The organism is Pseudomonas sp. QD4 (genome assembly GCF_049199125.1).
GTDB lineage: Bacteria > Pseudomonadota > Gammaproteobacteria > Pseudomonadales > Pseudomonadaceae > Aquipseudomonas.
Map to the genome: position 1 here is coordinate 442,079 of NZ_JBLZOM010000001.1, position 54,908 is coordinate 496,986.

Consider the following 54,908-nt stretch of genomic DNA (forward strand, 5'->3'; position numbering starts at 1 on the left):
GTGCTCTTCGACCATGAAATCGATTTTGTGCAAGCCCACGCCGTGCTCCCCGGTGCAGGTGCCGCCAGCGGCCAGGGCGCGGTGGACGATGGCGTGGTTGAGGCGTTCGGCTTCTACCAATTCTTCGGGTTTGTTCGGATCGAGCAGCAGGCAGACGTGGAAGTTGCCGTCGCCGACGTGGCCGAAGATCGGCGCCGGCAGGTAGGACTGGCGCAGGTCGTTTTCGGCGCCGACCACACATTCAGCGAGCTTCGACAGCGGCACGCAGACATCGGTGGACAGGGCGCGGCAACCGGGCTTGAGCTGGAGGAAGGCGAACAACGCGTTGTGCCGCGCACTCCACAGGCGGTTGCGTTCTTCCTGCTGGGTGGCCCACTGGAAGCCGGTGCCCTGGTTGCCGTCGGCCAGCTCTTCGACGGTTTGCGCCTGTTCGGCGACGCTGGCGGCGTTGCCGTGGAATTCCAGGAACAGGGTCGGGGATTCTTGCAGGGTCAGTTTGAAGTGACGGTTCAGGGCCTGGATCGCCAAGGTGTCGACCAGTTCGGCACGGGCCACCGGCACGCCCATCTGGATGGTCTCGATCACTGTCTGCACCGCGCCTTCGACCGAGGCGAAGCTGCACACGGCGGCGCTGATGGCCTCGGGTTGCGGGTGCAGTTTGAGGGTGATTTCACTGATCACGCCGAGGGTGCCTTCGCTGCCGATAAACAGCCGTGCCAGGTCATAGCCTGCCGAGGACTTTTTCGCCCGCGAGCCGCTGCGCATCACCCGGCCGTCGGCCAGCACTGCAGTCAGGCCCAATACGTTTTCGCGCATGGTGCCGTAGCGCACGGCGTTGGTGCCGGAAGCCCGGGTGGCGCACATGCCGCCGATGCTGGCATCGGCACCGGGGTCGATGGGGAAGAACAGCCCGCTGGCGCGCAGGTATTCGTTGAGCGCCTTGCGGGTGATGCCCGGTTGCACGGTGATGCTCAGGTCTTGCGGTTCGAAACTCAGCACCTGATCCATGGCCGACACATCGAGGCTGATGCCGCCGTGTACCGCCAGCAGGTGGCCTTCCAGAGACGAGCCGCTGCCGTAGGGGATCACCGGCACCCGGTGTTGATGGCACAGGCCGAGGATGGCGCTGATGTCATCGACGCTGTGGGCATAGGCCACCGCATCCGGCAGTACCGGGTCGTACAGCGACTCGTCGCGCCCGTGGTGCTCGCGCACGGCGGTGGCGGTGCTGAAACGATCGCCGAGCAGTTGGTGCATGGCGTCAAGGAAGGCTTGGGGCAGGGGGTGTGATGGGGTCATGACTGGCTCCTTGGGGAAAAAGCCCGGTCGCCGACCCCTGGCGCATGGCCCGGCGGCGCTACAGCGGCGTCAGGACATTCATCACGGTATCGAGGGCGACGCGGGTGTCGTCGAGTTGCACCAGCGAGGCATGCCGCGCGCCCAGGGCGTCGCGGTTCTTGATCGCGGTGAGGATCGCCTTGTGCCGCGGCAGGCTGAGCTGCTGGGTATTGGGGCGCAGGTTGGTGACGTTGATCGATTCGCGCAGCGGCAACGACAGCATGTTGCACATGTAGGCCAGCAGGTCGTTGTGGGTTGCGTCGGCGATGGCTCGATGGAAGTCCAGGTCCGGCTGCAGCAACTCCTGCCGGGTCTGGGCGTTTTCCATGCGTTGGTAGGCGTGTTCGATGACCGCAATGTCGGCATCGGTGGCGGTGGTCGCTGCCAGGGCGGCGATTTCCGGTTCGAGAATCCGCCGCACCCCGGCCAGGGTGTTGAAGAACTCGCTGTGGGGTGTGGACTGCATCTGCCAGAACAGTACATCCGGGTCCAGCAGGTGCCATTCGACCCGCGGCCGCACCACGGTCCCGACCCGCGGCTTGGAGTACACCAGGCCCTTGGCGCTGAGCACCCGGGTTGCTTCGCGCAATACCGGCCGGCTGACCTGATACTCCTCGCACAACGTGGCCTCCGATGGCAGCTTCTCTTCCGGCTTGAAGCGGCCGGAAACGATGTGCATGCCCAGTTCCTGGACAATTTGGGCATGCATGCTTTTACGTGGTTTGGGCGTCTGGTAATCCATAACAGCAACGTTGCTCTGGCGAAATGCCGTGCATCATAGCATCGCTCCTGGCGGATTCAGCCGCCATGGACCGCACAGTCGGCGCGGGTTTGGATGATTTTGATACTCCGCCGCCGTGCTGTTTTCAGCAGCGCCACGGTTTGTCGCAAATCCTGTAGCCGCTGCCGAAGAACGAGGCTGCGCTGGTTCTTGAAGACGCCGGTGTTGCAGCGGGGGTATTGCGTGGCGGTTGAGGGCCAGCGCAGCCTCGCAGGTTCGGCAGTGGCTACAGGGTTACGGGTCAATGGGAGTGGCGAGGCACCTCGGAGCCGCGGCAGCCGACCAGGAAGTCGAAGTCGCAGCCTTCGTCGGCTTGCAGCACGTGGTCGACATACAGCCGGCTATAGCCGCTGGAGAAGATCTTGGCGCTGGTGTCCGGCTTCAGGTCGCTGAGGCGCGCTTGCAGTTCTTCGTCGCTGATGTCCAGGTGCAGGCGGCCGCCGGCACAGTCGAGCTCGATGAAATCACCGTTGCGCACTGCGGCCAGAGGCCCGCCGGCAGCAGCTTCCGGCGCCACGTGCAGAACCACGGTGCCATAGGCCGTGCCGCTCATGCGGGCGTCGGAGATGCGCACCATATCGGTCACGCCCTTGGCCAGGACCTTGGGCGGCAAACCCATGTTGCCGACTTCGGCCATGCCCGGGTAACCCTTGGGCCCGGCGTTCTTAAGGACCAGGATGCAGGTTTCGTCGACGTCCAGCTCGGGGTCGGCGATGCGCGCCTTGTAGTCGTCGAAGTTCTCGAACACCACCGCCCGGCCGCGATGCTGCATCAGCGCCGGGGTCGCGGCCGAAGGCTTGAGCACCGCACCCCGTGGCGACAGGTTGCCGCGCAGGATGCACAGCCCGCCATCGGCCACCAGCGGGTTGTCGATCTGGCGAATCACTTCGTCGTTGTATTGCGGCGACGCCTGGCAGTTTTTCCAGAGGCTCTGGCCATTGGCAGTCAGAGCGTCCGGGTTGGGCAGCAGGCCGGCTTCGCCCAGGCGGCGAATCACCGCGGGCAGGCCGCCGGCGTAGTAGAACTCTTCCATCAGGAAGCGCCCGGAAGGCTGCATATCGACGATGGTCGGGGTGCCGCGGCCGATGCGGGTCCAGTCTTCAAGGTCAAGCTCGACGCCCAGGCGCCCGGCAATGGCCTTGAGGTGGATCACGGCGTTGGTCGAGCCACCGATGGCGGCGTTGACCCGGATCGCGTTTTCGAACGCGGCCTTGGTCAGGATCTTCGACAGGCGCAGGTCTTCGCGGACCATGTCGACGATGCGCATGCCTGAAAGGTGGGCCAGCACATAACGGCGGGAATCCACCGCCGGGATCGCCGCGTTGTGCGGCAACGAGGTGCCCAGGGCTTCGGCCATGCAGGCCATGGTCGAAGCGGTGCCCATGGTGTTGCAGGTGCCGGCCGAGCGCGACATTCCGGCTTCGGCGGAGAGGAATTCGTCGAGGCTGATCTGCCCGCCTTTATAGGCTTCGTGCATTTGCCAGACCACGGTCCCGGAACCGATGTCCTTGCCTTTATGTTTGCCATTGAGCATCGGCCCGCCGGTGACCACGATCGCCGGCACGTCGCAGCTGGCAGCACCCATCAGCAGGGCCGGGGTGGTTTTGTCACAGCCGGTCAGCAGCACCACGCCGTCCACCGGGTTGCCGCGAATGGCTTCCTCGACGTCCATGCTGGCCAGGTTGCGCGTGAGCATGGCGGTGGGGCGCAGGTTGGATTCGCCGCTGGAGAACACCGGGAATTCCACCGGGAAGCCACCGGCCTCCAGCACCCCTTTTTTCACGTGTTCGGCGATCTTGCGAAAGTGGGCGTTGCACGGGGTCAGCTCGGACCAGGTGTTGCAGATGCCAATGATTGGCTTGCCCTGGAACTCATGGTCCGGGATGCCCTGGTTCTTCATCCAGCTGCGGTACATGAAGCCGTTCTTGTCGGCGGTGCCGAACCATTGGGCGGAACGCAGGGGTACTTTTTTATCGGTCATGGTGCGGTCACTCTTATTGTATGACTAATTGCAGGCTGTTTTGCCAAATCTACCCGATAAAAAGCCTTTTTGAAATCGTTGTGCGTTAAATAGTATTACTATATTGTCTCTCCACCTGATCGACACCGAGCGCATTCGACGCTGGGATCGGTCGGGGGCTGACGACCCCATAACAAAAACAATTTGGAGAAGACTATGAATCCGGAAGCTCGGATCATTCGCACGTTGACGCTCAGGTTGATTCCCTTCCTGATCCTGCTGTACCTCGTTGCCTTCATCGACCGCTCTGCGGTGGGCTTCGCCAAATTGCACATGAACGCCGACATCGGCCTCAGCGATATGGCTTACGGCTTTGGTGCGGGCCTGTTCTTCATCGGCTACTTCATCTTTGAAGTCCCGAGCAACCTGTTGCTCGAGCGCTTTGGCGCGCGCCGCTGGTTCGCGCGGATCCTGATTACCTGGGGCCTGATCACCGTGGGCATGGCATTCGTCACCGGGCCCTACAGCTTCTATGTGATGCGTTTCCTGCTGGGTGCGGCGGAGGCCGGGTTCTTCCCGGGCGTGCTGTACTACATCACCCGCTGGTTCCCGGTGCGCAACCGGGGCAAGGTGCTGGGCTTCTTTATCCTTTCGCAACCGATCGCGTTGATGGTCACCGGGCCGCTGGCGGGCTGGTTGCTGGGCATGAATGGCATCGGTGGCCTGGCGGGCTGGCAATGGCTGTTTATCACCATCGGTATTCCGGCCATCGTGCTGGCATGGCCGACCCTGAAGATCCTGCCCGACACCCCCAAGGATGCCCGCTGGCTGGCCGAGGCCGATCGCCAGTGGCTGCTTGGCGAACTGGACAAGGACCGCAAGGAATATGGCCAGACCGAACACACCAACCCGCTGCGGGCACTGACCGACCGCCGGGTGCTGATCCTGGCCCTGTTGTACCTGCCGAGCACCCTGAGCACCTACGGCCTGAGCCTGTGGCTGCCGACCCTGGTGCATCAGTTTGGCGGCAGTGACCTGAGCACCGGTTTCATCTCGGCGATTCCCTATGTGTTCGGGGTGATCGGCCTGCTGCTGGTGCCGCGCAGTTCTGATCGCCTAAATGACCGTTATGGCCACCTTACCGTGCTCTACATCCTCGGTGCCCTGGGCCTGTTCCTCAGTGCCTGGCTGACAGTGCCGGGGATGCAACTGGCGGCGTTGTGCCTGACCGCGTTCAGTCTGTTCTCGGTGACGGCGATCTTCTGGGTCTTGCCGGGGCGCTTCCTGTCCGGGGCCACGGCGGCGGCGGGCATCGCCTTGATCAACTCGTTCGGCAACCTGGGCGGCTACATCGGTCCGTTCGGGATCGGCGCCCTCAAGGAATACACCGGCACCTTGTCCTCGGGCCTGTACTTCCTTTCGGCGGTGATGCTGAGCGGCGTGGTCCTGACCTACATCGTCTACACCCAACTGGAAAAGAAAGCCTCGGCCGCGCGTTCCGCCGCGCTGGAACAGGCCACCTGATCGTTCAGGCGGGCACGGATGCCCGCCGTCCTGGAGTATTTGCATGAGTAGAAAACTGAAAGTCGCGATCGTAGGTCCAGGCAATATCGGCACCGACCTGATGATCAAGGTGATGCGCAACGCCAGGTTCCTGGAAATGGGCGCCATGGTCGGTATCGACCCGGCCTCTGACGGCCTGGCCCGCGCTGCCCGGCTTGGGGTCGCCGTGACCCATGAGGGCATCGAAGGCCTGGTGCGCTTGCCGGAGTTTGCCGATATCGACTTTGTGTTCGACGCCACCAGTGCCGGCGCCCACGTCAAGAACGATGCATTTTTGCGTTCGGTCAAGCCGGGCATCCGCCTGATCGACCTGACCCCGGCGGCCATCGGCCCATACTGCGTGCCGGTGGTGAACCTGGAGCAGAACCTCGACCGGCTCAACGTCAATATGGTGACCTGTGGCGGCCAGGCGACCATTCCCATGGTCGCGGCCGTGTCGCGGGTGGCCAAGGTGCACTACGCGGAAATTGTCGCCTCGATTGCCAGCAAGTCGGCCGGCCCCGGCACTCGCGCCAATATCGACGAGTTCACCGAAACCACCTCGCGTGCCATTGAAGCCATTGGCGGCGCGACCCGGGGCAAGGCAATCATCGTGATGAACCCGGCCGAACCGCCGCCGATGATGCGCGACACGGTGTTCGTGCTGTCCGAGGCTGCCGACCAGGGGCTGGTCGAAGCCTCGATCAGTGAAATGGCGGCGGCAGTGCAGGCTTATGTGCCGGGCTATCGGCTCAAGCAACAGGTGCAGTTCGAGGTGATCAGCCCCGAAGCCCCGCTGCACATCCCGGGCCTGGGCACCTTCAGTGGGCTCAAGACCTCGATCTTCCTTGAAGTCGAAGGCGCGGCCCATTACCTGCCGGCCTATGCCGGCAACCTCGACATCATGACCTCGGCCGCCCTGGCCACTGCCGAGCGCATGGCCCAGTCGATGCTCAAGGCCTGAGGAGAACCGTGATGACCTTCAACCCCGGTAAAAAACTGTACATCTCCGATGTGACCCTGCGCGATGGCAGCCACGCGGTGCGCCATCAGTACTCGATCAAGAACGTGCAGGACATTGCCCGCGCCCTGGACCTGGCCCGGGTCGACAGCATTGAAGTCGCCCACGGCGACGGCCTGCAGGGGTCGAGCTTCAACTACGGCTTCGCCGCCCACACCGACCTGGAATGGATCGAAGCGGCGGCCGATGTCATCAGCCACGCCAAGATCGCTACCTTGCTGCTGCCGGGCATCGGCACCGTGCACGATCTCAAGGCCGCCTACGACGCCGGTGCGCGGGTGGTGCGGGTCGCCACCCATTGCACCGAAGCCGATGTGTCCAGGCAGCACATCGAATTCGCCCGGGAACTGGGCATGGACACCGTGGGCTTCCTGATGATGAGCCACATGATCGCGCCCGAGCACCTGGCGCAGCAGGCCAAGCTGATGGAAAGCTACGGCGCGACCTGTGTGTACATGGCCGACTCCGGCGGGGCGATGACCATGCAGGATGTGCGCGAGCGTTTTCGCGCGTTCAAGGCGGTGCTCAAGCCCGAGACTGAAACCGGCATGCATGCCCACCACAACCTGTCCCTGGGCGTGGCCAACTCCATCACCGCGGTGGAGGAGGGCTGCGACCGCATCGACGCCAGCCTCGCCGGGATGGGCGCGGGTGCCGGCAACGCGCCGCTGGAGGTGTTTATCGCCGCCGCCGAGCGTCTGGGCTGGAACCACGGCACAGACCTCTACACCTTGATGGACGCCGCGGATGATTTGGTGCGGCCGTTGCAGGATCGCCCGGTACGGGTCGATCGTGAATCCCTGGCCCTGGGTTATGCCGGGGTCTATTCGAGCTTCTTGCGCCACGCCGAGCTGGCGGCCGCACGCTATGGCCTGAAGACCGTGGATATCCTGGTGGAGTTGGGCAAGCGGCGCATGGTCGGCGGCCAGGAAGACATGATTGTCGATGTCGCCCTGGACCTGCTGAAAAAGGCTTGAGCACCTGACGCGGGCGGTTTTTCCAGCCCTGGCCCAGCAACAGCGCCACTCCTCGGGGTGGCGTTTTTGTGGGGCACGGGTTCGTGTGCGACGCCGTCCGGGTTAGACTGCCGGTCGCTGATTCCACCACTCAGAGCCGCGTTGCCATGACTCCTCCGAATATTGAGCTGTTTACCGATTTCATTCCCGACCCGCAGGCGTTGTTCGAAGGCCTGCAGCAATCGGTGCAATGGGACGAGCGCATGCGTGCGCGCAAGACCGCCAGTTTCGGTGCGCCGTACGATTATTCGCAGATCACTTACCCAGCCCAGCCGATGCCTGAGGAACTGGAGCGGTTGTGCAGCCTGATTGAGCAGCAACTGGGCTTTCGACCGAACAATTGCCTGATCAATTACTACCCGGATGGCAGCTCGTCCATGGGTTTTCACTCCGATGCCAAAGAGCAGATGGTCGAAGGCACCGGGGTCGCGATCGTATCCCTGGGCTGTGCGCGGCCTATCGTCTACCGCCACAAGCAGGACCGCAGCCTGGAGTTTTCCTATCTGCTGGGCAGTGGCTCGATGCTCTACATGTCCGATGCGGTGCAGACGCAATGGCTGCATGCAATTCCCAAGGCCCCGGATGCCGGGGAGCGCATCAGCCTGTCGTTTCGTCTGCTCGACAGCCAGTGAAGGCGGCCTGCGGCCGGCCTATCGCCGAGCCAAGACACAGCTGATGCTGTAATGATATTATTTCAGGTGAATCGATTCATCCTGTCTATGGGGTGAGTCGGACTGTTTATGTCCTGCGTCCCGATGACATAGCAACAGAAAAACAGTGTCACTCCCGTCGCTGAAGCCAATACGAATAAGAAGTCAGCACAAGAGCGATATAAAAGTGGGGTCGAGCTGCATGTCGGCCTTGTGTGCCCACCCTCCATATCTTCTGAACACGCAGGTCCCGGCGGCTGCCATACCGTGAGCCGGGTGGCTTGTGATCAGGGTTGGAAGGGCGGATGGCGTTCTATCGTAGGTACTACAGTATGTTGAAAAAGGTGAACACGGCTCTGTTGGGCCTGGCTATGTCGCTGGGGCTTTCGTCCTCGTACGCGGCTGAACCGAAGAAAGTCGATGTGCTGCTGATCGGCGGCGGCATTATGAGTTCGACCCTGGGGGTCTGGCTCAATGAGCTGGAGCCGGAGTGGTCGATGGAAATGGTCGAGCGTCTCGACGGCGTCGCCGAAGAAAGCTCGAACGGCTGGAACAACGCCGGCACCGGTCACTCGGCCCTGGCTGAGCTGAACTACACGCCAGAAGACAAGAACGGCAAGGTCGAAATCCCCAAGGCGATCGAGATCAACGAAGCCTTTCAGATTTCCCGTCAGTTCTGGGCCTGGCAGGTTCAGCAAAATGTCCTGAAAAACCCGCGCTCGTTCATCAACTCCACGCCGCACATGAGCTTTGTGTGGGGTGACGACAACATCACCTTCCTCAAGAAGCGCTACGAGGCATTGCAGGCCAGCCCGCTGTTCGCCGGCATGCAGTACTCCGAAGACCCGGTGCAGATCAAGAAATGGGTCCCGCTGATGATGGAAGGGCGCGATCCGCAGCAGAAGGTCGCAGCCACCTGGTCGCCAATCGGCACTGACGTCAACTTCGGCGAGATCACGCGCCAGTTCGTTGCCCACCTGCAGACCAAACCGAACTTCGCCCTGAAGCTGTCGAGCGAAGTGCGTGACATCGCCCGCAACGAAGACGGTTCGTGGCGCGTGACCTACAAGAACCTGAAAGACGGTAGCGAAACCAAGACCGACGCCAAGTTCCTGTTTATCGGCGCGGGTGGCGGTGCCTTGCACCTGCTGCAGAAGTCGGGCATCGAAGAAGCGCGCGAATACGCCGGCTTCCCTGTGGGCGGCTCGTTCCTGGTCACCGATAACCCGACCATCGCCGAGCAGCACCTGGCCAAGGCCTATGGCAAGGCGTCGGTTGGCGCGCCGCCGATGTCGGTTCCGCACCTGGACACCCGCGTGCTGGACGGCAAGCGGGTCATCCTGTTTGGCCCATTCGCGACCTTCTCCACCAAGTTCCTCAAGGAAGGCTCGTACTTCGACCTGCTGACCAGCACCACCACCCACAACATCTGGCCGATGACCAAAGTCGGCGTCGAGCAGTACCCGTTGGTGGAATACCTGGCCGGCCAGCTGATGCTGTCGGACGAAGACCGTTTCAATGCGCTGAAGGAATACTTCCCACAAGCCAAGCAGCAAGACTGGCGCCTGTGGCAAGCCGGCCAGCGCGTGCAGATCATCAAGCGTGATGAAGAGAAGGGCGGCGTGCTCAAGCTGGGCACCGAGATCGTTGCTTCCAAGGATGGCAGCATTGCCGGCCTGCTGGGTGCATCGCCAGGCGCCTCCACCGCTGCACCGATCATGCTGAACGTGCTGGAAAAGGTCTTCAAGGACAAGGTTGCCTCCCCAGCCTGGCAAGAGAAGCTGCACCAGATCGTGCCGAGCTATGGCACTGCGCTGAACGTCAGCCCTGAGCGCGTGGCTCAAGAGTGGGCGTACACCGCCAAGGTCCTGCAACTCGACCCGCCACCGGCGATCGGCAACATTGCCGCTCCTCAGGATGCCGCTGCCAAGCCCAAGGCTGAGCAGCCAAGCAACCCTGCGTCGGATTTGGCCCTGTAAGAAACGCCGGGACCGGTCGTTCGACCCCCAGGGATGAAAGCGCCACTCTTCGGAGTGGCGTTTTTTTTCGCCTTTTTTTCCCGAATTGGCCATCCAGCGGGCTTTCCGGATCAGGTTGCCGGTGCGGCCTGGCACAGCTGTGGCAAAATGCCGACCCTCTGAATTATCGAAGGCAGGATTATGGTCAGGACGGTTGGCACGGACGCGAGCGAGCGCAAGCTATTGGACAATGTGGCCGAGTTTGGCTGGCATTGCGTAGGCATTCTGGAAGAGGGCGAGGAGCCAGCCTACAGCTTCACTGTGGGTCTGTTTGAAACCTTCAAACATCCGGAGCTGATCATCTTCGGCGTGCCATCGCGCCTTGGGCAGCAACTGCTGAATATCGTCGGCCAGGCGCTGCGCGATGGCGAACCGATTGACCTGAATAAACCCACCGACGCCTTGCTGGAGGGGTATTCATGCTGCTTTGTGCCGGTGCCCAAGGCCCACTACCGCGAGTTCGTGGGTTTTGCCCGCTGGTACTACGAAGGCAATGACTTCCCTCTGTACCAGGTGGTCTGGCCGTCGCGCAGTGGTCTCTTTCCGTGGGATGCCGATGCTCATCCGCAGTTCAGGGCGGCCCAGCCCGTGCTCGGCGAACCACTGAATCACTGATAGCGGTATGCCTGCGGGATGAATGTACAGCGGTGTCAACAAGGTGGACGCTGCTGTACATTTATTCTTGCCGGGCGGGGGGGCAGCCTCTAGGATCGCGCCATGACCGACTGAAAGGCAGGCGACTATGTTCGGCGAACCCACGATTGGCATTATCGGTGGCAGCGGATGGCTTGGCCGTTCGCTTGCGCAATCGATGCTTGAAACAGCCTTTGTCCAACCTCGGGCCTTGATCCTGTCGAGCCGTTCCACCGGTGAGCTGGCGCTGCATGCCCGGTGGCCGCAGGTGCGCATGACCCGCAGTAACCAGGAGCTGCTGGAGCAGTGCCAGGTCATTATTGTCGCGGTACGCCCCGAGCAGTTTCCCGCGGTCAGTTTTGACGGCATGCAGCGCCTGGTGATTTCGCTGATGGCCGGGGTCTCCATGGCCAGCCTGGTGCGTCACACCGGCTGCTCCCAGGTGATTCGCGCCATGCCCAATGCGGCGGCCGAAATCGGCAAGTCCTATACCCCCTGGTTGGCGACCGCGAGTGTGACACCCGAGCAGAAAGCCTTTACCCAGTGCCTGTTTGAAACCTGCGGTGGCGCCGACGAAGTCTTCACTGAAGCCGACCTCAACTATTTGAGTGCGCTGGTGGGGACTGGCCCGGCGTATCCGGCGCTGTTGGCCCAGGCCATGTTCGAGCATGCCCTGGCCCAGGGCTGCCCCAAGCCATTGCCCGGCGGGCGGTGGATGCAGTGGTGATGGACGCTAGCCAGTTACTGGACACGTACCGCCCCGAGCAGTTGCTGGATGCATTGCGCAGCTATCGAGGCGTCACTGCGGCAGGTCTGGAAGGGATGAGCAGCGCGGGTTTCGTGCGGTCAGTCAATGCCGGCCTGGACGCTGCGGTCGGTGCGGCCGCCGCCATGCAGGCTTCGGCGGCGGATGATCCAACCGAGTGAGATCGGGCGGATGCCGTATAAGGCCTAGTCTTCGGGCTCGTCGCTCAACAAGCCACGAAAGCCCCAGTCCTGCGGGTCGATCTCCTGAATCACGATATGGGTCTGTTCGGGCTTTTTGCCCAGGATCCGCACCAGGGAATCGGTGAACTCCTTGACCAGTTGGGCCTTCTGCTCGCGCGAGGCGCATAAGGCATCGGGTGAGTTTCCTTCAGTGAAAGGGCGGTGATGCGGCTGTCCGGAACCTTGCATCGCCCGAGGGGCACTCGGCTCGGCGACTGAAGTTTTTTACACGCTAGCGTGCGCAGTAGCAAAGGCTTTGGCTGGTCCAGCGCTCGATAATCGCATGGCTGTGGGCCAAGCCCGCTTCAAGTGCGGCAACGGCGGACAGGTAGTCATGGCCGAAGGGCGGCGAGCTGAAGCGCAAGGCGTAGCAGGGATGATGGCCCTTGCAGTTGACCCGTCCCACATAACTGAATGCCGAACGGTCCTGGCCCGGTTCACACACAATCATCAGGTACACATCATGCTGGGCATGACTGTGGGTGAACCAGTTGTTGGTAACTTCCATAGACTGCTTCGTCCAGTGGGGGTGATGGGCGTACTCCGAGAGATGGCCGGTCATCGACATCGATGACAGGGAAGCTTGAATTGGCCTGCTACAGAGCGGCCCGGACATTCGTTGGCACGGAGTGAATGAGCGCTACATGCTCGCGGAACTGGCGTAGACCTGGGAATAAGACCAATCCTTATGCTGTCTACGAATTGTCTGATTTCCATGGGGCGGGGGAGCTGAGCCTGGATAAATGAGGCGCTGACCCGTGTGCGAGGAGGCATTGCACCTCCCCGCCGGGCTTCACTCAACGTTGTTGCAGGCTGCGCTCCATGCGCTGGATCCCTTCCTCGAGCAGGGCTCGCGGGCAGCCGAAATTCAGGCGCACAAACTGGCCGCAATCGTCGCCAAATTCCAGGCCGGCGCTCAGGCCGACTTTTGCCTGGCTGAGGAAGAAGCCATGGGGATCGTCCAGGCCCAGTGCGCTGCAGTCGAGCCAGGCCAGATAAGTACCTTGCGGCGCGTGCATCACCACGCCCGACAGACGGGTCTGCACGGCGTGCAACAGGTAGTCACGGTTGGCTTGCAGATACTCGATCAGGGCCTTCAGCCAGGGGCCACCGTGGCTGTAGGCGGCGAGGGTGGCTTCCAGCCCCAGGGGGCTGACGCTATCGACCATGCCGGCCCGGGCATTGTTGAAGCGTTCCCGGGTGGATTGATCCTGAATGATGGCGAAGCAGGTTTTCATCCCAGCAATGTTGTAAGCCTTGCTGGCCGACATCAGGGTGATGGTGCGCTTGGCAATCTCCGGGCTCAGGGACGCCGTGGGGATATGCCGGCGCCCGTCGAAGCAGAGTTCAGCGTGGATTTCATCGGAGATGATCAGCGCGCCCTGTTCCAGGCAGGCGTTGGCTACGGCCAGCAACTCTTCCCGCGGAAAGACTTTGCCCAGCGGGTTGTGCGGGTTGCTCAACAGCAGTGCGCCTGCGCCATGCAGGGCCTGGCGCAGGGCCGGCAGAGGCGTGAGGTAATCACCTTGAGCGTCGCGCTCGAAGGCCAGTTCAATTTTTGGCAAGTTCCAGTTATCCGGCGCCATGCGCAGCGGACGGTAATTGGGCGTCTGCACCACCACCGTCTGCCCCGGCTCGACAAAACCCCGCAATGCCATATTGAACCCGGGCTCGACGCCGGGCAGAAACAGCAACTCATCGGGCTGCACCCGCCAGGCGTACTTGCTCCACAAGTCAGCCACTATCGCCTCGCGCACTTCATCGCGGGCCACGCTGTAGCCGAGCAGTGGATGCTCCAGACGCTGTTGCAGGGCCTGAATGATTTCGCTCGCCACGGCAAAATCCATATCAGCAACCCACATCGGCAGGACATCCGCCGGGTAGCGACTCCATTTAGTGCTTCCGGTGCCTTGGCGTGGGTAAACCGTGTCGAAATCGATGCTCATGAACCTGGCTCTCATCTGCTCGGATAGTCGCAGGATTCTAGCGGGTCCCGAGCGCGTCGGCGTATAGACACTGCGGCGAGAGCAATAAGCAACGACGCCCAATCTCAATCATTGCGGGGGGGGCATCACCCGCTGGAGCAGATGCCGCATTGCCCCTCTCCAGGGTGAAATCACGCAAGTCACGGGAAATGTTGAAAAAAATCACAGAGGGAGTTGCCATGAACGAAAAACAAGTCCATAATTGCGACCACTCCTTAACGGGAAAGCGGAAAAACTCTTTATAAAACAAAGAGTTGCGAGGTGATAAAGATCTCGTTCGCTGTTCAAGTTTGTATGTGTCCAGCACTGCTTCATGGGTATTGGATACTTGGGGCCGAGTAGCAAAATGGTTATGCAGCGGATTGCAAATCCGCCTACGCCGGTTCGATTCCGACCTCGGCCTCCACTCTAAAGACCCCGTAGATCAATGATCTACGGGGTTTTTTATTGCCTGGGATTCGTAATCGCTTCCGCAATTTCCTTGGTCGCTTCCGCAATTCGCCATATTTTTGCAAAAACGAAGCTTCTTCGTGGGTTCCATAGCGTTCATTGTCAGCGCTGTTCTTGACACCCACAAAGCCTGAGCCCCATCACACCCGAAATCCAGCCTAGCTCTAAAATGCACTCGAAATAATATCTAAATATGGCATTGAGCCATACTGCTCGAATGCGTAGACTCTCTCGTAATTTTTATCGTGGTTTTTTTTGCAGTATCAAGGAGGAATGGTGAAGTTAATTAGCTTTGTAGCCGAGGGAGTGCATGAGTATTTAGATTTCAATATTAAATTTAATGAAGATGTCAATTTTATTGCCGGTCTAAATGGCTCCGGAAAAACGTCGGCCTTGAATATAATTGCAGCACTTTTGGCTCCCTCTCTCGAGGATTTGGCGAAGTTAACCTTCAAGTCTACGACATTGTTTGTAGTAGCCGACGGAGGTATGCCTTTTTCAATCCATGCAAATCAGATTAATGAGAAATTACGCCTTTGGGTCTCTGGGCCAGAAACTCTATCGAAAGAATGTATTGTTGCGTCACTTGAAGAACTAAAGCAATCTACTGATCATTCCGCCGCGAATAAATTTCGAACGTATGCAGTATTTAAGTTTATCTCGAATCTGCCTTCTCCTATGTACTTAAGTTTAGATAGGCGTTTTATAAAGGAAGTAACTCCTTATGATGCGTCTCCATTCAATTTAACTAAGATATGGTTTGATAAATCTGCTGATGTCGAGTCTGATGTCGATGTAGGTATGAAGGATGCTCTGTCTTTAATATTGAAAAAAAGTGCGGAAATAAAGGATCGGCAAACTGTAGAGGATAGAAGTCTCCGAAATAAAATTATACTGGATTCATTTTATGTTGATAGTTCTGAAGGCGGATCTATGGTGTTGCCTGATGGGAAAAGTCTTCAGCAACTTAAGGCTAAACAAAGAACAATCAAAAATACATTACTTAGTCTAGATATTAAGAACGAAGAGTTATCTGTAATGTATGATAAATTTTTCGAGCATTTGACAGGTATATTGAAAAATGTTCTCGAAGTGTTCGAGCGTCGTGAGGTAAATCCTTCGACTTTAAGTCGCACGCCATCTCATAAACGAAAGAGTATTGATTATGCTCATCAGGCTAATAGCAAAAATCAGACTCCGATCAATCTATCTCTAGAATCATCCCGTGTTCTCGCGAATTGGTTTGCCAATAGTCACCAAGTAGCTCGGATTGACAGACTTATAAATCTAATCGGAGAGTATGAGAAGATAAAGTCTCATATATATGAGCCATTACAAAAGTTTGTTGATTTGGTGAATTCCTTTTTGTTGCAGACAAAAAAGAGGATAAGTGTCACAACTCGCGGCGAAGTTAAAATATTTATTTCTGATGTGGAAAAGAAACTTACGGTATTGTCCTCTGGTGAGCGGCAAATTTTAATCATGTTAGCCCACCTCTCTCTAAATTCTCAGCTACCTAAGAGCGGTGTATTTATCGTAGATGAGCCCGAACTGTCTCTCCATATAGCATGGCAGGATATGTTTGTTGAGGCCGTACAAGTAGCAGGGCCTGACCTTCAGATTATCCTGGCTACCCACTCGCCGGCGATAATCGGGGGTAGAAAAAAGTACTATATCCCTTTGAATGGAGGGATCTGATATGTCGTTAGATGAAATTCCTTCATGGTCAGCTTCGGCAAGTGAAAGCATCGGTTTACTGTACAGAGCGTTGCAACCTATTGAAGTGTATGTAGAGGATAGCAACTCAGAAGCATTCTATCTTGAACTCCTTAACAGAATGATGGGTGACGGGCAACAAATTCGAAAAATAATCCCCTTGCATGGTAGGGGGCACGTATTAAAGAATAGTTTGGAGTACGACGGTGTTAGCCCCGCTCTGTTCTTAATAGATGGCGATTTGGATTTGTTGCTTGGCCAGCGGGAGTGTGGTTACACTAATCTTTTTCAGCTAAATGCTTATTGCATTGAGAATTATTTATTTTGCTGTGATGCTGTTCGCGAACTCATCGTTCAAGGGTCGGGACTCCTTAAAAGAGATGAAGCGCTTCCAGAAGGCGAGTGGGAAGATTTTTTAAGTCCAATAAGCCATGAGTTGAAAGATTTATTCATTTTCTTTGCGGCTGCGCGCAAAGCCAAACCAGATTTGAAGACTGTAAGTAACGGATTATCCTCAATTATCTCCCAGCGCACTAGGAGAGAAGGCCCAATGCTAGATTTAGAAAAGGTTCGCGCTCTTAAAGCGGACGTAGCAATTGAATGTATACGTGAAGTAGGTCAGGCGCATTGGCATTCGTTAATTGAAGAGATTACCGAATCCTCTCGAGGTTTGAGTGCGCTAGACGTTGTCTCAGGAAAAGATTTTCTGCTGCCTTTATTAAACTTCTTCATGCGATCAAAAACAGATGGCTCAATGACGCTGCCCAGCCTCATGTTTAGACTGGCGAAATATTGTTCGCTTCGTCGTCTGGATCGGCTTAGATCTGCGCTGAGCTCGGCTTTAAGTGGTAGGAACTTTATATCGCATTAGTTTTTTAATTTGTGAGCGCTCACTTCTTAAATCTAATCAAGGTTTGGGCGTTTTGCATTTTATAGTGTGTGTTTAATCATTTAATAATTTTTTGATATTGGTGGCTTCTAGGTTACTTCGTTGGCCTAACAATTTCTCCGATTCGCCGATAAACTTTTTTAGTCATTTCTTCATTTGAATGCCCAAGTAGTCTACTAGCGTGTGATAATTCGATTTCGCTTGCAGCTTTAGGTCGTATATCCTTGAATTGAAATTTTCGAATGCTGGTAGCTAGTGCCGGATCACCATCCGTCGCGGCTTTGCTTGCCGCCTTTTCCCGTGCGTCGTCCCACCGATTGCGCAGCATCTGTTGGCTCATTCGCAGTCCAGACGCATTGGTGATCAAAGTGGAGGTCCGAATACCATTGATGGCTCTGCGTTCCTGCAGATCATCGATGAAGGCGCTCAGCTCAGATTGGATGCCGGCATCCTCCAAACGAAGGCGCAGCCGCTTTTCGGTCTTGCCCTGGCCAATTAGCAAAAAACCGTTGTTCAAGTCGGTGGCTGCAATCTTGAGCACATCGGCAGGACGTTGTCCGGTCAAGTAGGCAAGGTCCATCGCGTCCTTTAGTTCCTGCGCCGCCTCGGCGTAGACCGCATTCCATACGGTCTCACCGGCGTAGTAGTCCCTGGGCTTTTCCTTGTTGCGGCGAACGCCGAAGCAGGGGTTGGCTTTGTCGGTCAGGCCCCACTCTCGGGCAATGGTGAACGCGTGAGAGAGCAGGGCGATTTCTCGATTGGCCCGGACCTTGGCGGTTCTGGCATCGCGGTATTGGGCGATCACCTGGGGGGTAATCGATTTGATAGGCGCGTTTTCAAAGGCTTTCCTGAGCTGCTTGAGTTCCTTGCCGTTGTCCGACTGAGTACGAATCGATTTGCCCGGAATAATCTCCTTTTCGTACCGGTCGAAGACGTAGCTCATAAGGTGTTTGGGCTTTGGTGGTGCTCTGCGCTCCAGTCTGGCCCATTCAACCTTTGCCTGATCGAGGTCCGTGCCCAGAGGGATTTCCTTTCGTTTGCCGGTGGCATCTCTGCCGTCGTAGTAGTACGCGGTCCAGATCTGTCCGTTCTTGCCTTTTCTGATGCGCCGTACCATACGCGGCGGCAGGTCGCGGTTGGCTGTGGTTTTCTTGCGCACGTGTCAGCTCACATTCGCGAGGTTGAGTGACCAGACTTCAGTCACTGCATTAACTGCTGAGGGTTTAACGCCGGCTAACTTCATCCTGGCGTAAACCCGGCCTACGATTGGGCGTCGGCCACCCGTCAGAACAAATTCCCAATGGTTGTTGGTTAGCCATTGGATCTGTTTGGATGGGAGCTGATAACCCGTGATGGTTACGAGCTCTTCGTCGGCCAGGGTTTCGCTTTGTAGTTCCATCGTTAAGTTTCCTGAGCCTGTTGCAGTGACAGATAACCCTTGATCGTCGAGGGGCGCTTACACCCCTGAGCAAGCTGCGCGAGCGGCCCACTCTGAGCGTTCAGCGTTGCTTCAGGTGTGGCTGCCCCGCGCAGCTTTTCGTGGGGTATACGCTCCTCGGTAGTGCTGGGGGCTTGAGCAGTAATGCCTGCTGCTGCGCAGCAGAGACTGTTTTTTACAAGCGCGTTGATCCCGCTGGCGTGGCGGAGCAAAGCGGTCTGAGCCTGGATGCTGCTCTGTGGGTGCGTCATGCCGCTTTGTCCTGCTTGGTATGTTCCAGCAGTGTTGTGATAGCGATGACTTTGTCGCGCTGCCCACGTGCGTCCTTCTCCAGCTTTTTGCCTGTCCGGAAGGCGCTGAAGGTGTCAGCTGCAATTCTCAACGTATCTACAACTTCAAGTAGCGTCAGGCGCTCGGCCTCATAGGGTGGGACTCGCAGTTTGACGATCTTCGAACTGAACGAACTGAAGCCGATCACCCCGGCCCAGCGCTCGTCATTACTGAGGATCAGCTCGACGTTCTGCATGTGCGCGATCAGCAGGCCGCTTTCGCTACGGGCTAACAGATCGTTCCAGCCACCAGCTACTGAAGGCTTAACCACCGCGAGCACCTGGCGCCGGACCGCGTCCAAGCCTTCAGCACAGTGCAGGTCGTTGAAGTCGGTCCATTTGTCCTCTCGCTCACACGCGAAGTTCGGCCCAACCACCTGGCCACCCACGACGGTCGCCGCGTTTTCCGCACGCTCCTTGCCCGGATTCCAAGACTCGCCATTCGGGCGTTTGGTTTTCCAGTCGTCATCCCGGCACACAATGATCGGGCGCCCAGGAAAACGCTCACGCATGGCCTTAGAGACCAGCATCAGGTTGCCGGCATCAAAAGCAATGGCGACCGTTAGTGAGGTCGCCATGTGCAGGCTGGCGCCGGTGGCGTAGCCCTCACACACCAAGATGGCTTCGCCCGGCTCATCGCCCAGATCGGCCACGAGTCAGGCCAGTTGCAGTGGGTACGCGAGCTGGGCGGCGACCAGTACTTGAGCAAGTACGACACCGGCACCCTCGCCAAACGCCTGGGCAATACCCCCGAAGCGGACGGCGACGGCCAGAAGTACCGGGGCCGGGGGCTGATTCAGGTCACCGGTCGGGCCAACTATGCAGCGTGCAGCGAGGCGCTGTTTGGTGATGCGCGCTTGCTCAACACCCCGGAGCTGCTCGAGCACCCGGTGTATGCCGCGCTGTCGGCTGGGTGGTTCTGGCAGCGGGCAGGCCTCAATACCCTGGCCGATCAGGGTGACTTTCTTACCATCACCCGCCGCATCAACGGCGGCACCAATGGCTTGTCCGACCGCGAGGCGCTGTATGAGCGGGCGCTGAAGGTGCTGCCGTGAACGCGCTGGGCGCACGCGGACTGATCGCCGCCCTGGTCCTGGGGCTTGGGTTGCCTGCCGCCACCGGCCCCGGCCGCGTGGATCATGGAGAAGCGCGAGCCGAACTTGACCCAGCGGCTGCTCAACGAATTGTCGCCATCGCCGGAGACGGTGACCAAGGATTGATCGCGCTGGCAGCGTGTCAAGGCTATGTCAAAGAAATTACTTTAATTAAGTGAAGGGAGTGGGGCAGCGGCACACTAATGACAATTAGTTTGTCCCGCCCCTAGAGTAAATTATATTAATCTTTCTGTTGTGTATGATCTACTATGGCTTCTTTTAAAAACTCTTGGTCAGTACTGAGCTTTTAGTCAGGTGAAGATTGTTGCTAGAGCTCTATGACCTTTCCTGGAGGCGATAGTCTCTCGACAAGAATTCCGCTTTCTTTTAAGTCTTTAATCGCTGTTATATCGTATATTTCGACGAAAAAGCTCACTGCATGTCTTGTTGAAAATCTAACCTCACCAGAGTTTATCGCAGCATTTACCGGCCATCCTCCATCTAGAAAGCCTTCAGATTGAGATGGGTTTTGTCCCCAGTCACTCATGACTCTCGCTACATCACCTAACTTGGAGTCTACAATTACGTTGTTATTTTTGTTTCTATAATTGGCTATACCTATGAGCTCAGCACTTACACGATTTCTACCTGATACAGCTACTCGCTGTAGCATATAATTTATCCGATAAGTTCGATGCGCAGGAACAGGTACGGAAAATGGTTCAATAGTCCAACTTCTTTGTGTTGTTCTTGTGACGGTCTCTTCAGTCGACATGTTGTATTCAACACTAAAGTTGTGAGTTAAGCTTGCGCTGGCAAATAGTACGTCTACAGATACTGATGATTCAATTCCGTAGGAAAATGTCCAGCCAGCACTATTGGTGGTTGAGGTCTCACTAGTCTCAGTGTAGTTAAAACCTGGTACAGGCAGGGAAACTTCATGTGGCAAGGAGTTTTTTAAGTCATTAAATGATGTGGTTAATATCTCTTCTGAGCCTACAATTGATGTGGCAATGTTTTCTCCAGATAGATTATATTCATTGACGCGATGGCCTGTGTATACTAGTGGGTCGTTTGCAGTGCCGGGGCGTTGCGTCTTGGTTGCATAGTTTCTTAACATTGTTTCAAGCAGATTGTCTATGTTTTGGCTGTTTTTAGTGGTGGTCAGTTTTTCTTTGGTATCCATGGTTTATCCGTGCTTCCATTCATTGAGATTTTATACAGACTGGTTTTGTGTATTGTCAGCTAACTGGTTTTTTTGTCTTCAGGGTTTTAAGCTTGTAAGCCTGCGAGTCTAAAAAAAAATAGCGCGCAAATCTGAGATCGTTTTAAGGCAAGATGTGATTTGCATGCGTGCTACTACTGGAGATTGAAATGAGTTGTAGTCATAAGGGGCTACGCCGATATTTAATGTGGTTTGTAATGTTTTTAAGTTAGATAAGATGACATTGCAAAATCCATTGAATAAATTAAGCGAGTCGCTGCAGTTGCGTAAGAGACTACGCAGGGTTGAGAGGTTAGCCATATCTGTGCCGCCTTGAGGAGGGCTGAAAGTATCGTCTGGATAAAATAAAATATCACTGATGTAAGAAGAGTTGTATTCGACGGAGCATAATAGCATTGCGAATTCATTGATTGAGTTCTCAACGCTCGATATGACCCCGGATAGTTGAGTTCGGCAGTTACTTATATCGTCTTCATTAAGATACGCGCTAGCATTGTTTATCTGGGTTACCCATTGCTCTGCTGGGGCGAGAATTGATGAAATTTCTTTGTCACACATGCTCGCAGTTTCAGTCATGGTAAAAGCTGCTTTACGAGCATATGTATCGATTGGGGAGGCGGCTCCGTTCAAAGCTAAAGATAGATTGCCGGCCTCTGACGAAAGTAGTTGTTTGTATTGATAGATATTAATAGCCGCCTCCGCATGCGTATATTTAGTAACTAAGTAGGTTATGAGTGGATTCAGCTATAAGATGGCAGTATGCTATATAGGGTTTGGCCTGGTGGAGCGGTAACAATGCTGACGCCGGTCATTTGATTTTCTATGATTCCGGTGGTTTCTATAATCTGCTGAAGATCCTTGTTTGCCCCGGCCAAAAATAGGTTTCTTATCTCTCCAGTATTCTGTAAGCCGGTGGTTAAATTCTTGCTTAGAGTGTTTAGTTCGGAGTTCAACAGAGACCATGCATTTGCCATTGCCAGCGCACAGGCTGAAGCTGCGCGAACCCTTGTGCCAAGACCGGAGTACCCTGTCGCCACCCCCTGGGCAATTTTAACTTCAGATGTTAGCTGAGTGTCTTCAGATATTAATGTCCCTCTCAACTTTGTATCAGCTACCAGCTCAACGAGTGCTGCACTTTCTCCTGCAATTCCCCCTGCTAAAGTTATAGATCCAGAAATAACTAGCCCTACTGAAGCTCCTCCTGTTACGACATCCGCAAAAGCGCCAACAAATATTTGTATTATGCCGCCGATGATTCCAATGAAACTAATAGCGATTCCTGCTTCTTCGCCGGCTATTTTGCTTTGGAGGCTTTCTATCTGCTTCTTGTTACTGTCTAGAACGCCATTATCACCACTTACTGCGGAATTCAAGTTTGTAACTACGATGCTAAAATCCCCAGCGTCTGTATCTATATTTTCTGCAAAGGACTTAATTAAGTTGCTAAGGTTGAATGCGGTAGTGCTGTAGTTAAGTGATACTTCTATTAAGGCTGCAATTGCTTCGTTCCATTGTTGAGCTGTTCCATTTTCAGGTATGGTGTCAGGCACAGATGTATGAAGGTCGCAGTAATTGTTTATGTTTGAAATGTTATCTATGATTTGAGGTAGAAGAGTGTTTATATAATTATCTGCATTTCCCTGTGCTGATGCGAGAAAGTTATTTATTTGATTTTGGTATTTTACAAGTGAGTCATCGTAAGAGAAATCGACCTTTTGCTGCTGCAAAATGCTATTGCAATAGGCTTGAATAGTAAGGGCTTGAGATGATTGCTTTTTGTTTGCGTCATTCATTTGTTGAAAGGAGTCATTTAGAGGCATGTTCTATATCTCTCTGCTTTAAGTTGTTGAGAAGGCAGGTGTGGATGATTAAATTGATAAAGAGGGTGTTGTGTCAAGAATACTGGTGGTTGTTTAAATGGATTGAGGATTTTTCTGCAATGAATTTCCGCTCGAAGTTTTCATGTTGAGTCCTTTTAATGGAATTTTGGTTGGTGCACTATTAATGTAGGCTTGTTTTTTTTTATGTCAAATTGGCTTTTTGGTACTTATTGGTTTTGTTTGTGAGTAGTGAAGCAAATTGATGGTGCTGGCAGTGATTTCTATTTTTCTAGGCTCAGTTTTGAAAAAAAATTGCGGATCAGATGCTCGTAAATGTTGGTGCGCACCTGCCGTAGCCTGAGTAGTGAGACCGGACTAATAAAGAGGTTTTTTTTGCGCAAGAAAAAACAGTCTCCTTGATTTCTCCGAGTTTTCTAGCTACGTTTTTTTACACGAACAACGGACGTTGTTGGTATTGGTGCGAAACGCTTTGATTAAGGGATTAAAGGAGAGAAAAGGAATGATGAAATTACAAACAGCAAAATGGACTTTTATGACCTTGCTCGGATTCTGCTTATCGCTACCGATGGCATATGCTTGTACTCGCGTGGTGTACCTGGGCGATAATCAACAGGTGATTACTGCGCGCTCAATGGACTGGGCAAAGGACGTGGAGACGAACTTGTGGGTATTTCCGCAAGGTATGCGTCGTCATGGCGAAGCTGGTCCAAATTCAGTTACGTGGACTTCAAAATATGGCAGTGTTATTGCGTCCGGTTATGATATTTCTACGACTGACGGTATAAATGAAGAGGGTTTATCTGTAAACTTGTTGTGGTTGGTGGAGTCTGAATATCCAGCAACTGATCCGGGTAAGGCAGGGCTAAGTATCGCGGCGTGGGCTCAATATGTATTAGATAATTACAAGTCAGTAGCTGAGGCTGTTGACGCTCTTAAGGCTGAGCCTTTCAATGTTGTGACTGTGCCAGTTCCTAATGAGAGCCGATTAGCAACACTGCATCTTTCAATGTCTGATGCATCAGGTGATAGCGCTATTATAGAGTACATTGATGGGAAGCAAGTCATTCACCATAGTCGTTCTTTTCAAGTGATGACCAACTCTCCTGCGTTTGAGGAACAGTTGGAGATGAATACATATTGGGAAGGGGTTGATGGTACACAAGTATTGCCTGGAACCAACCGTTCACCTGATCGTTTTGCTCGGGCGTCTTTTTATGTCAAGGCTGTCCCTAAGCATCAGGATGCACGGCTTTCGTTGGCAAGTGTATTCAGTGTAATACGCAATGTTTCTGTGCCTTATGGTATTACAACTCCAGATCAGCCTAATATTTCGTCGACGCGTTGGCGTACAGTGGCTGATCATAAGCAGAAACAGTATTTTTTTGAGTCTGCTATCACGCCTAATACTTTCTGGGTTGATCTGAATAAGCTAGATTTTAGTAAGGCAACTGGGAAGGTGAGAAAACTAGATCTTGGGCCGAATCAAAGCAAAGTGTATTCGGGAGAAGTGTCCGCCAGATTCGAGGAGTCTCCACCGTTTAAGTTTGAAAGCATCTGAGTTTTCTTGAGGGATCTCAATGCTTTGTATTTGATGTTTTTTTGATGGGAGCAGTTCGCAAGTACCACTAATCAACTCCAGTCGACGTTCTATCTTGCGGTTTCAATAAAACCCTACAGCTCTAATTATTCAGGGCTCTAGGGTTTTTTTGCGTTCCAATCCATCACCGGTTAGATCGGGGAGCGATTTAAATTCATAGACCCCTACATCACTCGAAAGCGCTGGCAGGCAGGCTGGCAACGGCGAAGCGGTATTTGTACTTCGCGTCTCCCTCAGTGTGCCGCAGTGACCAGCCATCTCTGGGCTAGGGCACATTTAGGATAAAACTGAGGCGGCTACCGCCCGTTTTAGGCTGAGCTCTAAGGCTCAATATCTTGTGATTGTTGGCCTGTAACGGCCTGTGGTCTCGCAAGCAGGGGTTCGAATCCATATCCTCGCTACCCTGGTGTGCATTTGCCGAACTGGTTGTTGGCTAGTAAGGCGCGGTCGTGGGGCAAAAATGGGGCAATCTGTATGCCAATCAATGCCAATCAATGCCAAATGGCACTGTCTCTTGCTTTGTCAAAAAGGCCCTAGAGCCCTTGTTACCCGGGGCTGTAGGGCTTTTTTGCGTTAATACCCGGGCACAATCGGTGTATGGGTAGACCTAGTTTCATGCTAGATCAGCCAGTGCCGATGGCAGCAATCGGCCAACAGCAGTCATTCTATTTCTACGCAAACAGGGGCGATATAAGGCGGCCGTTAGCTTATGGCTGTGTCACTACGCCGGTAGCTTGATTGAGAGCTACGCTAATGCTTAGTGAGACCCGGACCATCCCAGTCAGCAGTGGCGCACGAACATGATTTTCTCTTTCTTGATGGCGTTGGTATTAGCATTCTTGATTGGCTGGATTTCGCAACGCATGGGTATGTGTCTTGTCAAAGCGAGCGAACAATTGCTGGCTGGTCGCCCGACGTTATTTGTGGCGCTGATATCGTGTGGGTTGTTCGGGTTGATGCTGGCTCCGGTCTATCGTTTCTCTGAGGTCAGCCTGTCACTGTATTCGCCTGGTATTTCCTATCCATTAATGGTTGCGGGAGGCTTGTTGTTCGGAGTGGCATCGGTGCTGAACAACGGTTGCAGCGTAGGCACGCTGACCAAGTTTGCATGTGGCAATATCAATAAACTGTTCACGATTATCGGCTGGGTACTGGGGATCGTGCTCTGGTATTACATGCGCATGATGCCCGAACAGAAGACCATTCTGATGCCGGAAATTTCTAGCCGCCATTACTGGTTGTTGATCGGTGTGGTGGCGTTAGTGCTGATATTTTTGGTTGGCATACATGGTAATAAACACCTGGTGCTCTCGAGTATGCTGCTCGGTGCGTTGACGAGTGCGCTCTATACGTTTGAGCCGTTATGGACACCTAGTGTGTTCTTTTACAACGTTTCGCAGATGTTCTGGCAAGCCGATATGGCGATCAGCGCCCGGCGTATTGCGGTGTTTGTTATGTTGCTGGCGGGCATGCTGAGTTTTACCCTGTACAGGAAAACGTTCTGTTTTGAGGCCTTTACGCCATCAAAGGCTGTGGTTCATTTGTTGGCGGGTATTTTTATGGGGATTGGGGCTTCGATGATTCTCGGCGGCAACGATTCGCAAATTCTGTTGGTGTTTCCAGCACTGGGTGTTGCCTCAAGCATTCCGCTGGTGTCGATTGCCACGGGCATTCTGGTTTCATTGTGGTGGAAAAAGCGGGGTACGAGCTGAATTCGTCAAAACCAACCGCTTGATGCTATCCACTGGAATTTGGGCATTTCAAAGGGCATTCAAGTCCGTCTCTTTGGAGAACCTGAGGGTTGACGCATTAAAAATCGACAAGAACTTTGTTGATACTGAATCGTCCCTGAGTTCCTAGACACATAGAAGAGCTATATACGGACTCGTCCTCATTGCAAGCCTCTTTGAATTAGCACAGTCGAATTAACAGTTTAGGCCAAAAGCGAACCCTCGCTCCTGCCTAGGACACTGACTCTGCACCTCTGATACGGCGATTTGTGACTTCTCTAATGGGCTCGAGAGTTATCACGAATAATTTAACTTTACGTGAAGATTTGGCGATCTATCGACTCCCATACTAGGCTCCAATGATCAACCGAAGGGAGCAGGACATGTCGCAGCTATCTGCCTCACCCGCTGACAGTAGCCATCCTCGCTGGTTACGACTGACCCATTGGCTGAACGCCCTGGCCGTACTGATCATGGTCACCAGCGGTTGGCGTATCTATAACGCCTCGCCGATTTATGACTTCAGCTTTCCCAAATCGATCACGCTGGGCGGCTGGCTCGGCGGCGCACTGCAATGGCATTTCGCGGCCATGTGGTTCCTGGCGATCAACGGTCTGATCTACCTAGCCATCAACCTGTTCAGCGGCCGTCTCAAGCGCCGTTTCTTTCCGGTGTCGCCCAAAGGTGTTTTGCATGACCTATGGTCAGCCCTGCGGGGAAAATTGGGGCATGCCGACCTGAGCCATTACAACCAGGTGCAACGGGTGGCGTACCTGTTCGTGATGGTCGACATCACGCTGCTCGTGCTCTCAGGGCTGGTGCTGTGGAAGTCGGTGCAGTTTCCGCTGCTGCGGGAATTGTTGTTCGGCTACGAGGGCGCGCGGCGTGTGCACTTCTTCTCAATGGTACTGCTGATCGCGTTTGTGGCGGTGCACCTGGTGATGGTCGCGCTGGTGCCTAAAACACTGCTGGCGATGATCGCCGGCCGCAAGGAGCGGGTATGAAAAAGCGCATCGTAAGCCCCAGGCTGGATGAGTCATCAATCCTGACTGACGCCCGGAAACTCCTCGCCCCACAGATCACCGAACGCTCGCGTCGCGCGTTCCTGTTGCACAGCCTGACCCTCGGAGGTGTGGCGATGCTGTCTGGCTGCAACCTGACCGACAACGAAAGCGTCGAGACTGCGTTGTCGTCCATGTCGCGCTTCAACGATAGAGTCCAAGGCTGGTTGTTCAATCCCAACGCCATGGCGCCGACCTATCCGGAATCCATGATCACCCGGCCATTTCCTTTCAATGCCTTCTACGGCATAGACGAAGCACCGACGGTGGATGAGGAGAGCTATCGTCTGGAAGTGACCGGCATGGTTGCGGATAAACGCAGTTGGCGGCTCGAAGAACTGCGCGCCATGGCGCAAACCGAACAGATCACCCGGCACATTTGCGTTGAAGGCTGGAGCGCCATCGGACGGTGGGGAGGCGTCCGGTTCAGCGATTTTCTTAAGCGCGTCGGCGCAGACACCGATGCTAGGTATGTCGGTTTCAAATGCGCGGACGATTACTACACCAGCATCGACATGGCTACCGCGCTGCATGCGCAAACTTTGCTGACGCTGAGCTATGACGGCGCGGTGCTGCCTCGCCAGTACGGGTTCCCGATGAAGCTGCGCATGCCTACAAAACTCGGCTACAAGAACCCCAAACATATTCAGGCGATTTTTGTCAGCAATACCTATAGCGGAGGTTACTGGGAAGACCAGGGATACAACTGGTTTGGCGGCAGTTGACCTGTTTCCTCGCTGCATCAACGCGCAGTCCAACTGCGTTCATTCGCAATCAAGCATCAGGAGTTACATCATGAAAAAGTTGACCACTGCTGTACTGACCATGTGCCTGGCATTCGGGGCAGCGAGCGTATTTGCAGCCGATACCATGAGCAATGACGGCATGAGCAAGGACACGATGTCCAAGGACACGATGAAAAAGGACACGATGAAGAAAGATGCCATGTCCAAAGACTCGATGAAAATGGATAAAGGTTCGAAAGACGCCATGAAGAAAGACAGCATGTCGAAAGACACCATGAAAAAAGATGCCATGTCCAAAGACACGATGAAGAAAGATGATATGAGTCAGTGAGTTTGTTTCGGAGTGGTGGCTGCTGAGTTAAAGCGGTTGTAGTGAGTGTGTGAGCCGCCCCTGTGGCGGCTTTCATTTTTGGGCTACCGCTCTTTTGGTCGATTTCTGCCTGTCATGATAAGCAGAGGTTGAAAAATCTGCATTTAATCAGTACTCGTTATTTATGAAGAATGAATCGACACCAGATTCGTAGTCACCTTGGAATGACCGCTTCTGCGCCGGAAGCGGCCGTTCGTGTGGGGCGGCTTTCGGCTAAGAGCAGCCGTCCAGCCCATAAAAAACGGACGATGATGCATTTACTGATTCGCCAGGGGTGACAGAAATGGGCTACCTTGTTGACCCAGTTACTCGCGGCTCAGGGAGAGCGACATGTCTGTAGAGATCCAACTTTCGGAAAATGCGACTGAAGCAGAGTGGTTAGGAATTTTGACTCCATTACTGGCCCATAATGTGGCTAACGGTGGGGACGACGCCCATGAAACATTTGCCCTGTTGCTACGAGACCCTGACAGTAACGAAGTTATAGGCGGGCTATACGGCAAGGTCTCATATCGATGGCTGCTTATCGATCTTGTCAGCGTTCCCGAGTCGATGCGTGGCCAAGGTATCGGAGAACGGCTAATGCGCATGGCCGAAGATATCGCTCAGAAAAAGAAATGCACTGGTATCTGGCTTGAGACCTTCAGCTTTCAGGCACCAGGCTTTTATCAAAAACTGGGCTACTCCGAATTCGGACGCCTGGCAGACTATCCGCCGGGACATACCCGGCTCTATTACCAGAAGTCGTTGTGCTGACAACGTTTTGATCTTGGCCCGATAGCTGCTTCATAGCAGACCACAATCGGCCAATTTCAGCCCGTTACGAGAGACAGCTATTGGCCGATAGCAGACATCCGCAAACAACGGCCAGCCAGCAGAAGAGCTTGCCAGTTAGCTTTGAATAGTCCAGAGCATTGTCTGAACCATGATATGGGGATGACTTTCTAAAGGTTCCCATTCATCTATGAATGAAAACCCCTGGTTCAGATAGAAGTTTGAGGCTCTGGTATTGTCGGGAGAAACGTCCAGAAAAACACGATCATGGCCTTTCTCTATCGCGCGAGATTTCACTGCCTCAACCAGCTGAGCTGCCACACCAGAGCCCCGCGCAGTAGGATCAACCCACATCCCGATCAAGTTATAGCGATTCGCGCCACTGACCGCCGCACCGATCATGCCAACCGGTTTATCGTCCTTCACGGCCAGCCAGAATTCAGTTCCGGCCGACGAGGCTCTGTCTTTCCATTGTGCATCACTGTATAGGGCGGCAGTCTGGTAGCTCACACCAAACGCCGTTGGTGTGTCCAAAAGGGCTGCGAGACGAACTTGCTTCAAAAGCATCCAGTCTTTTACTTCCGTCGGTCGAATGTCCATGTTCTTCCTGAAAATTAGCGAAACTTAAACCTCTCACAAGAATGTCGAGGGAGCAACCAAGTTGTCGTGGAGCGAGGTCGCGATTGGCTGAAAGCAGCAGCTCATGACTGACCTCTTTTGACCACTCGAATCCCCTAAGAAATCAGTTCCGCAATCAAAATCCTACCCCCTATAGGACGTGGGCTCCAGTCTTGCTAGAGTAGGGCACTTGCGGAATCGATTCCTCATTAACTTACTGAAAACATGGAGGTTTTATATGAATCGCAAATCCGCCTACGCCGGTTCGATTCCAACCACGGCCTCCACTCTAAAGACCCGTAGATCAATGATCTACGGGGTTTTTTATTGCCTGGGATTTGGGCAATCACTTCCGCAATCAGCTAAAAAAAGCGTCTGATAGCCCTGCAATTTATAAAGCACAGCGAATGTACGCGGATGCAATGGAGCTGTGCGTCTACTGAGCCGTAAGTGCGCAATTGAGCTTGACAAAATCAACCGCCCGTTCAGGGTCGACGAGCTCACGACCAAGGACTGATCATGTCAAAAACCGCTGAACCACAGCTCTACTATTCTCACGAAGCTTACCGGTCGGACCGCATACCCTTGCAGGCAGGCTCCGAAAAGCGAAGTGTCCTGCACAAATTCACAGGCACCCGCTTGCCTTGGGGCTACACGCAGGATGTGGTTCCAGACAACATCATGGAAGATCCAAAACCAGAAAATCTGCGTTTCTGGGAGCGGTGGGAGAACGAAAAGGCTGAGATGAAAGCGAATGGGAAATACGTGCCACGCCCATTCGAAGACGTGGAGCTGCACTGTCGATATGATCATGAGCGATTTCGATTTGCGCAGTTGCCCTTCCGGTCTCAGTTTTGGCTCTCACTTAGGACGTTTTGCAAGTGGGGGTTAATTATTCTCCTTCCACTGTGCATCTTGATTGATTGGTTGTTCGAAATGGATTCAGCGGGATTCAATATAAGAGAACTGCTAAATAACTCAATTACCGTACTCGTTTCAAAAATACTACTTCCCCCTTGGTTGGTTAGCAGCGTCATTGTCAATTACTTCCCGCGAGTTTGGTTCCGACCTCCTGGCGGTCCACTATGGGAGTTGAACCGTGTTACAGGACAGGTGACTATTTTCAATAGCGCGGATGTGAAAACACAAGGTCAAACCCACGACATAGTTGCGCCATTTCACGAGTTCGATGCATATATCGTAACTTCGCCGGATCGCCAAGGATTACCGACGAATGGATTGCAACTGGCTCATCGCTACAGTGCCGCTACCATCAATTTGAGTGCCCTGATAACCCCTGACAATACGACGCAAAAGCCATGTGCGCTGTGGGATTTCTTGCAAAATTTTATGGATATTCAACGTCCATTGCCTGAAATTCCACTGTATGAGCCCTACCGGAGCCAAGATCCGACCACGTCTGAATACGACGAAAAAAACAATCGCCCAACGCGTTATTGGATCGATATGGACAACCACACCTTCAAAACAAAGGTTAAGGACATGCTTGGAAAAATCGACTCCATAGATACCTTTGATCGCCCAAACCTTATGGCAAAAGCAGTTCAATATATCGATTGAATGACCGCTGAGTGGGCAAAGCCTAGTGAGGATTTAAAACGCCTTAGCAAACATGACAAATAACTGAAGACGTAAAAGCCAATACGGCGCGGCGCGCGACGAGTATCGGGGCTTTTAAAGGCCGCACCGCTTGAGAAAGCTAGGGCGTAAAGCCCTAGCAGGTTTCACTTTTTCTTTTTAGCAGGCTTTTCCGCCTTCTCTGATTTCTTAGCTTTTTCTGGCTTGCTATCAGTTTTTTTTGCAGATTTCTTTGGTTCGACGTCTTTTTTCTTGTCTTTCTTTTCGGATGATTTCGAAAGAGCCGAAGCCGCAGTTGATTTCTTTGCCGGTGATGACTTCTTGTCTTTTAATTCCTTGCTGGCTTTCGAAGCTTCACCTTTGCTTTTCTTCTCATCTTTAGCCATGTTGCCCACCTCTCGGGTATGCCGATTTTGGCAAATTGCCTGTGAGATTTTTCACAGGCTGAACATTAGGCGAGTGCAGGCAAAAGCAGTTCAAATTTTTTTGGATGTGTCGAGACAGGCTTTGGGCGAAAAGGTGGGGGAGGGAAGTGGCGCGGCTTCTTCAAGGTGCTACTCGTGGCAATTCTGGAAGATGTTAGCCTCCAAAAAGCTCAGGTACATGGTCCAGTGGGGCGCGGAAGATGTGCCGCAGGTGAGTGCGAAACGGATGAAATGCAGTGAAAAAAGCCTGATGATCCTGGGGCAGACGGTCTGGTAGTAGTGGTACCGTCTACGCAGCCATCCTGGAGCCCGCTAGATGCCTTGTCAAAGTCCCCCTCACCGCGCCGCAGCGCCTCTAGTCGCGTCAAGCACTGACAGCCCCGTCGCCCACCCCCCAATTTGGCATCGTGGCCCGGACTTAATGACCGTTGGCAGCACGGGTGCGGCCGTTTTGGGTTTCAGCTTTGTGATGCTTTGGTTGTTGCCAGGCTTAGTGCTGACGATCTTGCTCCTTCTCGGGTTCGACGCGATGCAAAGTGGACCGAACAGCGATGGGTCGAGTCTCAAAATGTCGACGCTCATTCTGATGCTGATTGGTTGTGTTGTGCTCATGGGGCTGGTCTTCGCCTGGATTTCCTCTGCCGCTAGAGTGCTGGCCTTCACGTTCGACGAAAACCAGCAACTGCTTACCCTCACGGTCACCCGTCGCGGTCGTAAGCCCACCGAGGTGCAGGTGCCATTTAGCGACATTACTTGTATCAGCCCTTACGTGTTAGCCAGTTATGACCGTCATGGCTATTTTAGCGTCGTGTGTCAGGGGCCGAAGGGCAAGGAGTTTGAATATCGATTGGCTGAGGGCACTTCTCTGGAAGACATGGAGTTTCATGCTGCGTGGTTGCGGGAAATAATTGGCTTACGGATGCACCATGTACTGAATCTGGACAAATGAGGAAAGTACATACATCCAGCCACTAATTGGATTTCAGTACCTACCTTTCCCCTTCCGCCAACGCGGCGGTGCCCTTTTTGGTACTAGATAATAGCGGCCATAAGGACGAAACCACTTAAGGTAAAAATTGGGAAACCCCGGCACTGTCAGAGACTGCTGCACACCATTTCCGATGCGCAAAAAGGCGGATTTTGCTCGCTTGAAGCGGCTTCGGCATTCGGTGGTAGGGGACGAGTCCCCATCCGTAGAAACCGATTGATAGTCGTACCGAGTTGATACCTCAGGCGGTGAAATCGTTCAGCCATGACCGGCGACTGTCGCCCAAGGTGTCTACGATGCACCGGCCGGCGAAAAGCCTAAATTCAAATAAATCACGAAATAGGTATCGAATCAGTAAGTGCCTGCAGAGGCCTCTATGTAGATCTCAAGTATCGATAAAGCGTCTGACGGCTGATATCAAAGTCACGCGCCAATTTAGATTTGCTTTCTCCAGCGCAGGCGCGGTCAATTAAACTTACAACCTGATTGTCCGACAGTTTCTTCTTGCGACCTCTATAAGAGCCGCGGTTTTTTGCGGTAGCAATTCCGACTGCCTGTTTTTCCCTTCTAGCAGCGCGCTCGAACTCTGCGAGCAACTCCATTACCGCGATGATGGGCTCCACAACTTCAAGGCAGTCATGCCGGAAAATCAGGTTCTCGTTCAAAAACTCTAGTGTTACCTGCTTTTCAATCAGCCGGCGAATGATGGTGCACAACTGCTCGGTACTGGAGGTGAGCGTTGCCATGCTGTCCACTACCACAGTATCTCCGCACTGTATGTAGCGGATTAGCCTTTCGAGGCCTGCGCGATTTACGGCATTGTCTGCGGGCTCATCGCAAAACATGGCGTCAAATACATCATGGCTGGTTGTTTTCTCTACGGTGCCCTCGGGTTCTTGTAGAGAGAGCCGGAAATATTTGATGCGATGCAGTCTCATGGTGCCTCCTTGGCAATACTTGTACGCAGTCGTTTTATACTTATGCAAACTGTAACTAAATTATTAAATCCTTACACAAATACCTGTAACGCTGAGCTTACCCAAAATACACAGTTGCAAAGAATTTAACTTGTTTTATCATTTTAAAGCTTGGAATGATTCTGGCAACTTTTTTTGGCGAACAGTCGGTTTCGTATTTCTTGAATGATGCGCGTGAATTCACGCGGTGAATTTCAATGCGTACTGTTTATAGCTGCAACAATTGACTTGGCCGGCTTGACGAAGCTGGTACTTCCCCGACGCAAGCAGAGGATGAATTGATGAAAGTCTTGGAAAAAGCCATCGAAATTGATCGCCTAAATACCGATCAGGAAAAGATTGATCATGTAACTCGGAGAATTACCGAACATGGAAATGAGCTACGCAAGCGTTATCCGATCTTGCAGTATCAGAATGCTCTGGGTGCGAGTGTCATGGCGTTTTCCCTAGTAGGGATGATCGTCACGGGAGGGCTCTACATAAAGGGTTTTATCCCAGGATGGAGCTGTATTTTGATCAATGCGCTGCTGACTTCATTCATTCATGAAATCGAACATGATTTGATTCATCGCCTTTATTTCAGAAAGCAACCGCTGACCCATAACGTCATGATGTTTATGTGCTGGCTGGCTCGGCCGGGGATGCCCAGTCCCTGGCTGAGACGCAGTCTGCATTTTCATCATCATAAGGAGTCCGGAACTGACTCGGATGTTGAAGCATGGATCACGACCAGTGGTAGCCCATGGGGAATACTACGGTTATTGAAACTGATGGATGGATTTGTATTTGGTTTTCTAAATGCGGTTTTCGCGCCAGGATGGCGGCAAAAGGTAAAATTGTTAGGCAAGATTATTCGGCTCAATACGCCTTTCGGCCTTTTGTATTGGGGATGCTGGTATGTGTTCCTCGGCTACCACCTGTATGTCTGGCTTGGGTCAGTCATGGGACAGGAGGTTCACAGTTCTGCTGCAACATTGGCGATTATGGATGTCGTCAATAGCGTGGTCGTTATTCTGATCGCTCCAAATTTGATACGGCAGTTCTGCCTGTTTTTTATAAGTTCAAATATGCACTATTATGGTGATGTTGCTCCGCGTAATGCATTACAGCAAACTCAGGTGATGAACCCCTGGTGGTTATGGCCATTTCAAATGTTCTGTTTCAACTTCGGTAGTACTCACAGTATTCACCACTTCGTTGTGAGAGACCCATTCTATCTTCGTCAGATGACGGCACCTTATGCTCATAAAGTCATGGCGCAGGCCGGTGTCAGATTCAATGACTTCGGCACCTACAAGCGAGCCAACCGTTTTTCCATGGCGCACTCTCAAACTCGGTCGCGGGGGTGAGTTCTCCCATAAACATTATCTGCTTGATGGCGGGCGCCGCCGATAAGCGATAACTTTTACAGTCCAAGAGCGTGTTGTTACTTAAGTACTGGTCTGCCAGGCGGCGGGATATTTCTTATCGCCTGGCAGATTTGATGATGGTCAAGTTTGGCAAGTATCAAGGCAACACTTCAAATACGAGGAGTCTTAGCATGAAAGCGCAAGGGATGTGTGCGAAGCAGTTCGAAGCGGTCAAGCAGGCCTTCGAGGACATATTTGATGATCCGCAGGAGCGTGGGGCCGGGCTCTGCGTGCAGGTAGGCGCAGAGGTGGTCGTCGACCTGTGGGCCGGTATGGCGGATCAAGAGGGCACTAAGCCCTGGACGCGCGATACGTTGGCCAATACTTTTTGCGTTATAAAGCCCTATGTTGCGGTGGCCGTTCTGATGTTGGTTGAGCAGGGCAAGCTGGAGCTGGATGCGCCTGTGGCGCGTTACTGGCCTGAATTCGCCCAGAGCGGGAAAGCAAAGGTCACCCTGCGTCAGGTGATGAGCCACACCGCGGGCCTGCCGGCGCTGCGAGCACCCGACCATAACGCCATGATGTATGACTGGGAGCACATGGTACGGGTCCTGGAGGCCGAGCCGCTTTGGTGGGAAGCGGGCACAGACCTGGGGTACGGCACCACTACCTTTGGCTGGATTCTCGGTGAGTTGATTCGTCGTGTGGACGGACGAGACCCTTGTGTCTTTATCCACGAAGAGATTCTGGACCCCCATGACCTCGACGTTCACCTTGGCGTGGACGAGAAACACTTTCATCGTATCGCTCGTTTCGACAATGCCACGGGCCGAGTCGGTGATCCTTACTCGCAAGCGCTGCGAACAGTGCTGAAAAACGAGCCATCGCATATCGCGACATACGCCTTCACCAATCCCGGAATGGTGCCTAAACGGACCAGTGACCCTCGCTGGTGGGCTTATCGGCAGCCGGCTGTGTGCGGACATGGCACGGCTCACGGCTTGGCCGGTTTCTACAGTGCATTAATGGCGGGAAACTTCATCAGCCGTGAACTGCTCAGTGAATTCACTCGAGAGCACAGTCATGGCATGGATCGGATATGGATGCGCCCAATGCGTTATGGATTAGGCTGCATGCTGGAGCAGCAACTCGATCCAGCGGCTTCCCACGCAATGGGCCCAGGCACCTTTGGTCATATCGGGCTTGGCGGTCCGATAAGTTTCGCCGATCCCGAAAGGCAAGTGAGTTTTGGTTTTGTCACCACGACCTCGGGCAGCCATACGATGATCGATCCTCGACCTAGCCGGCTATCATCCCTCGTCTATGCGGCGCTTTGAGCAAGTTGTCATTCAGGGGTTAACTTGAGGTTTTTTACTTAGTGCCGGCGCGGCATCCTCTTGCATACGCCTTTGTACTGCCCCTGGCCCCCTGCAACAGATCTGGTATTACGTTCGGCACTTATTGAACGCTGGCTGCGATATCATGGCCGGCGGTCAAGCCCCCCCTTTAAAGGATTGAAAGTTGAGAGTTATGGAGTATCAGACTGATGCGCAGCGAGTGATCATAGCGTTTTTGATAATCGTTGCTTCATTGGGCGCAGTCGCTTTCATTGGCTGCTTGGCCAGTCCACCCGGCTTTTTAACTGACCTCAGATTTGTGCTGGCGATGGCTGTTTTAGGCGTTACCTGTCTGGTTTCCTATCCGTTGGTCATCGCCTACTGGTTAGTTTCCGACAGACCAATAGGTGTACGCGATTTACTCATTGTCCATACAGTCGCGTTAAGTGGGTTTGTTGCCTGGTGGGTTATGGTTTATTTCGATTGAAGAATTTTCACGATGTTTAGGCTCATGGAAGAGCGGACCACACACTTCAGCGGGTGCCTGTTCAACGACCTTTCGCCGTCCTCACTCACGTGCCTCTGTTCCAGGTAGAGACCCTGATCCTGGACCCTGCGCCGCATGTTTAAACCCCTTGGGATCGAGACCATCGATCCAGCGGCGACGAAATTACATCGCGCGGGAGACATAGGGTGGTTTCCCTCTGGCACCACGATGTATTTGGCGCCGTTGCAGTTGCTCACTGACGCATCGTCCCACAGCCCTTACGGCAGCGATTTTTATCGCCCCGTTTTTTGCCAGATGGTCCGCAACCATCGGCAGGCGCTGCGCAAGTTTCTCCTTGTTTCCTTGGCTTAACGATCTCTTCGACACGGTGTCGGGCCTGGAGTACTGCGGCAGATATGGCTAGCTGCCATTAGCACATTCGATCTATTTGTCGCTGCATAGGCTCGACCGCAAAATAGCGCGATTTAGCCATCGCCCCGTTACCGATAAGGATATCCAATGAAGACTCTGTCAAAGCACCCGTTCTCCTTCGCTGTGCTGGGTGCAGCGACCTTATTGACGGCCTGTGTACCTCTTGGCAACTCCGGCATCAATGGCAATGCCATGCAGGACCCGACCAATCAACTCCTGGATATCATCGATGGCGCTACTCGGGACGGCATGTCCGTGGTGCTGGTGCCGGCACTCATGCCGAACAAGAGTGTGACGGACCTCTCAAGCTACTCTCATCGCGTCATTTTCAAGAACAAGGACCAGCCAGATAAAGGCTATATGCAGGCGTTCGCCAATAACGACCTGGAGAAAATCAAGGAAACAGTCTTTCTGTGGGACTTCCTCGAAGTCCACATTGTCCCGCCCGGAACCTATCTGATGTCTGGCGGGATCGATTACAAGATAGACAGCTCCCTTGCCCAAGTGGGAGCCGCAAAAGGGCAGCCGAAGGCCAGTGGCCGTGGAATGGTGAATCTGTCCGCAGTGCTGTATCGCCAATTTCTCAAGGAGAAGTACTGGCGTAGTGAGACCTACCAGGACAAGACCAACTCGCAGAATGTTTGCAGTACGGTGCACGTGGCCTCCGGCCAATGCGTTGGCTGGACAGAGCAAAAGTACAACACGCGCGAGAAGGTATCGGACGCTGGCTGGACCGACGGCACGAAGATGAGGGATGTCCAGTCCATAAAACTGCAAGCGCAGATACCAGACGCTTATGCACCATTGGCCTTTAACATCCAACCAGGCCAGATACTGCTCAGCGACCGCTTCCACTTGAAAACGCCGGCGGTGAGCTATGACAAGAAAACCTGCAAAGCCGTCGACACACAAAACATAAAATGCGCACTGCGCGACGTTCAGGTTTATGTGAGGCCTGCTCCAGTCGAGCTGACGAAGAAGTTCGTCGATAACGCGCAGCCAACGCTCAACGAGAAAAGCCGCCAGGTGCTTGCTCGCATTCAGCCGATGAAAACCCAGATGCTTGGAAGTGTGGGCATGGAAGACTTGGTTTGGGGCATTCCGGTTTCCCTGAAAAAGACAGGGAAGTAAATGGACTCGTTTGAGCAGCGCAGCTGCTGCAAAGTCTGAGCGCGCGGCGCAGGCCTTCGATCTAGAACGTGACTCGAGCCATGGGCTTTAGGGCGGCATCTTGGAAACGTCAGACTTGCGAGTGACACAATGTGTCATATAGTATTTTACGTGTCATTCGATCCGTCCCACCGCGCAATTGCCCATCGAGGAATTTTAATGAACGTTTATTTCGTGGTTCACGAAGCATTCGAGTCGCCCGGTGCCTATGAGACCTGGGTTCGGGAGCGTGGATACGAAGCGAGTTATTCGCGGGTCCATGGATGGGATGCCTTGCCCGCGAGCGTGGAGAACATTGATCTGCTGGTGGTGCTGGGCGGGCCACAGTCTCCTGCAACGACGAAGGAGGAGTGCGCTCATTTTGACGCAGCGGCCGAGTGCGATTTGATCGTGAAAGCCGTCAAGGCCAACAAGGCCGTGGTGGGTGTTTGCCTCGGCTCGCAACTGATCGGTGAGGCGCTGGGTGCTGCGCATGGCCACAGTCCGGAAAAAGAAATCGGCACGTTCCCGATCGTGTTGACGGAGGCGGGGAAGGGGAATGCCAAGGTTGCGCATTTTGGCGATGTACTTGAAGTGGGGCATTGGCACAACGATATGCCGGGCCTGACGCCGGATGCGAAGGTCCTCGCTTACAGTGAGGGCTGCCCGCGTCAGATTGTCTAGTACAGCGATCTGGTCTATGGCTTCCAGTGCCATATGGAGTTCACGGCGGACGTGGTGGAGCAACTGATCAACGCTTCCAGCGAAGAACTTGCGGCGTCGGCAGGTCGTCGTTTCGTACAGCAGCCGGCGACGCTGCGCAGCCATTCCTATGCCGAGATGAACCTGAAGCTCTTTGAGTTTCTGGACAAGCTGGTTGCTCAATACCAGCAGCAAGACAAGGCCTAGAAAAAATGCGGCTTGGGAGTCGGCGCAACGACCCGTACGACAAATAAGACCGTATTATTTTTGCCGGTTATGACGCTCGTCGATTCGTTCACGCGGGTGGCGTGGTGTCTTTCTCGAGCAAAACGGCACCTTCCCCGAGCTGGCTCAGACGATCGCCTGGATTGCGAAGAGGGCAGTCGTCCATGGAGAGACAGCCACAGCCTATGCAACCGTCGAGCTGATCGCGCAGTTGCGTGAGGCTGCGAATGCGCTCAGTCAACATGTCCCTCCAGATCGTTGAGAGCTGCGTCCAATCTTTTGCCGTCAGCGGTCGTCCGCAAGGAAGCCCATCCAGCGCGTCCTTGATCGCCGCCAGCGGCACACCCGCACGCTTCGCGATCTTGATGATGGCAATGCGGCGCAGAGTGTCCCGGGCATAACGACGTTGGTTGCCCGCGCTACGTTGCCCTTGAATCAGGCCTTTTGCTTCATAGAAGTGCACGGTTGCGATAGTGACCCCGCTTCTGCGGGCCAACTCTCCAACCGAAAGTGGCACGTGCACATCGATCATGACTGTCTGCTCTCTCTTGACCTCATCTATACATGAGGTTTTATAAAGAGCGTCGGCTTGCCTTTGCAAGCCTTCATTCGCCGCAGCGGGTGAATTCTCGAAGTGGAGTGCACATGGACAAGCGTCATATTCCTTCTGGTCATTATTCGCAAACTGCGTCAGAGACGAGCGCCTCGACGCAGGACCGTCACTCAAGAACCGGGTGGGCCGCCTTGCTGTCTGGCTGGAATGGTGTTCGTTCGCTCGCGCTCGCGGGGGGTGTCGTGCTGCATGCGATCAATGTGTATATCGCCACCACGATTCTGCCCTCCGTCGTCTCGGACATCGGCGGTATCGACTATTACGCCTGGAACACCACCCTGTTCGTCGCGGCTTCCATTCTCGGATCGGCCCTGTCGGCGAGGTTGCTCACCAGCGCCGGACCGCGCAGCGCCTACGTTATTGCCTCGCTGGTGTTTGCGATCGGCACCTTCATCTGTGCAAGTGCCCCGTCAATGCCCGTCATGCTGGCGGGACGTCTGATTCAGGGGCTGGGCGGTGGTTTCTTGTTCGCGCTTTCCTACGCCATGATCCGGCTGGTGTTCGATGAAGCCTTATGGCCGCGCGCGATGGCGTTAGTCTCGGGCATGTGGGGCGTGGCCACCCTGGTCGGGCCTGCCGTCGGCGGGATCTTCGCTGAACTGGGTGTATGGCGAGCGGCATTCTGGTCGCTGATCCCAGCCGCGGTGCTGTTTGCCCTGCTGGCTGTCGCCGTATTGCCCAAGCGCAGGGCTGATAAAGGCGAACGCTCGCCGCTTCCACTCGCCCAACTCGTTCTCCTGACGTCGGCGGTTCTCGCCGTCTCATTCGGCAGTGTTTCCTCGACCCTGTCCTGGAACATCGCAGGCCTGGTCGCCGCCGCTGTCCTGACGGCTCTGCTGGTGGCCACTGAAGGCCGCGCCCGCCATAGGCTGCTGCCGGAAGGTGCATTGCGCATTACAACAGCGCTGGGTGCGCTGTATGCAACGATGTCGCTGCTTGCGGTCGCGGTTACCAGTGGCGAGATATTCGTGCCGCTGTTCCTGCAGGTCCTTCACCATCAGTCCCCGCTTGCCGCCGGTTATCTTGCAGCGCTTATGGCAGCCGGATGGACGCTGGGGTCAATTGCCAGCGCAGGGGCGACGGGTAAAAGCATCCGGTACGCCATCCTCGCCGGTCCGATCCTCGGCCTGGCCGGCATGGCAGCGCTTGCCGTTTTGATGCCCGTCGAAAGTACCGGCGGCGGGCTCGCGATCACGCCGATCTGCCTTGCGCTTGTGGCCATCGGATTGGGGGTGGGGCTGGCTTGGCCCCATCTGCTGACCCGCGTGTTTCAGGTCGCCTCGGCAGGCGAGCAGGCTCTGGCGGCAGCGTCCATCACCACCGTGCAGTTGTTCGCCACTGCGCTCGGTGCTGCGTTGGCGGGGATGGTGGCCAACGTCGCAGGCCTCACGGACCCCGGCGGCATCGCCGGCACGGCAAGCGCCGCCGGCTGGTTGTTTGGCGTGTTTGCATTGGCGCCGATCCTGGGTGTTTTTACGGTGCTGCGGGTGGTTCGGCTGCATGCCAGAACTGCCGAGGTTCAGGAGGTTTGACGCTGCATGCGATTGTTCTCGTGTGCAGGGTTCGGGTAAAACAGCAGCCCATGCGCGTGCTGCCCTGGGTCGACCGCAGGCTTTGCTAGCAAAACGACCATCCGCGGGCCGCACGTACGCCAAGCCCTATTACCAATTCAGGCCAACCCGGATGCACGAAGATCTTGCAAATAACGATATCCAGGCGCTTAACGCGGCTACCCGGCTTGCAGCAGTTCATGGTGCCGGGCCTTTGGGCATTGACGGGTATGAACAGGTGGTGGAGCTGTGCGGTCGCGTCGCGCAGGGCTGGTTGTTTCGCTATCGAGTAGTTTGCAGGCTGAACATCGCTTCTGAAGATCAGGAACTCTTCGCGGGCGCCGCTGGCTGTGTCGTTACTGATGAAGGGCAGGTGAGGGATTTGCCAGGCCCGGCGTTTATGGAAGTGCTCTTGGCTTCGGCTTAGCGCTGTTGGAGGCGTACTGAAATACCTGAGTCGCAAGGAGCTGGATAGTGAGTGAAGGGCTAGACATTGTTAATGTTCTTGAAGGGTTTTTAGACGGCCTATATAGGAAGGCTTCGAAAAGTCAAAATATTTCACTGACGAGAAACAAGGGTCACTACTTCTACTCGGGTCAAAAAATATGTGTGTATGTCACGTTTTTCCCCACAGAAGTTGAGCTTGTTTTTGATGGTGAGGAAGTCGGTGCCGGCATTTTCTGTGTTGCGCTGGATATATGCAGCCCAAATGGAAAAATACTGGCTGGCGATAGCGTGTCGCTGAAGGGCCGGTGTAGCGAGATCAAAGCCGCATTGGATGCTCAAAAAGAGTCGGTATTGACTCAACTCTTGAAATTCCTGGGTGACTAAGTCGTCATGCTCAGTGCCAGGCACAGGCTGATGATGGTGTGGAACCGGTGTTTGCTTGCGCAGAGAGCAACACCAGAGGAGCGAAGTTTTCGGCCTGATTTGCACATCATTTGCGGTCAGCATGAAGGTTTAATGAAGGGTTTTGACTCTTCGGCTTTCGCCGATTCTGATACGGTCCAACGCCCTGTTTAATCCATCCAGTGCGTCCAGGAGCGCTTTCGCTTCGACCTCTCGGCCATCTCCCCAGAGGCGTTCGGCCATTTTGTTAAGGGCCTGAATGGATCGTTCAATATCGGCAGCAGTCGCGGCCTCGGTGTGCATCTGTTGTTTCTTTGCCATTCAATAACAATTCCGCAGCGGCCCTTTAGGCAGTGCGTCATTTTGTTCGGGCGGTGAGCGACGCGTCTACAGGTTATTCGTGCAGAGGGCCGATGGACATCAAATCGGCGTTGGCTTGGCTCACTTCGCCACTGACCGTGTCTGCCAGTGGCTCCAGCAATTGCGCCCCGTGGTTTCGAACATTGCCCACGGCGGTGCCGACCTTGAACCACTCGAAGGCCTCTGCAGCCTCCCCTTGATGCAGCGCCATCTGTTCGGCACGTTCTCCTGGTGTTGCCGGGTCCAGCCATTCCCGGGCCATTTCGGGGGAAAGCACCACCGGGCGTCGGTCGTGAATGTCGACCATGCCGCCCTGAGCGTTGGCAGTGATGATCACAAAACCGTCGCTCTGGCCGTGGCCTTCATCGAGACCGGGCAGTTGTCCGATCGATGTGCAGAAGATAGGCGACCCGTCGCGATGCCTGATCAGGTAGGGCTGTTTTTTCGGGCTACCTTCGTCGACCCACTCAAACCAGCTGTCGATGGGACATATCGCCCGGTGCGGCCAGATTTGCCGGTAAAAAGGGCCGTGGGCGACCTTTTCGATTCGGGCATTGATCGGTACGGTCCGATCCTTGGCCCAGTGCGGACGCCAACCCCAGCGCACGGTATCGGCATGCAAGGTGTCGCCGGCAACATGGAGCAGGGCCAATTGCATCGTCGGCGCCGCGTTGTAGCAGCCAAGGGCCTGCTCGCCGACCCTGTTGACCATGGCCCCGGGCATGCCCAGGGCCGCGACGAAGTCGTGAATGCCGCGGTACTGGCTCAAGCGTCCACACATCATGGTTTTCCTCGGGTGGAGCAAGAATCATAGTTCATCGATTCAATGCGCCGGCTACCACTGGACGGCGCAGCGGAGCGTCGTGCAAATCTCGTTGCATTGGTTTTCGCGTGCCCCCAAGCTTCGGGCCTGCTCAGTTAAACCTGAGGTCGCAGGCCGAGGCAGGCTTGGCTGAGGTGGACATTGGTGTTCAGACCGGCGCGAAGCCGAATCAAGGAGTTTTATCGGTGCAGATCAATTCTGGCTGGGTTGGACATGAGGGTGCGTCTACCGACGCTCTGGAGCGCCTCCGATCCGTGGCCCCATCGGTTCTACCTCTGGAGTATTACCAGTTGCTGGCCGGCAGCAACGGTGGTGAAGGCGACCTACCTGATCCCTTTTTCACCCTGTGCCTGGACCCGGCTGAAACAGCCTCGGATCTTGAGCAAATCGAGATGTTCGCGGACATCGCTCCCGGGTTGTTTGTATTTGGCAGCGATGGCGGCGGCCAGTTGTTCGCGTTCGATACCCGGGGTGAAGCTCCGCTGCCAATCGTTTCCTTCGACGGTGTCGATCCGGATGCAAGTCTGTGCCGGGTGGCAGACAGCTTTGCCGAACTGCTGACGCTGATCGGCCGGGAGTGAGGGTGAACAATGGCGCTGGAATACACGGCATGGAGGGCAAGTGAATGAGTTGGCACATCAGGCAGGCGGTCTTGAGCGACATAGAATTTCTGGTGGAGATCGATCCCGTGACCCGGATCGATGCCGGCCGCCGGGATGACATCGAGCGCGCCGTAGTTGCTGGAGAATGCTGGGTGGCCTGTGCTGCGAATCAGCCTGGGGTGCCGGTCGGTTATGGCTGTCTCGACCGAAGCTTTTTTGCAGAATGGTTTATTTCGCTGGTGGTGGTTTCAAGCGCATGGCGACGCAGTGGCATAGGCCAACAATTGGTGACTCATCTGGAGCGCTGCTCCGCTGGGGTAAAAATCTTCACTTCGGCCAACACTTCGAACGAGCCGATGCGCCAGTTGATCAGGCAGCTCGGTTATCAAGACAGCGGCAGAATCGAGAATCTTGACGCCGGTGATCCCGAGCTGATTTTCGTGAAGTTCTTGAGTCGGTGAGCGATAGCGGGGAAAAGTGTTGCCCGAGTGGGGCCCGGGCCGCCATTTCCCAACTCGATACTTCTCGTGGCCCCTGGTTCAATCCTAGGTTCTGGACGTCAAAGCGATGCGTTTCTGGGTTACGACCAGCATTGCCGTCGCGGTAATGCCGGGCGTCAGGTAAATGATCCAATACAGACTGTCGGAGCCCATCTCCAGCGCCACCATCAGCAGGCCCAATGCAGTTCCCGTCAAGACACCCGACACCAGCAGGCATTTGTTGTCGAACCTGGGGTGGGAACTCATTGCGATGGCATAGATCTTCCAGCCCATTGCAAGGCTGAACGTCGCAATGCCAATGATGATAAGCGCGTGCACAAAGGTGTCAGAGCCAACGCCTAGCCGTCCCACGATCTGCACCAGGGCCGCGTACGCCCCCTGGATAAACACCAGTGTGACCGGCAGCAGGCCAATGATTGCGCCGATGGTCAATTTGATTCTGAGGCGGGCAAGGCTGTTCAAGTGTTTCCTTAATCCGTTCAGGGGGGATGAAGTTCGAGCTGCTGCCTGTGGCAGGTTTACTGTTGTGTGAAGGGGCGGGCCTGCGCGCTCCGTGATGCCTGCCGGCCAGCGCGAGCAGGCGTCCTCGCCACAAGCGTCATTCCAAACCGCTGCTCAGCCGATGGGCGTCAGGCGACTCCGTTGCTCGGCATTGGGGAAACCCAGGGTGCGATAGCGGGGCGGATAGAGGTCTTTGTCGGGTGCAAGCAGTTCCCCCAGTACCGACTCGACGTCTTGCCAGGCGAACACCTCGGTCACTGCCGAGCCTTCATGATGGGGTTGCACCAGAACAATCCGGTCAGTCTTGGGCAGGGAAGTCTCGACCCCTTCTGTCCAGGCCGCTATGGAGAAGGTCTTGCCATTGTCTTCAGCGTTTTCGTAGAGCATGTACGTGGCGACGAATACATCTTCTTTCTGATCCTCATGGACCTTGTCCAGCATCTCCTTTTGCATGCTGTAGATACCTTGGGACATCAGCCGTGCAAGGGCGTCCAGCCGCTCAGTAAGTTCCGGATCCTGCAGGACGAAAGGAATGATCTGACGCTCATCGTAGGTGTAGATCTGGCCGGAAAGGACGCGGCCGTTTTCCACGGCCTGACAACTTAGCTCGATCATATGGCGCAGGCCCTCGGGGTCCTTGTCCCCGGTGACCATCAGCACATCACGGGTGGGCATCATAAACACCGGCTGGCCCTTGATCGGCGCGCGCTGCAGAACATCGGGCAGCAGCGCCCGGCTGGTGTCGTAGCCGTCTTTCCAGGCACCCAGGTAAAGCCCGGGGATGACCTCTTCGAATGCATCGGGCGTAGCTTCACGCAGGTTGTCCAGGGCGATGGCCAAGGCTTCGTCGAAGCTGATGCCCCAATCATCCTGCGGGCCCTTGGTCAGGGTGGATGTGGTCTCTGGGTAGTCGACCGCCAACAAGGTCACGCAATCCTTGCCCAATGGCCGATGCGCGACGATGTAGGGTGAGTCCCAGCCTTCGCTGCGGGCGTGATGCAGGCGCACCTCTTCCAGCATGGCGCGGTTGCGGATCACCGGCCGTAGCAAGGGGCGAACTTGCTCGAAGGTCAGTATCGGACTGTTCTCGGCGCCGAGCAGGGTGGCCAGATAGCCAGAGAGAACCTGTGGCTTGTGTTGTTTATCGGCTTTCAGGTAGTCGCGGTAAGCGTTGTGCAGATTGAAGAAACCGTTATCGCCGTGACGCAGGCGGAATTCGTCTGGCAGGTACTCAAGCGTGGCGCTGTAGCCGCTGTCGCGAGCGGCCTTGATCATCTTCTGGGCGAACCCGTCCTGGGTAGGAGGGCGGTTGAAGAGCCCATCGAAAAATTCCCTGAGCATGTTGCAGGTCCTCCATGAGTGTGAGCAGTCGATGATGCTGGCGCGAGTGGTTCAGGTAAAGCCGGTGGCCGAAATAATGGCCTCGGGGTTGTGGATGGACCCGGCCAGCGTCGCAGAATTCCCCGGCAAGGCGCCCATTTCACAAGATGCTGATCTTCAAAGGATTCAAGCATGGCGATCACGTCCGTAGAATGGGCTTCCTTCACCGTCACGGAGTGGTAAATGATGCGGCGCGAAATTGGCTATTGGGACCGCGAGGGTAGGGAGTTGTTCTACTACCTGGAGTTCAACCCGCAGACTGCGGAGTTTTTTATCACCTGCGAGCATACGCCGCGCGATGGAAGCAAAAGCGTCCGCTCGGTCCCCCTCAGTGAAGCTCGCGGCGAACGTTACTACGAAGACGCGTTGCTGATCATCAAAGAAGAGCTGTTCAGAGACTATCGGCTCTGAGTGCTGCCTGGGATTGAGCAACAACCCCGGAGGCGGATGCTACTTATCCGTGCAGGACACTTCGAGCCCTACCTTCAAGCGATCCAGCGCGACCATGGTCTTGAACCACCTGACGTTTGCGTTCTCGGCGAACAGGCGTCGCGCCAGGGCCTGGTACTCCTGCATGGAGCCAACGTTGACGATCAGCACGAAGTCGGCTTCACCGGTGACGTAGTAGCACTGCTGGACTTCAGGCACGGCGAAATGCTTTTTCATGGACTCCAGCGCGTCGATGCTCGTGCGCTCGGTCATGACCTCCACCACGATGGTGATGGCTTTTCCCACCTGCGTAGGGTCGACGATCGCCACGTTACCGGTGATCACCCCGCACTCCTCCATGCGCTTGAGGCGGCGTTGCACCGAGGCCGAGGAGAGGTTTACCCGATCGGCCAGCAGGCGCAGGGGCGTCGTGTTGTCGAACTGGACGATTTCCAGAATGGCGCGATCGAATCCATCTAGGGCGTAAGGCGTGGTAGCGGATGGTTTTGGCATGATGGCTAAGTGAGATAATTTCCCGAAAACTACCACGATTCAGCGAAAAATTATCCTCGTGAAAGAAATATTATCTCGCCCGTTCCTGCTTTTCAGGAGCCGTCGAGAAACCCCACAGGATAATTCTGGCATGTCGATATTGGTGCATCTTTCCCCCGTATTGCTCGTGATGTTCATGCTCATGGTGCTACGCCGTCCGCCGGTGCAGGCGGCCATGGCAGGGACCGCGCTGGTGGCCGTTTTGTGGTTGGCAGGGGCTGCTGATGCATGGCAAACCTTAACCTTGCTCGCGGCGGGTCGGGATACTGCGGTGCTGTTTCTCAGCACAGCGTTTGTCATTGTGCCGGGCATGGCGTTCGTCATTCTCATCGAGCGCTTGGGCGTCAATCTTGTGCTGAGTCAGTGGGTGCAATCCCTCGGGCTGGATCGCACGCAGCAAGTGGTATTCATCGTCCTGGGTCTGGCGCCGTTGCTGGAGTCGATGACCGGCTTCGGGGTGTCCCTGATTGCCACGGTGCCGTTGCTGCTCAGCCTGTTTGAGCGACGCGTGGCACTGCGCATCGCCCTGACCGGCATGGCGATCATGCCCTGGGGCACCTTGGGGTTGGCCACAGTGATCGGTGCTTCGCTGGCGCATCTGGATGCCTCGGCGCTGGCGTCCACCTCGGCACTGACCAGTTCACTGGTGTTCCTGGCGCTCGGCACTGTGGCGCTGTACCTGGCGGGTGTGCGACAGGCCCGAGCGCTCGGTGTGCTGGGGGCTTTCTGGCTGCTTTTTGTGAGTGTGTTGTACGGCGCGAGCCGCTGGATGGGACCGGAAGTCGCCGGGGTCGGCGCGGGCCTGGTGGTGGCCTGTTCCGTCTTGCTGTGGGCACTGTCGCGTGTACGTCGCAATGGTCACCAGGGCGAAGGCGTACGCTGGCCGAGACAGGCGTGGCCGTATCTGGCACTGATCGCCTGTATCGTCGCATTGAAGGTGCTGAGCACCGTCACGCAGTGGCAGGACCTCTGGCTGGTGCAGGGCGCCCAGGTGACCTGGAAGCCGCTTGCGTCCCCGGGTGTTGCGCTGACGTTGGTCTTGATCGGCCTGCTGCTCTACAAAAGGGATTTGCGCCGTCATGAGCTCAATGAACATGGGCTGCTGCGTGGTCTGGCCGTTCGTACCAAACGGCCGCTGTTGACGATTTTCTTTTTTCTCGCCATGTCGCAAATGATGGTCAAGGCGGGCTTTCTGTTGGGGTTGGTGCAGACGTTGGCAGGGCTGGCGCCCTCGGCGGTGATGCCGCTGATCGCGGGGTTCGGAGCGCTGTCCGGCTACATGACCGGTTCGAATGTGGGCGGCAACGCGATCTTCATGCCGGCCATCGCACTGTTGCCTGAGTCGTCACGCTTACTGCTGGCCGCGGTACAGAACAGCGCGGCAGGTCATGCGGCACTGGGTTCGCTGTCAATTGTGATGCTGGTCCTCGGGCTGGCCAAGACCAGCACCCAGGAGGAGGGCGAACTGGTGCGGTTCGGTTTCGGGTTGGTCTGCCTCAATACCCTGATGGTCGGGCTGGCCGCGCTGGTGTGGATGGCATGAAGTGTCGACGTTGCGCCAGAAACTTCACTCTGCAAGGTGCAACTGTCTTGGTTGTGTGAGAATGCGCGCGATTTGCCCCAGACAGTAATAAGGACGTTGCGTGTATCTGAAAGTGATGTTGGTGATTGGTTCGGTTTTGATCAGCGGTTGTACTGCTGTTTTGGCTCGCACGACGGAATTTCGTTGTCCGTATCTGGGTGTCCGGATCGACTGGAATCTGGCCAAGGACAATAACGGCGTCCTATGGCCGTTGCTGGCAATTGATGCGCCATTTTCAGCCGTGGTCGATACGGTCTTTCTGCCCTTCGAACTTCAGCACAGTTGCAACTTATGACCAGGGGCTCGGCGCAGCGGGTTTCAGGCCTGAGGCCTCGGGCCCGCGCTTACAAGCGCCGCAAGAATGAACTGACAATGGTCTTGGTCGGGCCGGTGGCATCAAGTCCGTTCGCCGCGCCATAGGCATGCCATTCAATGTCGGCAATTTCATTGAGGGGGCGGGCATCTTCGACATTGATGACCGCCGCTTCAAAGACATGGTGGCGTACATTGCCGGCGTCCACCTGCAGGATGTAAAGCAGTTCGCTGGCGTCCAACCCTGTTTCTTCTCGCAACTCTCGGATAGCGGCATTGGCCACGGATTCTCCGGGTTCGACCTTGCCGCCCGGTAGCGTCCATTTCGAACGTTGTTTACGCACGAAGAGAATTTGCCCGTCCTGTGTGCAAATGACTGTCGCTCTATTTTTCATATATGCACCTCACCGGCTCGCTATGGACAACTACTGCACCTCAAGTGTGCGAGGGTAGACGGCAGCTATCTTCAAGTTGTCACAAAAATGTCATATGGATTGTTATGCATTATTGATACCGGCGTGTTTCATCAGTTCAATATAGGTCTTATATGAAAATAGGCCGCTAGGCGAAGTGGCTTGCCCTTTGATCAGGCAGTATCGAAGGGCAATAAAAGAACAACTATTTTTTTGCCGTGGAGGTCAGTTTTGCGAGTGTGCTGGCTGTGTCGCGGTGCGCTTTCGGTTGCGAGCTTCAGGCGCGGCAAGGTTTGAACTGGGTGTTGGAAGTTCGTCATACCCACTTTCTATCGAAAATGAGCGGCAGTTGGCATTTTTTTCTCAACGACCGAAGCGGTAGCCCTTACGTTCGCCTACGCTGGATAACAAATTCGATAAACACCCCCGCAAGGAGCAAGTGATGCTCTCGACTGTTGAACTCTGCCACATTCTGGAGTCCGGCTTTCTCCCGCTTGCCTGCGCCTGCACCCTGAGCCCTAACGGCGCATTGATGATCAAGGTGTTCGAGCCGGAGTCGGGGCGGGTGGATCTGCTGCTGACCGGGGTCTCGACAGCAGAGCTCACCAACGTGCGATCCGTTTCCAACCTTATTGGTGAACTGCGCACTGAAATCAGGGCCGGGCGCCGAGCGTTTGCCGGTGGTTTTACCAGCTACGCCGGCTGAGGCGATCCGCATCGTGCGCCGTCGCACCATTTCACTCAGGGCAGACTTTGCAGGTGAGCAGCCAGGGCATCGAAAGCGGGCAGGGTGACCGGGTCATTGGCTGAGTTGCTGGCCACCGGGTGCGACGCGTAACGCACAATCACCATCTGTGCCTTGGGATCGATATAGATCCGTTGCCCATGCACCCCGCGCGCCATGAAAGCACCGCCATCCTTATTGGTAACCCACCACATCGATCGATAACTCCAGCCTTTCAACAACGCATAACCGGCCTTGGCGAATGCCTCCTTGTCGCCGCCCTGGCGAATATCGGTGACAACCGCTTGCGGAATAATCTGCTGGCCATTGAATTGCCCATCGTTGCGCAGCATCTCGCCAAAGCGCGCCAGGTCGCGTAGACCGGTGTTCAGGCCGCCACCGGCAAACGGGGTACCGATCGAGTCCACAGTGAAGTACGCATCCTGTTCCGCGCCAAGGCGGCTCCAGATCCGCTCCGACAGCAACTGGGCGACATTGCGCCCGCTGACGCGGGCAATCACCCAGCCCAATACATCCGTATTGATGGTTTTATAGCTGAACGCAACACCGTGCTTACCTTCCAACTGCACGCTCTGCAGGAATTCGTAATAGGTCCTCGGACCTGTGTAGCCCTTGGGTTTTGGCAGAGGATTGCCTGCTTGGGCATGGGCCCAAACCTCGGCATTCGGGTCTGCGTAGTCTTCGCTGTACTTGAGCCCGGTGGTCATGTCGAGCACTTGGCGCACGCTGGCATTGGCGAAGGCGGAATGGGCCAGTTCGGGGACGTAGTCGACGACCCGTTTGCTGGCATCTATTCGACCTTCGGCCACCAGGGTGGCACCCAGCGTGCCAACTACCGACTTGGTAACTGACATCGCCGCATGCTGGCCCTCGGGTGTGAGCACGCCAAAGTAGCGTTCATAAACGATTTTCCCGCGGTGCAGCACCACGATCCCGTCGGTGTAAGTGGCGGCCAGCGACTGCTCCCAAGTCATTGCTTGTTGAGTGCCGATGGGGGTGAAACTCAGGCTGTCGATATCACTGCGCAAAGCCGTGGGCAGTGCCACGGGAGCGCCCAGGCCACGGGATACGTTGATCGTGGGCATCAGTTGACGAAAGTTCGACACGCTCCAGCGCATGGCCGGGAACTGAAAATAGCTGCCATCTTCAAAACGTACCGTGCGTTCAGCAGGAGGCGGTGAACCCACCATCCACCCCAGTTTTGCCGGGTCACTGGCGGCCGCATCGGGAAAGACCGGTTGATCGGCAGCGCCGGCGATGGACGCGCAAAAGCCGAGCAAGATCGCAGGCGTGCGTCGTGCGAGAGGGCGGCGAAAAAACTGAGGCATGGGCATATCGTCGATTCCTTTCGAAAGGCCCGGAAGTTTAACAGGCCAAACGCTGCCTGCTGGGCGACTGCTGACCATCGACCCGAACAGATCCGACGGCAGCGGAATTTGGCAAGCTCGGATGGCCGATTAATGACAGTTGAACATGTGATGTTTTACTTCTAACTTGCGCCTGTTCGCCCAGCACAGACGATTCTTTACCGGTTCATGGATGGCGAGGTCGTACGTGCTGGGCGAACCCTTCGCTGACTGCTTTTTCTCCCTTCTCATCATCAATAACGCATCACGCGCGTTTGCTCGCAGTGTTCGATCAGGATTGGATCCCGCTTGATCCCGCTCAGCGCCTGGCGGACGCATAAGCCTTTGAAAATCAGTTGGTTGCGAGATATTTCGCATGTTAAGCTGCGCAACTCGCGAAAACCTTCAGTGAACTCACGTTCAAGCCGGCAACGGTACAGGACGTACAAAGCACCACATTGTTGGATGAGCTCTGTAGATCAATGATTTATGGCGCTTTTTTCTGTCGAAGAAGTAAAAGGGCGCAGATTGCCAAAAGGGCTCTACGACCTTGCTTCAGTGCAAAGGGATGTATATATTCCTCCCCTTGCCGCAAATGCACCGGAATGGCTTGATCCTGATTAACCCCTTCCACGCTGCTGCATAGCGCTACCGCCCGAATGGCGAAACTGGTAGACGCATGGGACTTAAAATCCCCCGCTCGTAAGGGCGTGCCGGTTCGATTCCGGCTTCGGGCACCATATTTATCAAGGGCTTGCGTGATTTATCAGGCGAGCCCTTTTTATTTCTGCTCCGCAATTTGATGGTTTTGGCGTGAGCCTTCCTTCGCCACAAAACCCATAGTTCCGCACGCCTCGCAGTCCTCTCTCAGCGCGAAGTGGTCTCGGCACGACGCGCATTTGCTGAAAGCCGCAGCGAGAAGAAGAGACCGGGCTCGCAGGTACATCTCGAATTCGTGGTTTTCCAGGGTGACCTGCGCGGTGTCGAGCAGCGCCCGGTATGCGTCGGGGGCATCGATGTTCGAATACTCTTTCCCGTTGGTGCGCTGGCCGGTGATCACCAGGTCATAAATGCTGCCGTCTTGCTTTGTGATCGTCATGCCATCCATTGCCCAGGCTTCGGCGCTGGTTATGAACACAAGCCGACGTGTTCTGTTCTCTTCTATTACCTGCGCTGCCATCTGGCCGACTAAATCCTCTGGAAAGCAAATGCTGCCGTTGAGCTTGCCTATGGGTGGGCCGCCAGCTCGCGGCATGAGGTCATAGAAGCCCCAGGCGAGTAACCGGGTTCCCAGTCATTTAGGGTTTCGACTGTATGCCAATACGCTGCGTTGGCCAGTTCGACGATTTCCAGCTTTTCCATCCGATCGATGGCGTCGGTGTCGAGCATGTCGCCCGAATTCGCGCTACAGATGGTTCTGTGGGCTTCTGGGTTCGCCACCCGCAATTCGTAGTCATCAAGGTGCTGGCGACACTTGGCTGGTTTGTGCGTAGGGGCAACTGCTTTTCTAAAGCTGTATGTGCATGCATTAAACGAGGCTAGAGGGGGGGCGCGATTTGAGGCGACGAGCTGTAGCGGATTTGGTCATGACCATGTAGGCGGCCACCAGTGTCGGTGCGACCTTTATAAGCGATAAGACCGGTAGGTTCGTTTCAGGGAGCGATAGCCACCGCAACCTCGACTGGTTTTTGCACGGTTTAAGCCCGGTGGCTGCAAACGGGTAGGTATGCGTCATCGCTGACTGCAGCTAAGCGGTGATAGCTGCCTGTTGCGAGGGCTGCAATCGAGACCTATTGCAGGTAATCGGGAGTAACAAGCCATAGCAGCCGTTCACATCGGGGGATTATCAGATCGATACAAGCGTCTCTGCACACTCCACATCTTCGTACTTCAGGATGCAATCGAACGGGCCATTTGCCGACTGGCGCCGGGTGGCTGGCCGGTGATGCGCTTGAAGGCACGACTGAAGGCCGCCTGCGAGGTGTAGCCCAGGCGCTGCGCGACGGTTTCGATAGGCAGTCGCTCGAGACTTAGCCATTGACTGGCGAGGCGCATTCGCAGCTCCGTTGCATAGCGCAGCGGGGGGATGCCGATAGTGGCCTGGAAGCGTTCTGCGAAAACCGAGCGAGAGGTATTACATTGCGCCGCCAGTTCCGCGACGGTCCAGTCACGCGCCGGCTCTCGGTGCAAGGCCAGAAGCGCGCGAGCTAGCCTGGGGTCGCGTAACGCGGCCACCAAGCCAGAAGCGTTGCCGCAGGCGCATTCAACCCAGCCGCGCACGATCATTGCCGCCACTACGTCGGCGAGGCGAGCGAGGATGCCTGCGAAGCCGACGCGTGCGGTACGAACTTCGCGCTCCATGGAGGCGAGAATCGGCATAAGCCCTGGATAACGCTGCCCCCTGGCATCAATCAGCATCAGATCAGGCATCAACCCGCCGAGACCTTGCATGCTTCCGAGTTCAAACTCCATGCAGCCGCTAAATATAATGGTGGTGGGGCTGACATCGGCGCCGGGGGAAGCATCCACGGCGCAGACCGCGTCGCCGAGAGGGGCCGTATCGAAGCTGCCGATGTCTTGGGCGGGGACGTCCAGGCTTGAGAGAAGTTGATGAGATTCACCCTGAGCGATGAACACGGCGTTGCCGGCCGACAACTCGTAGAAAGTGCCATCCTCCGCACACAGGACGGCGGTGCCGACGGCGAGGAAGTGGAAGTAGGCGTGTCCTGGTTTGGCCGCAAAACCCAGCCCGAAAGAGGGGCCGGCCTGGATGCGACGGTACTCGACGCCCCGCAGGCGCATGCCGCGCAACAGTTCGTTGATGAGATCGGACGATAAGGCGAACTGATCTAGAGAATTCATTTCGGGGTTT

At 55.3% G+C, this 54,908-nt stretch carries 58 protein-coding genes, 2 tRNA genes and 3 pseudogenes (1 of these 63 cut by a window edge); 38 read left to right on the forward strand and 25 right to left on the reverse strand.

The genetic code is table 11. The annotated features are described in order from the left end of the window. From ACOZJV_RS01850 to ACOZJV_RS01860, 3 genes are all read right to left on the reverse strand, one after another. On the reverse strand, positions 1-1,299 hold the 5' portion of the coding sequence (locus ACOZJV_RS01850) for an FAD-binding oxidoreductase (RefSeq protein ID WP_201131169.1). 96 nt of this gene lie to the left of the window's left edge; 1,299 of the gene's 1,395 nt are visible here — the first part of the coding sequence; the start codon lies at positions 1,297-1,299; its stop codon lies beyond the left edge, outside the window. Positions 1,300-1,357: 58 nt separating this feature from the next. Further along, the gene (locus tag ACOZJV_RS01855) at positions 1,358-2,080 is read right to left on the reverse strand and encodes a FadR/GntR family transcriptional regulator (RefSeq protein ID WP_020294812.1); all 723 of its coding nucleotides are present in this window, start codon (positions 2,078-2,080) and stop codon (positions 1,358-1,360) included. 280 nt (positions 2,081-2,360) lie between these two features. Beyond that, positions 2,361-4,100, reverse strand: a complete 1,740-nt coding sequence (locus tag ACOZJV_RS01860; RefSeq protein WP_020294811.1) for an IlvD/Edd family dehydratase — start codon at positions 4,098-4,100, stop codon at positions 2,361-2,363. Positions 4,101-4,295: 195 nt separating this feature from the next. Here ACOZJV_RS01860 and ACOZJV_RS01865 point away from each other — a divergent pair, with 195 nt between their 5' ends. From ACOZJV_RS01865 to ACOZJV_RS01900, 8 genes are all read left to right on the forward strand, one after another. Next, positions 4,296-5,603: an MFS transporter gene (locus ACOZJV_RS01865; RefSeq protein WP_078474089.1), complete on the forward strand. Its 1,308-nt coding sequence runs from the start codon at positions 4,296-4,298 to the stop codon at positions 5,601-5,603. Positions 5,604-5,646: 43 nt separating this feature from the next. Next, positions 5,647-6,585: an acetaldehyde dehydrogenase (acetylating) gene (locus ACOZJV_RS01870; RefSeq protein WP_421546661.1), complete on the forward strand. Its 939-nt coding sequence runs from the start codon at positions 5,647-5,649 to the stop codon at positions 6,583-6,585. An 11-nt stretch (positions 6,586-6,596) separates the two neighbouring features. Next, the gene (gene dmpG, locus ACOZJV_RS01875; RefSeq protein ID WP_421546662.1) at positions 6,597-7,619 is read left to right on the forward strand and encodes a 4-hydroxy-2-oxovalerate aldolase; all 1,023 of its coding nucleotides are present in this window, start codon (positions 6,597-6,599) and stop codon (positions 7,617-7,619) included. Between the two features lie 146 nt (positions 7,620-7,765). Beyond that, positions 7,766-8,290 (forward strand): alpha-ketoglutarate-dependent dioxygenase AlkB family protein, encoded by a 525-nt coding sequence (locus ACOZJV_RS01880; RefSeq protein ID WP_078474086.1) that lies wholly within the window; start codon positions 7,766-7,768, stop codon positions 8,288-8,290. A gap of 350 nt (positions 8,291-8,640) precedes the next feature. Further along, the gene (mqo, locus tag ACOZJV_RS01885; protein ID WP_078474085.1) at positions 8,641-10,287 is read left to right on the forward strand and encodes a malate dehydrogenase (quinone); all 1,647 of its coding nucleotides are present in this window, start codon (positions 8,641-8,643) and stop codon (positions 10,285-10,287) included. Between the two features lie 180 nt (positions 10,288-10,467). Beyond that, the gene (locus ACOZJV_RS01890) at positions 10,468-10,941 is read left to right on the forward strand and encodes a DUF4262 domain-containing protein (RefSeq protein ID WP_421546663.1); all 474 of its coding nucleotides are present in this window, start codon (positions 10,468-10,470) and stop codon (positions 10,939-10,941) included. A gap of 196 nt (positions 10,942-11,137) precedes the next feature. Continuing rightward, positions 11,138-11,686 (forward strand): pyrroline-5-carboxylate reductase family protein, encoded by a 549-nt coding sequence (locus tag ACOZJV_RS01895; RefSeq protein WP_421546664.1) that lies wholly within the window; start codon positions 11,138-11,140, stop codon positions 11,684-11,686. Beyond that, positions 11,686-11,886 (forward strand): hypothetical protein, encoded by a 201-nt coding sequence (locus tag ACOZJV_RS01900; RefSeq protein WP_421546665.1) that lies wholly within the window; start codon positions 11,686-11,688, stop codon positions 11,884-11,886. The genes ACOZJV_RS01895 and ACOZJV_RS01900 overlap by 1 nt, the downstream gene beginning before the upstream one ends. Before the next feature lie 24 nt (positions 11,887-11,910). On the opposite strand, the gene ACOZJV_RS01905 is transcribed toward ACOZJV_RS01900, so the two are convergent. From ACOZJV_RS01905 to ACOZJV_RS01915, 3 genes are all read right to left on the reverse strand, one after another. Next, complete coding sequence (locus ACOZJV_RS01905; RefSeq protein WP_421546666.1) at positions 11,911-12,135, reverse strand: tautomerase family protein; 225 nt, start codon at positions 12,133-12,135, stop codon at positions 11,911-11,913. A gap of 43 nt (positions 12,136-12,178) precedes the next feature. After that, complete coding sequence (locus ACOZJV_RS01910) at positions 12,179-12,454, reverse strand: hypothetical protein (protein WP_078474081.1); 276 nt, start codon at positions 12,452-12,454, stop codon at positions 12,179-12,181. A gap of 289 nt (positions 12,455-12,743) precedes the next feature. Beyond that, the gene (locus ACOZJV_RS01915; protein ID WP_421546667.1) at positions 12,744-13,892 is read right to left on the reverse strand and encodes a MalY/PatB family protein; all 1,149 of its coding nucleotides are present in this window, start codon (positions 13,890-13,892) and stop codon (positions 12,744-12,746) included. 371 nt (positions 13,893-14,263) lie between these two features. Here ACOZJV_RS01915 and ACOZJV_RS01920 point away from each other — a divergent pair. From ACOZJV_RS01920 to ACOZJV_RS01930, 3 genes are all read left to right on the forward strand, one after another. After that, positions 14,264-14,337: transfer RNA gene (locus ACOZJV_RS01920), tRNA-Cys, on the forward strand. A 320-nt stretch (positions 14,338-14,657) separates the two neighbouring features. Further along, positions 14,658-16,079, forward strand: coding sequence for an AAA family ATPase (locus ACOZJV_RS01925; RefSeq protein WP_421546668.1), 1,422 nt, complete (start codon positions 14,658-14,660; stop codon positions 16,077-16,079). Position 16,080: 1 nt separating this feature from the next. Beyond that, positions 16,081-16,968, forward strand: coding sequence for a DUF4435 domain-containing protein (locus ACOZJV_RS01930; RefSeq protein WP_421546669.1), 888 nt, complete (start codon positions 16,081-16,083; stop codon positions 16,966-16,968). A 112-nt stretch (positions 16,969-17,080) separates the two neighbouring features. Here ACOZJV_RS01930 and ACOZJV_RS01935 read toward each other — a convergent pair whose 3' ends face one another. The 3 genes and pseudogenes from ACOZJV_RS01935 to ACOZJV_RS01945 form a co-directional block, all read right to left on the reverse strand. Next, positions 17,081-18,145, reverse strand: coding sequence for a tyrosine-type recombinase/integrase (locus ACOZJV_RS01935; protein WP_421546670.1), 1,065 nt, complete (start codon positions 18,143-18,145; stop codon positions 17,081-17,083). A gap of 3 nt (positions 18,146-18,148) precedes the next feature. Beyond that, the gene (locus ACOZJV_RS01940) at positions 18,149-18,385 is read right to left on the reverse strand and encodes a DUF4224 domain-containing protein (protein WP_421546671.1); all 237 of its coding nucleotides are present in this window, start codon (positions 18,383-18,385) and stop codon (positions 18,149-18,151) included. Between the two features lie 460 nt (positions 18,386-18,845). After that, positions 18,846-19,388: pseudogene (locus tag ACOZJV_RS01945) on the reverse strand (toprim domain-containing protein); the annotation flags it as partial. Here ACOZJV_RS01945 and ACOZJV_RS01950 point away from each other — a divergent pair. Then, positions 19,380-19,808: pseudogene (locus ACOZJV_RS01950) on the forward strand (glycoside hydrolase family 19 protein); the annotation flags it as partial. The pseudogenes ACOZJV_RS01945 and ACOZJV_RS01950 overlap by 9 nt on opposite strands. 41 nt (positions 19,809-19,849) lie before the next feature. Further along, positions 19,850-20,026: pseudogene (locus ACOZJV_RS01955) on the forward strand (lysis protein); the annotation flags it as partial. Positions 20,027-20,175: 149 nt separating this feature from the next. Here the strand turns inward: ACOZJV_RS01955 and ACOZJV_RS01960 are convergent. The 3 genes from ACOZJV_RS01960 to ACOZJV_RS01970 form a co-directional block, all read right to left on the reverse strand. Beyond that, positions 20,176-21,033, reverse strand: coding sequence for an ETX/MTX2 family pore-forming toxin (locus tag ACOZJV_RS01960; protein WP_421546672.1), 858 nt, complete (start codon positions 21,031-21,033; stop codon positions 20,176-20,178). 108 nt (positions 21,034-21,141) lie between these two features. Next, positions 21,142-21,648, reverse strand: a complete 507-nt coding sequence (locus ACOZJV_RS01965; protein WP_421546673.1) for a hypothetical protein — start codon at positions 21,646-21,648, stop codon at positions 21,142-21,144. A gap of 164 nt (positions 21,649-21,812) precedes the next feature. After that, complete coding sequence (locus ACOZJV_RS01970; RefSeq protein WP_421546674.1) at positions 21,813-22,865, reverse strand: HBL/NHE enterotoxin family protein; 1,053 nt, start codon at positions 22,863-22,865, stop codon at positions 21,813-21,815. Between the two features lie 547 nt (positions 22,866-23,412). Between ACOZJV_RS01970 and ACOZJV_RS01975 the strand changes: the two genes are divergently transcribed. The 6 genes from ACOZJV_RS01975 (at position 23,413) to ACOZJV_RS02000 (ending at position 29,173) form a co-directional block, all read left to right on the forward strand. Next, on the forward strand, positions 23,413-24,471 hold the full coding sequence (locus tag ACOZJV_RS01975) for a linear amide C-N hydrolase (RefSeq protein ID WP_421546675.1): 1,059 nt from the start codon (positions 23,413-23,415) through the stop codon (positions 24,469-24,471). A gap of 839 nt (positions 24,472-25,310) precedes the next feature. Beyond that, positions 25,311-26,222: a YeeE/YedE thiosulfate transporter family protein gene (locus tag ACOZJV_RS01980; RefSeq protein WP_421546676.1), complete on the forward strand. Its 912-nt coding sequence runs from the start codon at positions 25,311-25,313 to the stop codon at positions 26,220-26,222. Positions 26,223-26,623: 401 nt separating this feature from the next. Next, positions 26,624-27,244 (forward strand): cytochrome b/b6 domain-containing protein, encoded by a 621-nt coding sequence (locus ACOZJV_RS01985; protein WP_421546677.1) that lies wholly within the window; start codon positions 26,624-26,626, stop codon positions 27,242-27,244. Beyond that, positions 27,241-28,026: a molybdopterin-dependent oxidoreductase gene (locus tag ACOZJV_RS01990; protein ID WP_421546678.1), complete on the forward strand. Its 786-nt coding sequence runs from the start codon at positions 27,241-27,243 to the stop codon at positions 28,024-28,026. The genes ACOZJV_RS01985 and ACOZJV_RS01990 overlap by 4 nt, the downstream gene beginning before the upstream one ends. Before the next feature lie 70 nt (positions 28,027-28,096). Beyond that, a complete protein-coding gene (locus ACOZJV_RS01995) occupies positions 28,097-28,378 on the forward strand; it encodes a pentapeptide MXKDX repeat protein (protein ID WP_421546679.1) in 282 nt (93 codons plus the stop codon). Between the two features lie 369 nt (positions 28,379-28,747). After that, positions 28,748-29,173, forward strand: coding sequence for a GNAT family N-acetyltransferase (locus ACOZJV_RS02000; RefSeq protein ID WP_421546680.1), 426 nt, complete (start codon positions 28,748-28,750; stop codon positions 29,171-29,173). A 135-nt stretch (positions 29,174-29,308) separates the two neighbouring features. Here ACOZJV_RS02000 and ACOZJV_RS02005 read toward each other — a convergent pair whose 3' ends face one another. Then, positions 29,309-29,791 (reverse strand): GNAT family N-acetyltransferase, encoded by a 483-nt coding sequence (locus ACOZJV_RS02005; protein WP_421546681.1) that lies wholly within the window; start codon positions 29,789-29,791, stop codon positions 29,309-29,311. 537 nt (positions 29,792-30,328) lie between these two features. On the opposite strand from ACOZJV_RS02005, the gene ACOZJV_RS02010 reads away from it, so the two are divergent. Then, a complete protein-coding gene (locus tag ACOZJV_RS02010; protein WP_421546682.1) occupies positions 30,329-31,390 on the forward strand; it encodes a hypothetical protein in 1,062 nt (353 codons plus the stop codon). 164 nt (positions 31,391-31,554) lie between these two features. Here ACOZJV_RS02010 and ACOZJV_RS02015 read toward each other — a convergent pair whose 3' ends face one another. Next, positions 31,555-31,803 (reverse strand): hypothetical protein, encoded by a 249-nt coding sequence (locus ACOZJV_RS02015; protein ID WP_078473097.1) that lies wholly within the window; start codon positions 31,801-31,803, stop codon positions 31,555-31,557. 451 nt (positions 31,804-32,254) lie between these two features. On the opposite strand from ACOZJV_RS02015, the gene ACOZJV_RS02020 reads away from it, so the two are divergent. After that, positions 32,255-32,782 carry a hypothetical protein gene (locus tag ACOZJV_RS02020; protein WP_421546683.1) on the forward strand — a complete coding sequence of 176 codons (528 nt, stop codon included), beginning with the start codon at positions 32,255-32,257 and terminating at the stop codon, positions 32,780-32,782. A 413-nt stretch (positions 32,783-33,195) separates the two neighbouring features. On the opposite strand, the gene ACOZJV_RS02025 is transcribed toward ACOZJV_RS02020, so the two are convergent. Beyond that, positions 33,196-33,759: a recombinase family protein gene (locus ACOZJV_RS02025; protein WP_421546684.1), complete on the reverse strand. Its 564-nt coding sequence runs from the start codon at positions 33,757-33,759 to the stop codon at positions 33,196-33,198. A 320-nt stretch (positions 33,760-34,079) separates the two neighbouring features. On the opposite strand from ACOZJV_RS02025, the gene ACOZJV_RS02030 reads away from it, so the two are divergent. The 7 genes from ACOZJV_RS02030 to ACOZJV_RS02060 all read left to right on the forward strand — a co-directional run bounded on the left by ACOZJV_RS02030 (position 34,080) and on the right by ACOZJV_RS02060 (position 39,461). Then, positions 34,080-35,147, forward strand: a complete 1,068-nt coding sequence (locus ACOZJV_RS02030) for a fatty acid desaturase (RefSeq protein ID WP_421546685.1) — start codon at positions 34,080-34,082, stop codon at positions 35,145-35,147. A 191-nt stretch (positions 35,148-35,338) separates the two neighbouring features. Continuing rightward, positions 35,339-36,484, forward strand: coding sequence for a serine hydrolase domain-containing protein (locus tag ACOZJV_RS02035; protein ID WP_201131157.1), 1,146 nt, complete (start codon positions 35,339-35,341; stop codon positions 36,482-36,484). Positions 36,485-36,677: 193 nt separating this feature from the next. Continuing rightward, complete coding sequence (locus ACOZJV_RS02040) at positions 36,678-36,971, forward strand: hypothetical protein (RefSeq protein ID WP_153050279.1); 294 nt, start codon at positions 36,678-36,680, stop codon at positions 36,969-36,971. A gap of 135 nt (positions 36,972-37,106) precedes the next feature. Next, on the forward strand, positions 37,107-37,343 hold the full coding sequence (locus ACOZJV_RS02045) for a hypothetical protein (RefSeq protein ID WP_421546686.1): 237 nt from the start codon (positions 37,107-37,109) through the stop codon (positions 37,341-37,343). 147 nt (positions 37,344-37,490) lie between these two features. Further along, positions 37,491-38,534 carry a hypothetical protein gene (locus tag ACOZJV_RS02050; protein WP_421546687.1) on the forward strand — a complete coding sequence of 348 codons (1,044 nt, stop codon included), beginning with the start codon at positions 37,491-37,493 and terminating at the stop codon, positions 38,532-38,534. Between the two features lie 198 nt (positions 38,535-38,732). Then, on the forward strand, positions 38,733-39,236 hold the full coding sequence (locus ACOZJV_RS02055; RefSeq protein ID WP_421546688.1) for a glutamine amidotransferase-related protein: 504 nt from the start codon (positions 38,733-38,735) through the stop codon (positions 39,234-39,236). 33 nt (positions 39,237-39,269) lie between these two features. After that, positions 39,270-39,461 (forward strand): hypothetical protein, encoded by a 192-nt coding sequence (locus ACOZJV_RS02060; RefSeq protein ID WP_421546689.1) that lies wholly within the window; start codon positions 39,270-39,272, stop codon positions 39,459-39,461. Between the two features lie 88 nt (positions 39,462-39,549). Here ACOZJV_RS02060 and soxR read toward each other — a convergent pair whose 3' ends face one another. Next, positions 39,550-40,011 carry a redox-sensitive transcriptional activator SoxR gene (soxR, locus tag ACOZJV_RS02065; protein WP_078473113.1) on the reverse strand — a complete coding sequence of 154 codons (462 nt, stop codon included), beginning with the start codon at positions 40,009-40,011 and terminating at the stop codon, positions 39,550-39,552. A 113-nt stretch (positions 40,012-40,124) separates the two neighbouring features. On the opposite strand from soxR, the gene ACOZJV_RS02070 reads away from it, so the two are divergent. From ACOZJV_RS02070 to ACOZJV_RS02080, 3 genes are all read left to right on the forward strand, one after another. Next, positions 40,125-41,624, forward strand: a complete 1,500-nt coding sequence (locus ACOZJV_RS02070) for an MFS transporter (protein WP_421546690.1) — start codon at positions 40,125-40,127, stop codon at positions 41,622-41,624. A gap of 151 nt (positions 41,625-41,775) precedes the next feature. Then, a complete protein-coding gene (locus ACOZJV_RS02075) occupies positions 41,776-42,069 on the forward strand; it encodes a hypothetical protein (RefSeq protein ID WP_421546691.1) in 294 nt (97 codons plus the stop codon). A gap of 47 nt (positions 42,070-42,116) precedes the next feature. After that, positions 42,117-42,473, forward strand: coding sequence for a hypothetical protein (locus ACOZJV_RS02080; protein WP_421546692.1), 357 nt, complete (start codon positions 42,117-42,119; stop codon positions 42,471-42,473). Positions 42,474-42,602: 129 nt separating this feature from the next. Here ACOZJV_RS02080 and ACOZJV_RS02085 read toward each other — a convergent pair whose 3' ends face one another. Next, positions 42,603-42,812, reverse strand: a complete 210-nt coding sequence (locus ACOZJV_RS02085) for a hypothetical protein (RefSeq protein WP_078473087.1) — start codon at positions 42,810-42,812, stop codon at positions 42,603-42,605. 73 nt (positions 42,813-42,885) lie between these two features. Continuing rightward, entirely contained in the window at positions 42,886-43,632 is a 747-nt protein-coding gene (locus ACOZJV_RS02090) for an SOS response-associated peptidase family protein (RefSeq protein ID WP_421546693.1), read from the reverse strand. A gap of 227 nt (positions 43,633-43,859) precedes the next feature. Between ACOZJV_RS02090 and ACOZJV_RS02095 the strand changes: the two genes are divergently transcribed. Together ACOZJV_RS02095 and ACOZJV_RS02100 are read left to right on the forward strand one after the other, a co-directional pair. Further along, positions 43,860-44,255, forward strand: coding sequence for an SMI1/KNR4 family protein (locus tag ACOZJV_RS02095; protein ID WP_421546694.1), 396 nt, complete (start codon positions 43,860-43,862; stop codon positions 44,253-44,255). Between the two features lie 44 nt (positions 44,256-44,299). Beyond that, positions 44,300-44,737, forward strand: coding sequence for a GNAT family N-acetyltransferase (locus ACOZJV_RS02100; RefSeq protein ID WP_421546695.1), 438 nt, complete (start codon positions 44,300-44,302; stop codon positions 44,735-44,737). A gap of 84 nt (positions 44,738-44,821) precedes the next feature. Here the strand turns inward: ACOZJV_RS02100 and ACOZJV_RS02105 are convergent, their stop codons facing one another. After that, positions 44,822-45,238, reverse strand: a complete 417-nt coding sequence (locus ACOZJV_RS02105; protein ID WP_421546696.1) for a hypothetical protein — start codon at positions 45,236-45,238, stop codon at positions 44,822-44,824. Between the two features lie 153 nt (positions 45,239-45,391). Further along, the gene (locus ACOZJV_RS02110; protein WP_421546697.1) at positions 45,392-46,618 is read right to left on the reverse strand and encodes a hypothetical protein; all 1,227 of its coding nucleotides are present in this window, start codon (positions 46,616-46,618) and stop codon (positions 45,392-45,394) included. Between the two features lie 222 nt (positions 46,619-46,840). Between ACOZJV_RS02110 and ACOZJV_RS02115 the strand changes: the two genes are divergently transcribed. After that, positions 46,841-47,068 carry a hypothetical protein gene (locus tag ACOZJV_RS02115; protein ID WP_238596220.1) on the forward strand — a complete coding sequence of 76 codons (228 nt, stop codon included), beginning with the start codon at positions 46,841-46,843 and terminating at the stop codon, positions 47,066-47,068. A gap of 39 nt (positions 47,069-47,107) precedes the next feature. On the opposite strand, the gene ACOZJV_RS02120 is transcribed toward ACOZJV_RS02115, so the two are convergent. After that, the gene (locus ACOZJV_RS02120; protein ID WP_201131148.1) at positions 47,108-47,599 is read right to left on the reverse strand and encodes an Lrp/AsnC family transcriptional regulator; all 492 of its coding nucleotides are present in this window, start codon (positions 47,597-47,599) and stop codon (positions 47,108-47,110) included. A gap of 130 nt (positions 47,600-47,729) precedes the next feature. Between ACOZJV_RS02120 and ACOZJV_RS02125 the strand changes: the two genes are divergently transcribed. Next, on the forward strand, positions 47,730-49,181 hold the full coding sequence (locus ACOZJV_RS02125) for an L-lactate permease (protein ID WP_421546698.1): 1,452 nt from the start codon (positions 47,730-47,732) through the stop codon (positions 49,179-49,181). Positions 49,182-49,281: 100 nt separating this feature from the next. Then, positions 49,282-49,515 (forward strand): YceK/YidQ family lipoprotein, encoded by a 234-nt coding sequence (locus ACOZJV_RS02130; RefSeq protein WP_201131146.1) that lies wholly within the window; start codon positions 49,282-49,284, stop codon positions 49,513-49,515. 49 nt (positions 49,516-49,564) lie between these two features. On the opposite strand, the gene ACOZJV_RS02135 is transcribed toward ACOZJV_RS02130, so the two are convergent. Beyond that, positions 49,565-49,927 (reverse strand): NUDIX hydrolase, encoded by a 363-nt coding sequence (locus tag ACOZJV_RS02135; RefSeq protein WP_078473079.1) that lies wholly within the window; start codon positions 49,925-49,927, stop codon positions 49,565-49,567. A gap of 460 nt (positions 49,928-50,387) precedes the next feature. Between ACOZJV_RS02135 and ACOZJV_RS02140 the strand changes: the two genes are divergently transcribed. Continuing rightward, positions 50,388-50,651, forward strand: a complete 264-nt coding sequence (locus ACOZJV_RS02140) for a DUF1652 domain-containing protein (protein ID WP_421546699.1) — start codon at positions 50,388-50,390, stop codon at positions 50,649-50,651. Between the two features lie 35 nt (positions 50,652-50,686). On the opposite strand, the gene ACOZJV_RS02145 is transcribed toward ACOZJV_RS02140, so the two are convergent. Further along, complete coding sequence (locus tag ACOZJV_RS02145; protein ID WP_421547567.1) at positions 50,687-52,024, reverse strand: serine hydrolase domain-containing protein; 1,338 nt, start codon at positions 52,022-52,024, stop codon at positions 50,687-50,689. A gap of 665 nt (positions 52,025-52,689) precedes the next feature. On the opposite strand from ACOZJV_RS02145, the gene ACOZJV_RS02150 reads away from it, so the two are divergent. Then, positions 52,690-52,776 (forward strand) — tRNA-Leu (locus ACOZJV_RS02150). A 41-nt stretch (positions 52,777-52,817) separates the two neighbouring features. On the opposite strand, the gene ACOZJV_RS02155 is transcribed toward ACOZJV_RS02150, so the two are convergent. Further along, on the reverse strand, positions 52,818-53,216 hold the full coding sequence (locus ACOZJV_RS02155) for a hypothetical protein (RefSeq protein WP_421546700.1): 399 nt from the start codon (positions 53,214-53,216) through the stop codon (positions 52,818-52,820). A gap of 710 nt (positions 53,217-53,926) precedes the next feature. Beyond that, a complete protein-coding gene (locus ACOZJV_RS02160) occupies positions 53,927-54,898 on the reverse strand; it encodes a cupin domain-containing protein (RefSeq protein WP_421547568.1) in 972 nt (323 codons plus the stop codon). Positions 54,899-54,908: the final 10 nt, after the last annotated feature.

Coding starts and splice junctions, on each gene's coding strand:
- ACOZJV_RS02030 (WP_421546685.1), top strand. CDS start 34,080: ATGAAAGTCTTGGAAAAAGCCATCGAAATTGATCGCCTAAATACCGAT.
- ACOZJV_RS01980 (WP_421546676.1), top strand. CDS start 25,311: ATGATTTTCTCTTTCTTGATGGCGTTGGTATTAGCATTCTTGATTGGC.
- ACOZJV_RS02110 (WP_421546697.1), bottom strand. CDS start 46,618: ATGCTCAGGGAATTTTTCGATGGGCTCTTCAACCGCCCTCCTACCCAG.
- ACOZJV_RS01960 (WP_421546672.1), bottom strand. CDS start 21,033: ATGGATACCAAAGAAAAACTGACCACCACTAAAAACAGCCAAAACATA.
- ACOZJV_RS01940 (WP_421546671.1), bottom strand. CDS start 18,385: ATGGAACTACAAAGCGAAACCCTGGCCGACGAAGAGCTCGTAACCATC.
- ACOZJV_RS02055 (WP_421546688.1), top strand. CDS start 38,733: ATGAACGTTTATTTCGTGGTTCACGAAGCATTCGAGTCGCCCGGTGCC.
- ACOZJV_RS01895 (WP_421546664.1), top strand. CDS start 11,138: ATGCTTGAAACAGCCTTTGTCCAACCTCGGGCCTTGATCCTGTCGAGC.
- ACOZJV_RS01965 (WP_421546673.1), bottom strand. CDS start 21,648: ATGACTGAAACTGCGAGCATGTGTGACAAAGAAATTTCATCAATTCTC.
- ACOZJV_RS02145 (WP_421547567.1), bottom strand. CDS start 52,024: ATGCCCATGCCTCAGTTTTTTCGCCGCCCTCTCGCACGACGCACGCCT.
- ACOZJV_RS01910 (WP_078474081.1), bottom strand. CDS start 12,454: ATGGAAGTTACCAACAACTGGTTCACCCACAGTCATGCCCAGCATGAT.
- ACOZJV_RS01975 (WP_421546675.1), top strand. CDS start 23,413: ATGATGAAATTACAAACAGCAAAATGGACTTTTATGACCTTGCTCGGA.
- ACOZJV_RS01970 (WP_421546674.1), bottom strand. CDS start 22,865: ATGAATGACGCAAACAAAAAGCAATCATCTCAAGCCCTTACTATTCAA.
- mqo (WP_078474085.1), top strand. CDS start 8,641: ATGTTGAAAAAGGTGAACACGGCTCTGTTGGGCCTGGCTATGTCGCTG.
- ACOZJV_RS01870 (WP_421546661.1), top strand. CDS start 5,647: ATGAGTAGAAAACTGAAAGTCGCGATCGTAGGTCCAGGCAATATCGGC.
- ACOZJV_RS02100 (WP_421546695.1), top strand. CDS start 44,300: ATGAGTTGGCACATCAGGCAGGCGGTCTTGAGCGACATAGAATTTCTG.
- ACOZJV_RS01915 (WP_421546667.1), bottom strand. CDS start 13,892: ATGAGCATCGATTTCGACACGGTTTACCCACGCCAAGGCACCGGAAGC.
- ACOZJV_RS02045 (WP_421546686.1), top strand. CDS start 37,107: ATGTTTAAACCCCTTGGGATCGAGACCATCGATCCAGCGGCGACGAAA.
- ACOZJV_RS02035 (WP_201131157.1), top strand. CDS start 35,339: ATGAAAGCGCAAGGGATGTGTGCGAAGCAGTTCGAAGCGGTCAAGCAG.
- ACOZJV_RS01880 (WP_078474086.1), top strand. CDS start 7,766: ATGACTCCTCCGAATATTGAGCTGTTTACCGATTTCATTCCCGACCCG.
- ACOZJV_RS01985 (WP_421546677.1), top strand. CDS start 26,624: ATGTCGCAGCTATCTGCCTCACCCGCTGACAGTAGCCATCCTCGCTGG.
- ACOZJV_RS01890 (WP_421546663.1), top strand. CDS start 10,468: ATGGTCAGGACGGTTGGCACGGACGCGAGCGAGCGCAAGCTATTGGAC.
- ACOZJV_RS02050 (WP_421546687.1), top strand. CDS start 37,491: ATGAAGACTCTGTCAAAGCACCCGTTCTCCTTCGCTGTGCTGGGTGCA.
- ACOZJV_RS02075 (WP_421546691.1), top strand. CDS start 41,776: ATGCACGAAGATCTTGCAAATAACGATATCCAGGCGCTTAACGCGGCT.
- ACOZJV_RS02085 (WP_078473087.1), bottom strand. CDS start 42,812: ATGGCAAAGAAACAACAGATGCACACCGAGGCCGCGACTGCTGCCGAT.
- ACOZJV_RS02140 (WP_421546699.1), top strand. CDS start 50,388: ATGCTCTCGACTGTTGAACTCTGCCACATTCTGGAGTCCGGCTTTCTC.
- ACOZJV_RS02020 (WP_421546683.1), top strand. CDS start 32,255: ATGACCGTTGGCAGCACGGGTGCGGCCGTTTTGGGTTTCAGCTTTGTG.
- ACOZJV_RS01995 (WP_421546679.1), top strand. CDS start 28,097: ATGAAAAAGTTGACCACTGCTGTACTGACCATGTGCCTGGCATTCGGG.
- ACOZJV_RS02010 (WP_421546682.1), top strand. CDS start 30,329: ATGTCAAAAACCGCTGAACCACAGCTCTACTATTCTCACGAAGCTTAC.
- ACOZJV_RS02160 (WP_421547568.1), bottom strand. CDS start 54,898: ATGAATTCTCTAGATCAGTTCGCCTTATCGTCCGATCTCATCAACGAA.
- ACOZJV_RS02005 (WP_421546681.1), bottom strand. CDS start 29,791: ATGGACATTCGACCGACGGAAGTAAAAGACTGGATGCTTTTGAAGCAA.
- ACOZJV_RS02040 (WP_153050279.1), top strand. CDS start 36,678: ATGGAGTATCAGACTGATGCGCAGCGAGTGATCATAGCGTTTTTGATA.
- ACOZJV_RS02090 (WP_421546693.1), bottom strand. CDS start 43,632: ATGTGTGGACGCTTGAGCCAGTACCGCGGCATTCACGACTTCGTCGCG.
- ACOZJV_RS01855 (WP_020294812.1), bottom strand. CDS start 2,080: ATGGATTACCAGACGCCCAAACCACGTAAAAGCATGCATGCCCAAATT.
- ACOZJV_RS01865 (WP_078474089.1), top strand. CDS start 4,296: ATGAATCCGGAAGCTCGGATCATTCGCACGTTGACGCTCAGGTTGATT.
- ACOZJV_RS02060 (WP_421546689.1), top strand. CDS start 39,270: ATGGAGTTCACGGCGGACGTGGTGGAGCAACTGATCAACGCTTCCAGC.
- ACOZJV_RS02115 (WP_238596220.1), top strand. CDS start 46,841: ATGATGCGGCGCGAAATTGGCTATTGGGACCGCGAGGGTAGGGAGTTG.
- ACOZJV_RS01905 (WP_421546666.1), bottom strand. CDS start 12,135: ATGCAAGGTTCCGGACAGCCGCATCACCGCCCTTTCACTGAAGGAAAC.
- ACOZJV_RS02120 (WP_201131148.1), bottom strand. CDS start 47,599: ATGCCAAAACCATCCGCTACCACGCCTTACGCCCTAGATGGATTCGAT.
- ACOZJV_RS02125 (WP_421546698.1), top strand. CDS start 47,730: ATGTCGATATTGGTGCATCTTTCCCCCGTATTGCTCGTGATGTTCATG.
- ACOZJV_RS01930 (WP_421546669.1), top strand. CDS start 16,081: ATGTCGTTAGATGAAATTCCTTCATGGTCAGCTTCGGCAAGTGAAAGC.
- ACOZJV_RS02135 (WP_078473079.1), bottom strand. CDS start 49,927: ATGAAAAATAGAGCGACAGTCATTTGCACACAGGACGGGCAAATTCTC.
- ACOZJV_RS01900 (WP_421546665.1), top strand. CDS start 11,686: ATGGACGCTAGCCAGTTACTGGACACGTACCGCCCCGAGCAGTTGCTG.
- dmpG (WP_421546662.1), top strand. CDS start 6,597: ATGACCTTCAACCCCGGTAAAAAACTGTACATCTCCGATGTGACCCTG.
- ACOZJV_RS02025 (WP_421546684.1), bottom strand. CDS start 33,759: ATGAGACTGCATCGCATCAAATATTTCCGGCTCTCTCTACAAGAACCC.
- ACOZJV_RS01990 (WP_421546678.1), top strand. CDS start 27,241: ATGAAAAAGCGCATCGTAAGCCCCAGGCTGGATGAGTCATCAATCCTG.
- soxR (WP_078473113.1), bottom strand. CDS start 40,011: ATGATCGATGTGCACGTGCCACTTTCGGTTGGAGAGTTGGCCCGCAGA.
- ACOZJV_RS02000 (WP_421546680.1), top strand. CDS start 28,748: ATGTCTGTAGAGATCCAACTTTCGGAAAATGCGACTGAAGCAGAGTGG.
- ACOZJV_RS02155 (WP_421546700.1), bottom strand. CDS start 53,216: ATGGCAGCGCAGGTAATAGAAGAGAACAGAACACGTCGGCTTGTGTTC.
- ACOZJV_RS02070 (WP_421546690.1), top strand. CDS start 40,125: ATGGACAAGCGTCATATTCCTTCTGGTCATTATTCGCAAACTGCGTCA.
- ACOZJV_RS01860 (WP_020294811.1), bottom strand. CDS start 4,100: ATGACCGATAAAAAAGTACCCCTGCGTTCCGCCCAATGGTTCGGCACC.